Below are 57,143 nucleotides of genomic sequence, written 5' to 3'. Positions count from 1 at the left end.
GTGAGTCGGCCACGCGGGAGGCTCGTCTCCGGCATACTGCGACGCGAAGTTTTTCAGTCACCGGGGACGAACCGAAAGCCAACAGAACTTGTCTCGACGACGCAGTGCGTTCGCCACTCTGGCCGTGATCGCCGTCTTTGCCTGGTTCTACTCGTTCGCGTTGGCGGTCCCGATCAACACCGGCAGCGTGTCCGCGCTCTGGCAAGCGCGCGGGCATGCGTGGTTCGGGGCGTTCCTGGCCCGGGTGCTCGACGGCCTGTCGTTCCTCTGGGGATCGGTGGTCAGGTACGAGTACGCCGTCGCGCCCGAGTCCGCGTGGCCGGTGCTGGTCTTCGTCGTCCTCCTCTCCGTGTTGGTCTACGCGAGCCTCCGAACCGGAGCGGACGGCGCCTATGCAGTTGCCGGCCGAGTGTTGGGTGCGTCCCTTCTGGCGGGCGGACTCACGAACCTGTTCGTCATCCTCGGGGCCGCCAAGGCATCACCCGACGGGGCCGCGACGTTGTCGGCGATGGTGTGGTCGCTCCCCGACGACGGGATCTGGCTCGGCCTCAGCCTCGGACTGGTCGGCGGCGTGGTGGCGGCGCACGTGGTGACGTTGGCCCAGCTCACGGCCGCTGCTGTGGAACACGGCGAACGTGACGACGAGCCAGCGACGGCGGAGACGCCGAGACTGAGCCGTGCGCAGGGACGAGTGCGGGCCGTTCGGGTCGCGACCTGGGGCGCGCTTCCGACGCTGGCTCTCGCGCTCGTCGGCGGCTTCGCCTGGGACTACGGTCCCGATGCCTACTCCGACGCCACCGTCAGTGCGCGTCAGGCCTGGGTGCACCTGGTCTGGTTCGCCCATACCAGCCTCGCGGCGCCCGATGACCCCTACTCGCTCGGCGGCACGTTCGACACGTTGATCTGGCTACCGCGCACGCTGAGCTCGGTCGTCCTGGTGGCACTCATCTGGCTCGCGATCCGCCTGGTGGTGGCTCGCTGGCAACGCGGCGCGGAGCCGAGCGTACTCGGCGTCGTCATGCGGTGCTGGGGTATGGTCGCGGTGCTCGCCGTGGTCGTGGGCCTGGTCGAAGGAGCCATCTTCCCGGTTCTCGAGCTCGGCCCGCCGGCCTACACCCGGGCGTTCGACAACGTCGCCGACGCGCTTCGCTTCGCTGCCTGCTTCGGCTGGGCGACCGGGGTCGCCGTGGCGCTCGCGCTTCGGCTTTCCGGCGGATCCGTGACTGAGCCGGAGTCGGCTGAGCGTCTACCCGAGGGGAGCATGGGCCGATGACCAAGCAGAGGGCTGAGGAGCCCGAGGAGGCCGCGACGGAGGCCGCGACGGAGGCGCCGACACCGGCCGGCGACGTACGCCGACGGGGTGTGTTGCCGTGGACGGTGTCGCTGCTGAAGAAGCCGACCGCCTGGGTCGTCGGCCTGGTCCTGGTCTCGCTGGGGGCGACGTTCGGCTCCGGCCTGCAGAATCTCTTCACCGGGCTCCTGCCCGAAGGCTGGAGCGATCCGGGCAAGGGCATCCAGCTGGTGGACGTGCGCAGGCAGGCGATGAGCGGGCCGGTGCTGATCCCGGAGGGTGCACGCGCCGCGCCGTTCGAGAACGTCGACCAAGCGATGAGCGCGGTCAACGATCTTGACTGGCAGGCGAAGTACGACTGGTATGCCGTCGGAAACGTGACCTGGGAGGTCACCCTGGTCGGCCGGCACAGTGAGGACGTGGTGATCACCGATCTGCGGCCCAAGCGTTCCGGACCGTGCACGTCGATCCTGCGCCAGGGCACGGTCGTGGAAGACATTCGCCAAGGTGGAGGGGGAGACAAGATCCTGCTACGGACGGACGTGAGCGCGCCGGTGCCGGCGCTGACCTCGGAGAAGGACGGTTCGCCCTACTTCACCACCCGAACGGTGATCCTCTCCAAGGGGGAGACGGTGGTCATCCCGATCACCGCGACGAGCTCGGGGCCGACCTGCCGCTGGGTGCTCGAGGTCGACTACGTCGACCATGGCAAGCGCGAGACGATGACCATCAAGGCTCCTGGCGGCCGCGAGTTCGGGATCACCGGCACCGCCGAGGGGCACCCCTATGCGCTCACCTGGAGCGTGAGCTGCGCACGGGCGATGAGGCCGGAGGACTGGGCTGCGCTCAAGAAGGACCAGGACTACTGCCCGAGGTGACCTTTCAGCGCAGCAGGAGGCGTACGGCGACGTCGATCGACTTCTCGACGTCCTTCTCGTCCATCCGGCCGGTGACCCAGGAGATGAGGGCGGAGAGCCATACGTCGGAGATGATCCGGATGATGGCGGCCTCCTCCTCGGTGACCTCGCCGTGGTCGGGGGTGCCGTGCATGGCGCGGGCGATGACGGTGGTCAGGCTGGTGCCGACCTCGTGGATCTCGCCGGTCACCGACTGGTCGGCGAACATGAAGGCGCGGACGAGGGCTTCGGTGAGCTTGGGCTGCTTCTGCAGGGCGCGGGTTCGGCGGTTGAGGACGTACATGATCCGCTCGTGCGCGGTGTCGCCCGGTGTCGCCCGGATGGCGGAGCGGTCGACGTCCTTGGTGAACTCACGCGCCAGCGCGGAGACCAGCAGGTGGATCTTCGAGGGGAAGTAGCGGTAGAGGGTGCCGAGCGCGACCTCGGCCTGCTCGGCGACGGCGCGCATCTGCACGGCGTCGAAGCCACCCTCGGCGGCGAGGCTGATCGTGGCGTCGAGGATGCGCCGGCGGCGCTCTCGCTGGGCCGCGGAACCGCCGGTGGGCGGGGTGGCCGGAGTCGGGCCATCGGTGTCGCGTGGCTCCGTGCTGACGGACGTCACTGGTTGTCCCCCTAGGACTATGACCGGATCTCGATCTGTGGCTCTCAGGCTAACCGCAACGGCGCCCGCGAGTGAAACACGTTCCTCCGTGAGTCTAGACTTGTAACACGTTCTACATCAGTCTCTATTCCTGAAGGCCGCGGAACCAGACGGAAATAGTAGGAGGTCCCTGTGCCGATCGGCATCACCGACGAACACCAAGCCCTCAGTGAGAGCCTGCGCGACTGGGCCAAGGGGCTGGGTGGCATCGCGATCGCCCGCGCCGCAGAGGGCACCGCCTCCGCGGACTTCGACGAGGTGCGGCGGGGTGTCGAGGAGTACGGCGTCGCTGGCATCGCGGCGTCTGAGCCGAACGGTGGTGGCGGGACGCTGCTGGATGCGTCTGTGGCGCTCGAGGCCTGCGCTCATGAGCTGCTTCCGGGCCCGCTGCTCGGCAGCACGGTCGCCGCCTTCCTTGCGGGCGCGGCCGGGCTCGGCGACGTGGTCGGGGCCGTCACCGCCAGCGGCTGCGGGATCGCGCTCGACCCGGTGCTCGAGCTCGGCGACCGCCTCCAGGGAACGGTTCCCGTCGCCTACGACGGAGGCGGGGCGGCACAGCTGCTGCTCGGTGCCCGCGGCGCCAACGGCGAGGAGCACTGGTTCTTCCTGACGGCCGAGCAGGCGGACGTACGTCCCCAGGTGGGCCCCGATCTGACCAGGCGAATCGCCGAGGTGCGGGTCGACATCGATGTCAGCGAGGCGGTCGAGGTCCCGGGCCTGCGCGGCGAGGCGGTGCGGCGTACGGCCCTCACGCTCGCTGCCGCGGAGGCCTCCGGGATCGCGCAGTGGTGCCTGACGACGGCGGTGGAGTACGCGAAGGTGCGCGAGCAGTTCGGGGCGCCGATCGGGTCGTTCCAGGCGATCAAGCACCTGTGCGCCCAGATGCTGGAGACCGCCGAGGCGGTGGCCGCTGCGGCATGGGACGCGGCGGCGTCGGCCGAGGGTGGCGACGTCGACCAGTGGGCTTTCGCAGCCGAGGTCGCCGGCGTCGCCGCGCTCGACGGAGCGGTCCGGGCGGCCCAGGACTGCATCCAGGTCCTCGGCGGCATCGGCTTCACCTTCGAGCACGACGCCCACCTCTATCTGCGCCGTGCGGTCGCCCTGCGAAGCCTCCTCGGTGGCGGCGACGCCCATGCGGTCGCGCTGGCGGAGCACGCCGTGGCCGGCATCCGCCGCTCGGTCCGTGTCGACCTCGACGGCAAGGACGACGTGATTCGTCCCCGAGCACAGGAAGCCGTTGCCGCGATCGCGGCGCTTCCCGAGGCTGAGCGCCGCGATGCGCTCGTCGACGCGGCCCTTCTCGCGCCGCACTGGCCCGCTCCGTACGGGCTCGGTGCCGGTCCCGTCGAGCAGCTCGTCATCGACGAGGAGCTCGCCGCGGCCGGCGTGTCGCGGCCCGACATCAAGATCGCCGGGTGGGCGGTGCCGACCATCCTGAAGCACGGCACCGACGCCCAGCGCGAGAGGTTCGTCGAGGCCTCGCTGCGCGGCCGGATCTTCTGGTGCCAGCTCTTCAGCGAGCCCGGTGCCGGCTCGGACCTGGCCTCCCTGGCGACTCGCGCCGAGCGCGTCGAGGGCGGCTGGAGACTGACCGGCCAGAAGGTGTGGACCTCGCTCGCGGCCGACGCCGACTGGGCGATCTGCCTGGCGCGCACGAACCCCGACGTCCCCAAGCACAAGGGCATCACCTACTTCCTGGTGGACATGCGCAGCGAGGGGATCGACGTCCGCCCGCTGCGCGAGCTGACCGGCGACGCCCTCTTCAACGAGGTCTTCCTCGACGGGGTCTTCGTGCCCGACGACCTCGTCGTCGGCGAGGTCGACGGCGGCTGGCGCCTGGCCCGTACGACGCTGGCCAACGAGCGGGTCGCGATGGCCTCGACCAACCTCGGCGGCAGTGTCGAGCGCGCGGTGGTGCTCGCCGGTGGTCGCGGTGGGGCCGATCTCGCCCGGGTCGGCCATGCCGTCGCGCTCTCGACGGTCTGCTCGCTGCTCGGCGTACGCTCCACGCTCAAGGCGCTCGCCGGGCGCGGACCGGGCGCGGAGTCCTCGGTGGCGAAGCTCTTGACCGTACGCAACCGTCAGGACGCCTCCGAGCTCGTCGTCGACCTCCTCGGCCCGCTGGCGCTCACCGACGACCCGCAGGTCAGGGAGGACCTGCACCAGTCTCAGCTAACCCGCTGCCTCTCGATCGCCGGCGGAACCACCCAGGTGCTCCGCAACGTGGCTGCCGAGCAGATCCTCGGCCTGCCCCGATAAGTCCTGCCGCGATAGGACAGCGAGCCCTCTCGCGATCAGAACTAGAACACGTTACAGTTTGGCTCATGGGAGACGAGACGCTCGATGCCGTACGCAGCGTGGTGGCCGAGGTCCTTGCCCGCGAGTCCGACCGTGGTGACTGGTCGGCCTGGGCGAGCGCCGGCCTGACCGCACTGCCCGTGCCGGAGGCCCAGGGCGGTGAGGGGTTCGGGCCGGCGGAGGTCGCGGTGCTGGTGCGGGAGGCCGGGCGCCATGCGGTGCGGGTGCCGGTCTGGGAGACCCTCGCCGTCGGTGCGCTGACGCTGGCCGGTCACGGGACAACCGAGCAGCAGAGCGCGATCCTGCCCGGGGTGGCGAGCGGCGAGACGCTGCTGACCCCGGCGTGGCTCGAGCCGGGACGCCCGCAGACCCCTTCGGCCAGCTTCCGGGACGGCACCGTCAGCGGTCGCAAGACCGGAGTGACGTACGCCGCCGAGAGCTCCCGCCTCCTGGTCACCGCGACCGCCGCCGAGACCGGGGAGCCGGTCGTGGTGCTCGTCGACCCGAGCGGCCCGGGAGTCACACTGACTCCCGCGAGCGTGTCGGGTGAGTTGCCACAACACACCGTCGTGCTCGAGGAAGCCCCGGCAGAGCCGCTGGGCGAGGGAGCCTTCGAGGCTCTGACCGGTCTCGCGACCGCCGGGCTCGCGGTGAGCGCCGCGGGCGTGCTCGCCGGTGCCCGGGACCTGACAGCCGATTATGTGAAGAACCGGCAGCAGTTCGGCCGTGCCCTCGCGGAGTTCCAGGCGGTCGCGCTGCAGTTGGCCGACGTCTACGTCACTTCCCGCACGCTCGACCTCGCCGCCGACAACGCGGTCGCCGCCATCGCCGACCAGCGAGCTGCCGACGTCGACCTGAAGGTCGCTGCCTACTGGGCCAGTCAGGTCGCGCCGTACGCCTTCCGCACCTGCCACCACCTCCACGGCGGCATGGGTGTCGATGTGACCTACCCGCTGCTCGCGTTCACGACCTGGGGCACCGACATCGCCCACCAGCTCAACACCTCGGCTGCCGACGTCCCCGTCGAGACCGCGGAGGCCAAGAACCTCGAGCTCACCGAGGCGCAGCGCAGCCTGAAGTCCGAGGTCAGGGCCTACTTCGCAGGCCTCTCGCACGAGGGCGAGCCGGGCGATCCCGGTCCCGAGGGATCGTGGGACCGACACGGCCCGACCTACCAGAAGCTCATCAAACAGCTCGGCGACGACGGCTGGATGGGCGTCGGCTGGCCCAAGGAGTACGGCGGCCACGGCCTCGGTGAGGTCGAGCAGACGATCTTCGCCAACGAGGCGCAGTACGCCGACGTGCACCTGCCGGCGGTGACCCTGCAGACGGTGGGCCCGACGCTGATCCGCTACGGCACCGACAAGCAGAAGGAGATGTTCCTCAACCGGATCCTCGCCGGTGAGGTTCACTTCGCGATCGGCTACTCCGAGCCCGAGGCGGGCACCGATCTGGCCTCGCTGCGCACCACGGCCAGGCGGGACGGCGACCACTATGTCGTCAACGGCCAGAAGCTGTGGACCACCGGCGGCCACGCCGCCGACTACATCTGGCTGGCCGTACGCACCGACCCGGACGCTCCCAAGCACAAGGGCATCTCGATCCTCATCGTCGACACCACCGACCCGGGCTTCTCCTGGACCCCGATCATCACCGCCGACGGCTCCCACCACGTCAACGCGACCTACTTCAACGACGTCCGCGTCCCGGCCGACATGCTGGTGGGGGAGGAGAACAAGGGCTGGAAGCTGATCACGACCCAGCTCAACCACGAGCGCGTCATGCTCGGCCCCGCTGGCCGGATCGAGGGTCTGCGCGATCGCGTCCTCCGGTGGGCACAGTCCCAGGGCATCACCGACAGCCCGGACGTACGCGCGCTGATCGGGAAGACCACCGCCGTCTTCCGGGTCAACGAGCTGCTCAACTGGGAGGTCGCCAAGGCAGCGGAGGCCGGGGACATCGAGGTCGCCGATGCGTCCTCGTCGAAGGTCTTCGCGGCCGACCAGGTCCAGCACCTGCTCGCCGACCTGATCGCCCTCGTGCATCGCCATGGCGACCCTGGGGATGCCGTCACGAAGAGCCTGCTCGACTATCTCGACGCCCAGGCGAAGCGGAACCTCGTGCTCACCTTCGGTGGCGGCGTCCAGGAGGTCCAGCGCGAGCTGATCGCGATGTTCGGTCTCGGGATGCCGAGGGTGCCGCGATGAGCGAGAAGCAGACGCTGGTCGACGAGGCGATCCACGAGAAGATCATGGCCGCCGCCGAGGAGGTCAAGTCGTGGGGCGAGGCCGCCGAGCGCGACGCCCGCGACGTGGTCAACCAGCCCACGATCAACAACTGGCTCGAGGCGATGGGCCTGGAGTCCGAGCGGTTCCACCAGGGCGAGGCGCCGCCGTCGATGGCACAGGTCTGGACGATGTACGGCCAGGGCGGGAAGCACCCCGACCGAGACCCTCTCCACGCGATGATGAACGTGCTCACCGACGCCGGCTTCAACGGCGTCCTCGGCACCAACTCCGAGCAGAGCTACGACCGCTACCTCCGCGTCGGCGAGCAGGTTCGGGTCACCACGGCCCTCGACTCCGTCGTCGGCCCGAAGAGCACCGGGATGGGCGTGGGCTACTTCGTGACTTCCAGGAGCACCTGGTACGTGGGCGAGGAGCGGGTCGCGACCATGCTGTTCCGCGTCCTCAAGTTCGTTCCCAAGGTGACGGCATGAGCGGCCCGGTGCGGCCGGTGATCGGCCGGGACAACGCGTACTTCTTCGAAGGCACCGCCAAGCAGGAGCTGCGGATTCAGAGCTGCAACGCCTGCGGGGCACTGCGCCACCCGCCGGGCCCGGCGTGCCTGAGCTGCGACGCCTACGACCGCGGACATGTCGTCGCCCGGGGCGAGGGCACCGTCTACTCGTTCACCGTCGTCCACGCGCCGAAGCTGCCCGGCAAGGAGCTCCCGCTGGTGGTGGCCCTGCTGGACCTGCCCGAGGGCGTACGCATGGTGGCTGAGGTGACCGGCGTGCCGCCCGAGGGCGAGGACGGCCTGCGGATAGGCGAGCGCCTGGTCGTCGACTGGAACGTCATCGATGAGGAGCTGACGCTCCCGATCTGGAGGAGGCCCTGATGAAGGCTGGCGACGAGATCCCGGTCTGGGAGCTCCCGATCACCCCGACGCTGGTCGTCTCCACGGCGATCGCGACGCGAGACTTCCAAGACGTTCACCACGACCGCGACCGTGCCCAGGCGGCCGGCTCGAAGGACATCTTCATGAACATCCTCACCTCGACGGCGCTCTGTGAGCGGTACGTCACCGACTGGGCCGGCCCCGAGGTGCAGATCAAGGGCATCGCGATCCGGCTGGGCGCCCCGGCCTACCCCTACGACACGCTGTCGTTCTCCGGCGAGGTCACCGAGGTCACCGACGGGATCGCCACGATCACCGTCACCGGCACGGTGTCGCTCGGTGCGCACGTGACCGGAACGGTCAGGATCGCGGCATGAGCCTGAGCGGGAAGGCGGCGATCGTCGGTATCGGTGCGACGGAGTTCTCCAAGGAGTCAGGAAGGTCCGAGCTCCAGCTCTCCGTCGAGGCGACCAGAGCCGCCCTGAACGACGCCGGACTCGCCCCGGCGGACGTCGACGGGCTGACCACGTTCACCATGGACACCAGTGCCGAGATCGCGCTCGCTCGCGAGCTCGGGATCGGCGACCTGAGGTTCTTCTCGCGGATCAACTACGGCGGCGGCGCGGCCTGCGCGACGATCCAGCAGGCCGCGATGGCGGTCGCGACGGGCGTCGCCGATGTGGTGGTCGCCTACCGCGGCTTCAACGAGCGCTCGGGGCAGCGCTTCGGGCAGGTGCAGCCGTGGGCCGCGCAGCAGGTCAACACCAACGGCATCGACAACGCCTGGACCTACCCGCTCGGTCTCTCGACCCCTGCGGCGACGGTCGCCATGCAGGCTCGCCGCTACATGCACGACTACGGCGTGACCAGCGTGGACTTCGGTGCCGTCGCGGTCGCCGACCGGCGCCACGCCGCGACCAACCCCGCCGCGTTCTTCTACCAGAAGCCGATCACCCTCGAGGACCACCAGGCCTCCCGGATGATCGCGGACCCGCTCCACCTGCTCGACTGCTGCCAGGAGTCCGACGGCGCCGTCGCGATCGTCGTCACCAGCCCCGAGCGGGCCCGCGACCTGCCGAATCCGCCGGTCACCATCGCCGCGGCCGCCCAGGGCAGCGCCGCCGACCAGTACGTGATGACCTCCTACTACCGCGACGAGATCGGCATCCCCGAGATGGGCGTCGTCGCCAAGGATCTGTGGCGCCAGTCCGGTCTCACTCCGGCCGACATCGACACCGCCGTCCTCTACGACCACTTCACCCCCTACGTACTCATGCAGCTGGAGGAGCTCGGCTTCTGTGGCAGGGGAGAGGCCAAGGACTTCGTACGCGACGGGGCCATCGAGCTCGGCGGACGGCTGCCCGTGAACACCCACGGCGGCCAGCTCGGGGAGGCGTACCTGCACGGCATGAACGGCATCGCCGAGGGCGTACGGCAGGTGCGCGGCACCTCCGTGAACCAGGTCGCCGGCGCAGCCCATGTGCTCGTGACGGCGGGCACCGGCGTACCGACGAGCGGACTGGTGCTCACGGCACCCTGACCGCGCCGGACCGCCGAGGCGCGGCTCTGAAATTTTGCGCAAAGTCTTGCACCCCTGGGCCACGCCCGGGGGTGCTGCTTTGAGATGTCCACACGTCAGGGGTTGACGTGTGACCGGCATCACTCATACGGTCGGCCTGCAAGATCTTGCAGCAAGATTCAGCCGCGCTGTGTCACCCCACCACCCCCATCCGGACACGGCGCGTTGCCTTCGACCTAGGAGGATCCATGGCCCGAAAGTCCATGGCTGCCGCACTTGCCCTCTCGGCGGGAGCTGCTGTCGCGCTCACGATCCCGGTCTCGGCCCCAGCACAGGCCGCGCCACCGGGAGACAAGGACGTCACCGCGGTGATGTTCGAATGGAACTTCGCCTCGGTTGCCCGCGAATGCACCAGCACTTTGGGCCCGGCCGGCTACGGCTACGTCCAGGTGTCCCCGCCGCAGGAGCACATCCAAGGCTCGCAGTGGTGGACGTCCTACCAGCCCGTCAGCTACAAGATCGCCGGCCGGCTGGGTGACCGCACCGCCTTCAAGAACATGATCGACACCTGTCACGCCGCCGGCGTGAAGGTCGTCGCCGACGCCGTCATCAACCACATGTCCGCGGGCTCCGGGACCGGCACCGGCGGCTCGTCGTACAGCAAGTACGCCTACCCCGGTCTCTACTCGAGCTACGACCTGGACAACTGCACGGCCACGATCAGCAACTACCAGGACCGCACCAACGTCCAGGAGTGCGAGCTGGTCGGTCTCGCCGATCTCGACACCGGCGAGGACTACGTACGCGGCAAGATCGCCGGCTACCTGAACGACCTGCTCTCGCTCGGCGTCGACGGCTTCCGGATCGACGCCGCCAAACACATGGCCGCCTCCGACCTGGCCAACATCAAGTCCCGCCTCAGCAACCCGAACGCCTACTGGAAGCAGGAGGCCATCTTCGGCGCGGGGGAGGCGGTCTCGCCCAGCGAGTACCTCGGCAACGGCGACGTCCAGGAGTTCCGCTACGCCCGCGACCTGAAGCGGGTCTTCAACAACGAGAACCTCGCCTACCTGAAGAACTACGGCGAGGGCTGGGGCTACATGTCCTCGGGCAGCTCGGCCGTCTTCGTCGACAACCACGACACCGAGCGCGGCGGCGACACCCTCAACTACAAGGACGGCGCCAACTACACCCTGGCCAACGTCTTCATGCTGGCCTGGCCCTACGGCTCGCCCGACATCCACTCCGGCTACGAGTGGAGCGACAAGGACGCCGGCCCGCCCAACGCCGGCACCGTCAACGCCTGCTGGCAGGACGGCTGGAAGTGCCAGCACGCCTGGCCCGAGATCAAGAAGATGGTCGCCTTCCGCAACACCGTTCGCGGCCAGGCCGTCACCAACTGGTGGGACAACGGCGGCGACGCCATCGCCTTCGGGCGAGGCAGCAAGGCGTACGTCGCGATCAACCACGAGTCCTCGTCGCTGACCCGCACCTTCCAGACGTCGCTCGCAGCGGGCACCTACTGCGACGTCCAGAGCGGCAAGAGCGTTGCCGTGAACGGCTCCGGCCAGTTCACCGCCACCCTCGGGGCCAACACCGCCCTCGCGCTGCACGTCGGCGCGACGACCTGCAGCTGATCCCCTCAGCCGACCGTCCGGCGCCGACCCCCATGGGCGCCGGACGGCCGGTCTCCACCGCATGCCCCCGCACAATCCAGAGAGGCCCCTCAAGGTGAATCGAAGAAGTGGCGCACACGGCGCGCCCAGGATCGCAGCGACCGTGCTCGCGACCGCACTGCTCGCCACGGTGCTGCAGACGGCCACGTCGGAGCCGGCGACCGCCGTCGCCCCGAAGCCGCCGTCGGACGCCAAGCTGGCCGCCGAGCCGGCCCGTCATGAGGCGACGAAGGAGCAGTTCTACTTCGTGCTGCCCGACCGGTTCGCCAACGGCGACACCTCCAACGACAAGGGCGGCCTGACCGGCAGCCGTACCGAGACCGGGTTCGACCCGACCGACAAGGGCTTCTACCAGGGCGGCGACCTCCAGGGGCTCACCGAACGGCTCGACTACATCAAGGGCCTCGGCACCACCGCGATCTGGATGGCGCCGATCTTCAAGAACAAGCCCGTCCAGGGAGAGGGCGCGAACGCCTCGGCCGGCTACCACGGCTACTGGATCACCGACTTCACCCGGGTCGACCCGCACTTCGGCACCAACGAGGACCTCGAGATCCTCGTCGACGCGGCCCACGCCAAGGGCATGAAGGTCTTCTTCGACGTCATCACCAACCACACCGCCGACACCGTCGACTACGCGGAGAAGAAGTACGGCTACCGCCCCAAGGGCGCCTTCCCGTACCTCGACACCGAGGGCCGTCCCTTCGACGACGCCGAGCCAGGCTCGGACGCCGCGAAGGTCGACGAGGACTCGTTCCCCTACACGCCGGGCAACACCGGCGAGATGGTGCCGTCCTGGCTCAACGACCCGACGCTGTACCACAACCGCGGCGACTCCACCTGGGAGGGCGAGTCGACCACGTACGGCGACTTCAGCGGCCTGGACGACCTGTGGACCGAGCGTCCCGAGGTCGTCGAGGGGATGACGAAGATCTACCAGAGGTGGGTCCGCGACTTCGACATCGACGGCTTCCGCATCGACACCGTCAAGCACGTCGACCTGGACTTCTGGACCGAGTGGGCGACCGCCCTGGACGCGTACGCCGCCAAGCAGGGTCGCGAGGACTTCTTCATGTTCGGCGAGGTCTACTCCGCCGACAGCGACGTCACCTCGCCGTACGTCACCCGCGGCCGTCTCGACGCCACCTTGGACTTCCCGTTCCAGGACGCGGCCCGCGCCTTCGCCTCGTTGGGCGCTCCGGCCGACCGGCTCGCCAAGGTGTTCGGCGACGACTACAAGTACGCCACGGACAAGGCCAACGCCTACGAGCAGGTCACCTTCCTCGGCAACCACGACATGGGCCGGATCGGCACCTTCCTCGCGGCCGACCACCCCGGCGCGACCGACGCCGAGCTCGTCCAGCGCACCCGGCTCGCCAACGAGCTGATGTTCCTCTCCCGCGGCAACCCGGTCGTCTACTACGGCGACGAGCAGGGCTTCACCGGCGCCGGCGGCGACAAGGACGCCCGCCAGACGCTGTTCGGCTCGAAGGTCGCCGACTACCTCGACGACGACCAGATCGGCACCGACCGCACGCATGCCGACGACGCGTACGACACCACCCATCCGGTCTACACCGCGATCGCCGCTCTGGCGAAGCTCCGTGAGGACCACCCGGCGCTGACCGACGGCACCCAGCACGAGCTCCACGCCAAGGACTCCGTCTACGCGTTCTCGCGCACCGGAGAGGACCGCGAGTACGTGGTCGCGGTCAACAACGCCACCGAGGCGAAGACCGTCACGCTGCCCGTGGAGTCGGCCGCCTTCAAGACGATCTACGGCGGCGACGCCACCGAGACCGCGGCCGACGGCACGATCGAGGTGACCGTCCCGGCGCTCTCCTCGGTCGTCCTGCGCGCCGACGCGAAGCTTCCGGAGGCCACCGCGAAGCCCACCCTGTCGCTGACCGCACCGGACCCCGGCGCCACCGGCACGGTCACCCTCTCCGCCGACCCGGGGGAGACCGCCGGTGCCCGCGTGGTCTTCGCCGCCCAGGTCGGCAACGGAAAGTGGCGCACGCTCGGCTCCGTCGACCACGCCCCCTACAAGATCACCCAGTACGTCCCCGAGACCGTCGCCGCCGGCACCGCGCTGCGCTACAAGGCGGTGGTGGTCGACCGTGACGGACGCACCGCGAGCGACTTGGCCGAGACCACGGCCGGACAGGCGCCCGAGGCTGAGAACCCGAGCGCCGTCGACCGCGACTACGCGGTCGTGCACTACCGGCGTGCCGACGGCGACTACACCGGCTGGTCCCTGCGCTCTGGCGACCAGAGCGGTGAGTTCAGCGGCCGCGACGCCTACGGCGCCTTCGCCTGGGTGAAGCTTCCCGAGGGCGCGTCCTCGGTGACGTACACGGTCGAGAAGGACGGCACTGCCGACGGCGGCGAGCGGAGGATCGATCTCGCCGAGACCGGCGAGGTCTGGGTCGAGACCGGCAGCGACGGCCAGCAGACCACCAGGCCCGACGGCGTCTACCCTGCGCCCGACACGTCCAAGGCGGTCATCCATCTGCACCGCGCCGACGGCGACTACGACGGCTGGGGCCTGCACACCTGGACCGGCGCCGCCAGCCCGACCGAGTGGTCCAAGCCGCTGCAGCCCACCGGCGAGGACGCCTACGGCGTCACCTTCGAGGTGCCGCTGGTCGACGGCGCCACCTCGCTCAACTACATCGTCCACAAGGGCGACGAGAAGGACATCCCGAACGACCGCTCGCTCGACCTGGCCACGTACGGCCACGAGGTGTGGCTCAACTCCGGCGACACCGGCTACCTGCTGCCGTCGGTCGGCTCGGCACCCGCGCTCGACCTGAGCAAGGCACAGGCACAGTGGATCGACCGGGAGACCGTGGTGCTGCCGAAGGAGATGGCGAGCGGCTCGGCGCTGTCGACGCAGCTGGTCTACGACCGCGACGGCGGCATCACCGTCGAGGGCGGCGCGCTCAGCAGGAAAGGCCGCTGGCTGCGGCTCCAGGCCTCGACGCTGAGCGAGGAGCAGAAGGCGCGGTTCCCGCACCTGAAGGACTACACCGCCTTCACCGTCGACACCCGCGACCGCGACCGGATCCGCGAGGCGCTCGCCGGCCAGGTCCTGCTCACCCAGCGCATCGGCAACGGTGCCCTGGTCACGGGCACAGGTGTCCAGACGCAGGGCATCCTCGACGACCTCTACGCCGAGAAGGCGGAGAAGGCGTCCCTCGGGCCGACGTTCAAGGGCGGCAGGGTCACCCTGTCCGTCTGGGCACCGACCGCCCACGAGGTCTCGCTCGAGCTCGGCGCCAAGCGGGTTCCGATGCGCCGTGACGACGCCAGCGGCGTCTGGTCGGTGACCGGCTCCGCCACGGCCTGGCGCGGCAAGGAGTACCGCTACGCCGTGACCGTGTGGGCGCCGAGCGTGCAGAAGCTCGTCACCAACAAGGTCACCGACCCCTACTCGGTCGCGCTCACCGCGGACTCCGAGCGCAGCCTCGTCGTCGACCTCGGCGACAGGTCGCTCGCCCCCAAGGGCTGGTCGACGCTGAGGAAGCCGAAGGCCGTGGCGATGAAGGACGCCCAGATCCAGGAGCTCCACATCCGCGACTTCTCCGTCGAGGACGAGACCAGTGACCACCAGGGCGGCTACCTCGCCTTCGCCGACGAGGACAGCGATGGGGTGAGGCACCTGCGCGAGCTGGCCGGGGCCGGCACGTCGTACGTCCACCTGCTGCCGGCCTTCGACATCGCCACGATCCCGGAGAGGAAGAGCGACCAGACCACGCCCGACTGCGACCTCGCGTCCTACGCGCCGGACAGCGAGGAGCAGCAGGAGTGTGTCGCCGCGGCAGCGGCCAAGGATGCGTACAACTGGGGCTACGACCCCTACCACTACACGGTTCCGGAGGGCTCCTACGCCACCGATCCGGAGGGCACCGACCGGACGGTCGAGTTCCGGCAGATGGTGAAGTCGCTCAACGAGGACGGACTGCGCGTCGTCATGGACGTGGTCTACAACCACACCACCAGCAGTGGCCAGGCGAAGACGTCCGTGCTCGACAAGATCGTGCCCGGCTACTACCAGCGGCTCCTCGCCGACGGCTCGGTCGCCAACTCGACCTGCTGCTCCAACACCGCGCCCGAGAACGCGATGATGGGCAAGCTCGTCGTCGACTCGATCCTCACGTGGGCCAAGGAGTACAAGGTCGACGGCTTCCGCTTCGACCTGATGGGACACCACCCCAAGGCCAACATCCTGGCCGTCCGCAAGGCCCTCGACACCCTCACGCTCGAGAAGGACGGCGTCGACGGGAAGAAGATCATCCTCTACGGCGAGGGCTGGAACTTCGGTGAGATCGCCGACGACGCCCGCTTCGTGCAGGCCACCCAGAAGAACATGGCGGGCACCGGCATCGCCACGTTCAGCGACCGCGCCAGGGATGCCGTACGCGGTGGCGGCCCGTTCGACGCCGACCCGGGCGTCCAGGGCTTCGCGAGCGGTCTCTACACCGACCCCAACACCTCGACCGCCAACGGCACCGAGGCGCAGCAGAGGGCGCGGCTGCTGCACTACCAGGACCTGATCAAGGTCGGGCTGTCCGGCAACCTCGCCGACTACTCGTTCACCGACACCGCGGGCAACCAGGTGAAGGGCTCGCAGGTCGACTACAACGGCTCGCCGGCCGGCTACGCGGACGAGCCCGGAGACGCGCTCGCCTACGCCGACGCCCACGACAACGAGTCGCTCTACGACGCGCTGACCTTCAAGCTGCCCGCCTCGACCAGCGCCGCGGACCGCTCCCGGATGCAGGTGCTCGCGATGGCCACGGCCGCGCTCTCACAGGGCCCGGCGCTCTCCCAGGCCGGCACCGACCTGCTCCGCTCGAAGTCGCTGGACCGCAACTCCTACGACTCCGGCGACTGGTTCAACGCCATCCACTGGGACTGCGACGCCGGCAACGGCTTCGGTCGCGGTCTGCCGCCCGCGGCGGACAACGAGGACAAGTGGCCCTTCGCCGAGCCGCTGCTGGCCTCGACCACGGCGCCGGGCTGCTCGGAGATCGACGGTGCCTCGTCCGCCTACCAGGACCTGCTGAGGATCCGTACGGACGAGCCGGCCTTCCATCTGTCCACCACCGGCCAGGTCCAGGAGAAGCTCGGGTTCCCGCTCTCGGGTAAGGACGAGACGCCGGGCGTCATCACCATGCGCATCGGTGACCTCGTCGTCGTCTTCAACGCGACCACGACGACGCAGCAGCAGACGGTGAAGGGGGCTGAGGGCGCCGGCTACCGCCTGCACCCGACCCAGGCCGACGGCTCGGACGAGGTCGTGAAGACGGCCACGTTCGAGGCGGGCTCGGGCACCTTCACGGTTCCCGCTCGGACGGTGGCTGTCTTCAGCCGCTGATCCGGACCGGTCGAGAAACGTACGCGGCCCCGGCTCATCGAGCCGGGGCCTGCGGCTCCCTTGGCAGGAAGCTCGGCGTCAGGATCAGGAAGGGCTGTTGCCGGCGATTGCGCCGACCACCACGAGCGTGATGACAACCAGGGCGGCGATGACCATGAGGCCGGCCGGGCTCCGGAAGTCGAACATGGGGATTCCTTTCGGCTAGTTCGGCGACAGGCGTCGAGTGGGGAACGATGGCCTGCGGACGCGTCGGGAGAGCCAACACCGGCGATGCCCGTGGCGTCGCGTATACATAACCAGCCAGGCTCGCGATGCGCGTAGGGTCGAAAGTCCCAAATTTTACCGAAGCCATTCACCTCTGGAGAGATATGTGATATGGCAACAGTTCGCTTGATGCGCGTCTGTAAAGACTAGCCGGAACCTGGGGTCGGCCGGCGATCGGTCTCGCCGGACGAGCCGAGGTTGTGAGGCCCGTCACCCGTGCCGGTCAGTCCAGCCCCGCAGCATGTCGCCCGGCGCGCCGGCCGAAGTAGGAGCCGTCGCCGAGCTGCATGCCGGAGGCGTAGCCCTTGGCGTCCTGGGCGAGGTTGGCCGCGCAGGCGCCGGCGGCGTAGAGGCCCGCGATCGCGGAGCCGTCCTCGCGGCGTACCTCTCCTTCGACGGTGGTCGCCAGACCGCCCATGGTGAACCCGGCGTACATCGCCTTGCCGAGCGAGAGGTCGTAGGCGCCCCACGGGCCGGTGTCCTGCGGCTCGGTCCACTCCGGCGCCTTGTGGAGCTCGGGGTCCTCGCCGTTGGCGGCATGGGCGTTGTAGGAGGTCAGGGTCGCGTTCAGGGCGTCGAAGGGTACGCCCAGGCCGGCCGCCATCTCCTCGACCGTCTCCCAGCCGTCGATGAACGGGCACAGCGGCATCTTCGGGTGCTCGATGTGCGCCGAGTCGACGATCAGGAACGCAGCCGAGTCCGGCTGCTCCATGACGAACGCGGCCGTACGCGCGTGGTAGGAGTCCTCGGCCACGAACCGCTTGCCGTGCTTGTTGACGATGATCCCGGTGAGCAGGATCGAGGGTGGGTAGAACGGCGCGGTCTGGAATGGCTCGTCCATGAACCGCCAGCGGCCGCCCGCGGAGGCGCCCAGGCGCAGCCCGAGGCCGTCGTCGTAGGTGGAGGCCAGCGGGAAGAGCTTCTCGCCGAGCCGGGGCGTGTGCTCGGCGACCATGTCGGCGTTGCCGACGAAGCCGCCGGCGGCGAGGATCACCGCCTTGGCGCGGATCGCGCCACGCTCCTCGAACCGGCGCCACGCCAGGCCGACGACGCGGCCGTCCTCGATCACCAGGTTGGTGGCACCGGTCTCGTAGCGGATCACCGCCGACGTCTCGGCCAGCCGGTCGGCCATCCGGTCGACGACCAGCTTGGCGCCACCGGTGTCGCCAGGGACCGGCACCTTGTGGCCGCGGGGCGCCGGGACGGCGAGGTCGCGGAAGGGGTGGACCTTCTCGTTTCCGGTGTACATCAGCCCCTCGGTGCCGGGCTGGATGACGGCCTTGCCGGGCCAGAAGGTGCGCTCGAACTCGAAGCCGAGCGCCTCGAGCCAGTCGAAGTGCTCGACCGAGTCGTCGCAGTAGGCCCGGATCTTGTCGTCCTCGGGCTCCTTGGAGACCGCGCGGATGTAGTTGAACATCTCCTCGGCCGAGTCCTCGATCCCGGTCGCCTTCTGTACCGCGGTGCCACCGCCGAGGTAGAAGTGGCCGCCGGCCATCGCCGAGGTGCCACCGGGCTCGGCAGCGCGCTCCAGGAGGATCGTGCGGGCGCCGGCCCGGGCTGCCTCCAGCGCCGCGGCCCCGCCGGCCACGCCGAAGCCGACCACGATCACGTCGGTCTCCTCCGACCAGCCACCGAATCGCTCCTCGACGTCGGCGGGGGAGAGTACGTCGGGCAGTGCCGTTCCGCTCATGCCGTCCCCCCGTGTAACACGTCGTTCGTAGGACTATCCGGTCGTTCTAATAGGGCGAGTAGTCCTACGAACAGCGTGTTACAGCTCGCGCGGCTCATCGCACCTCCAAGTAGCAGTCGGCGAGGACCGGGGCGCCGTCGCGGGCCGGGTCCGCCGAGGAGATCGTGGCTTTGACCAGGTTCCTCGGCTGGTCGTCCCACGCCTCGATCGAGATCGTCTCGCCGGGGAAGACGATCCCGGCGAACCGGGCGCCGAACCCGGCGACCCGGGTGGCGTCCCCGTCCAGGAGCAGAGCGGTCGCCTCTCGCAGCACGATGCCGTAGGAGCAGAGCCCGTGCAGGATCGGCTTCGGGAAGCCGGCCTTCGCGGCGAAGGCGGGGTCGGCGTGCAGCGGGTTGCGGTCGCCGCACAGCCGGTAGAGCAGCGCCTGCTGCTCGGTGACGTCGTACGCACCCACGGCATCCGGCGCGCGGTCGGGAACCGGCAGCGACGTCGACGGCCCGCGCTCGCCGCCGAAACCACCCTCGCCGCGTACGAAGATCGAGCTCCTGACCGTCCACAACGGCTCGCCGGACGGGGTCGTGGCGACGCCTTCCTGGACGATGACGGCGGCCTTGCCCTTGTCCCAGACCTCGGCGATCCGGGTCGAGATGACGGCCTCGCCCGAGGTGGGGATCGGGCCGTCGACGTGGATCTCCTGGGAGCCGTGGAGCACCGCGGCCAGGTCGATGTCGCAGCCCGGCAGGTCGAGCGACGGCGGCTCGGTGACGCGGAAGGTCGGTGCCACGACGCCGAAGGACGGCAGCACCGTCAGGGCGTCGGAGTCCAGCGTGTAGCGCAGCGCTGCCGGGTCGGTCGCGTCGCCGGGACGGGAGCCGGCGCCGATGCCGAGGTGGTACAGCAGCACGTCGGACGAGCTCCACGAGAACGACTGGGACGGCAGCTCCGCGCCGATGGCCTTGGTCGGGTCGATGGGCATCAGCTGTGCTCCTTGTCCTGGGACTTCTCGAGCGAGACGGCGCAGTCCTCGGCGGCCAGATAGCCGAAGACCAGGGCGGGGCCGATGGTGGCGCCGGGACCGGCGTAGGTGCGGCCCATGACGGCGGAGGAGACGTTGCCGGCGGCGTACAGGCCCTCGATGGGAGAGCCGTCGGGGCGCAGGACGCGGGCGCGCCTGTCGGTGACCAGGCCGCCCTTGGTGCCGAGGTCGCCGGGAGCCATCTTGACGGCGTAGAACGGCGCCTGGTCGATGACGTTGAGCGAGCAGTTCGGCTTGACGGTGGGGTCGGAGTAGTACTTGTCGTAGGTCGACTCGCCGCGGTGGAAGTCCTCGTCGACGCCGGACTCGGCGAAGCCGTTGAACCGGGCCAGCGTCTCGCGCAGGCCGTCGACGGGCACCTCGATCTTCTCGGCCAGCGCCTCCACCGTCGAGGCCTTCACGACGACCCCGCTCTTGAGCCAGCGGCCCGGGAACGGCTGCCCGGGGCCGAGGCCGGCGAAGATGTAGCGGTTGCGGTAGCGCTGGTCGAAGACCAGCCAGGCCGGGACGTGCGAGATGCCTCGCCCAGAAATGTACTCAGCATGGCCCTTGTAGATCTCGTGGACGGCCTCGACGTACGGGAGTGCCTCGTTCATGAACCGCTTACCCGCGCTGTTGACGATGATCGAGCCGGGCAGGTTGCGCTCGGCGAGCGCGAACCACGGCCGCCCGGGGAACGGGATCGTCGGACCCCACCAGGACTCGTCCATCAGGTCGGTGTCCGCGCCGGCCGCGATCCCTGCCAGGATCCCGCCGCCGGTGTTGGAGAAGGCGCCGGTGGTCCATTCGACCGAGGTCGGGGCGGGCAGGTACTTCTCCCGCATCTCCAGGTTGCGCTCGAAGCCGCCGGAGCCGAGGATCACGCCGCGCCGTGCCCGGATCACCGTGGTCGGACCGGACTCGCCTCGGCGCACCTCGACGCCCACGACCCGGCCGCCCTCGGTGACCAGGCCGACCAGCTCGGACTCGTAGCGGACCTCGACGCCGGCATCCAGGAGCCCCTTGCGCAGTCCGATCGCGAGCGCCGCGCCCATGGCGTACATCTTCTTCCCGAGGAGTCCGGCGAGGATCCGCGCGACCGCGATCTTGACCATCGTGATCGGGCCCTTGATCGTGCGCATGCCGAGGCTGATCTTCCGGAAGTCGGCCTGGGTGACGACCATGTTGGCCGGTGACTTCGTATAGGGCGGATGCAGGCGCGAGAGCTCCTCGCCGATCATTCGGGCGTCGAGCGGGGCCGGCTCGACGGAGCGGCCGGCGCCGCGGCCGCCGGGGGCCTCGGGGTGGTAGTCGGCGTAGTCGGGGACCCAGTTGAACCGCACCGGCGTCTTCTCGCAGACGAAGGAGAGCACCTCCGGGCCGCGGTCCAGGAACGTCTCGCGCCGGTCGCTGGGCACGACGTCGCCGACGATCGACTCGAGGTAGAGGCTGGCGTCCTCGGGGGAGTCCTTCTGGTGGGCCGCCTCGAGGGCGTGGTTGCGCGGGATCCAGACCCCGCCGCCCGAGCGCGACGTCGACCCGCCGAAGTAGGCGCTCTTCTCGATGACGACGGTCTCGAGCCCGTGGCGGCGGGCGGCCGCGAGCGCGGCAGTCATCCCGGCGCCTCCGGCGCCCACGACCACGACGTCGTACGTCTCGTCGGTCTGTCCCATGGTGCTCCCTCAACCTCGACTGTCCCAGAACTGAAACACGTTCTACCATAGACGACAGCGCACGAAACACGCCCAGGGACTCGACAAAACTGAAACGTGTTCTAGTATTGATCCATCGGCAGCGCACGAACCGCGCCGTCCGAGGTCATTGGGACACCATGCAGGAAGGCAGAGCGGTGAGCGAACCGACACAGCGCCCCCACAAGGACGCGCAGACCGTCAAGGACGGGGTGCAGGACCTGCTGCCCACGATCAGGGAGCGGGCCGAGGAGACCGAGCGTCTCCGGGTCGTGCCCGAGTCGAGCGTCAAGGAGCTGGAGGAGGTCGGCTTCTTCAAGCTGCTGCAGCCGGCCCGGTTCGGCGGTCTCGAGGCGGACCCGGTCGACTTCTACACCTGTGTGCGCGACATCGCCTCGGCGTGCGGATCGACGGGCTGGGTCTCCAGCGTCCTGGGCGTCCACCCCTGGCAGATCGCGCTCTTCGACGACGAGGCCCAGCAGGCGGTCTGGGGCGAGGACCCCGACACCCGGGTCTCCTCCTCCTACGCGCCGATGGGCAAGGCGGCGATCACCGAGGGCGGCTTCACGCTCTCCGGCCGGTGGTCGTTCTCCTCCGGCTGCGCCCATGCCACCTGGGTGCTGCTCGGCGGCCTCGTCTTCAATGACGAGGGCCAGGTGGTCGACTTCCGTACGTTCCTGGTGCCGCGCGAGCGCTACGAGATCGTCGACGTCTGGAACGTCGTCGGCCTGGCCGGCACCGGCTCCAACGACATCGTGGTCGAGGACGTCTTCATCCCGGAGACCTTCACGCTCTCGATGGGCGAGACCGGCCGCTGCAAGGGGCCCGGGCAGGCGGTCAACACCGGTGACCTCTACAAGCTGCAGTTCCACTCGCTGTTCACCACCACGATCACCACGCCGATCATCGGCATGGCCCGCGGCGCCTACGAGGAGCACGTGACCATGCAGCAGAACCGGGTCCGGGCCTCCTATGGTGAGAAGGCGTCGTTGGACCCCTTCGCCGCCGTCCGCGTGGCGACCGCCTCCTCCGACATCGACGCCGCCTGGGCGCTGCTGATGGGCAACATCCGTGAGCAGCAGGCCTACGTCGCCCGCGGCGAGAAGATCCCGATCACCCAGCGGCTGCGGATCCGCCGCGACCAGGTCCTCGGCACCCAGCGCGCGATCGACGCGATCGACCTGCTCTTCGAGGCCTCCGGCGGCCGGGCGCTGGCCAACGGCACCCCGCTCCAGCGGGCCTGGCGCGATGCCCACGCGGGTCGCGTCCACGCCGCCAACGACCCCGAGCGGGCGCTGCAGATGTACGGCGCCTCCGAGTTCGGGCACAAGGTCGACCCGGGGATGTACTGATGGTTCTGGTGAAAGAGGACGTCGCTCACGACGTCGCGATCAAGACCGAGGCCGCAGGTGAGATCTCGCTGCGCTACTACGACCTGGGTTCGGATCGGGACGACCGGCTGCCGCTGGTGATGCTTCACGGCGGGGGTCCCGGGGCCTCGTCGTGGTCCAACTTCGGCTCTGCGCTCGAGGGCTTCGCGGCCGACTTCCGCACGATCCTGATCGACCAGCCGGGCTTCGGCGCCTCCGACAAGCCGGAGGTGGTGGGCAACTACTACCGCTTCGCCGGCGACGCGGTGATCGCTCTCCTCGACGAGCTGGGCCTGAAGAAGGTGCACCTGCTGGGCAACTCGCTCGGCGGCGGGACCGCGATGCGGATCGCGCTGACCTACCCGGACCGGGTGGGGCGGCTGGTGCTGATGGGGCCGGGCGGGCTCTCGCTCAACCTCTTCCATGCCGATCCCACCGAGGGCGTACAGCGCCTGATGGACTTCTCCAGCGACCCCACCCGGGAGGCGCTCAAGGCGTTCATCTCGACGATGGTCGTCGACCAGAAGCTGGTCACCGACGAGCTGGTCGAGGAGCGGTTCGCGGATGCGACCGCGCCGGGTGCGCGCGAGGCGATGGCGTCGATGGGGTGGTCGTTCTACAACCCCGAGACCGCCGAGGACGGCATGCTGTGGCGTGAGGCGCACCGGCTGCGCCATCACACGCTGCTCACCTGGGGGCGCGAGGACCGGGTCAACCCGCTCGACGGTGCGTTCCCCGCCCTGAAGCTGATTCCCAAGGCGCAGCTGCATGTCTTCCCGCGCTGTGGGCACTGGGCACAGATCGAGGCCGCCGACGAGTTCCGCGAGGTCGCGGTGAACTTCTTGAAGAGGCACCGCGAACGTACTCCCAAGGAGAAGTCATGACGATCGACCTGAAGTCCATGGGCTACGTACGCGTCACCAGCACCGACCTGGAGGCGTGGCGTACGTTCGCCGGCAAGGTCCTCGGTCTGATCGAGGCGAAGGGCCCGAACCGGGAGCATCTCTACTACCGCATCGACGAGGTCTCGGCCCGGCTGGTGATCGAGCCGGGCGACGTGGACCAGCTCAGCTGTGTCGGCTGGGAGGTCGCCGACCACACCGCGCTGGCGCAGGCCCGCGAGCACCTGGAGAAGTCCGGGGTCGAGGTGGAGGAGGGCGCCCCCGAGGAGCTCGCCGAGCGCCGGGTCCAGGAGATGCTGCGCTTCCGCGACCCCTTCGACAACGTCTTCGAGCTCTTCCATGGCATCACCTACGAGCGACGCCCCGCGGTCTCGCCGTACGGCCACACTTTCGTGACCGGCGAGCAGGGGATGGGCCACGTGGTGATCCCGGTCTCCGACGACGTCGAGGCGCTGGAGTTCTACCGCGACACGCTCGGGTTCCGGCTGCGTGACTCGATGAGCATGCCGGGGGAGTTCGCCGGCAAGGAGCCCGGCACGAAGATCTGGCTGCGCTTCCTCGGGATCAACCCGCGTCACCACTCGCTGGCGTTCCTGCCGTTCCCCAACGACTCCAAGTGCGTCCACATCATGCTCGAGGTCGACAAGCTCGACGACGTCGGCCGGGCGCTGGAGCGGGTGAAGAAGTACGGCGCGAAGCTGTCGGCGACGCTCGGGCGGCACATGAACGACGAGATGGTCTCCTTCTACGTGAAGTCGCCGGGCGGTTTCGACATCGAGTTCGGCACCGAGGGACTGCAGGTCGACGACCAGAAGTGGGTCGCCCGGGAGTCCACGGCCGTCTCGTACTGGGGTCACGACTTCGGCGTAGGCCAGTGATCGGGTATGCGTATAGAGGTGCCTGATGGGATGTCTCCCGATGCCGCCGAGAGCTGGCCGCATCCGGAGCTGATCGAGTCCTTCCACGGTCGCTTCGACTTCGAAGCGCCACCGTCTCCACCGGAGACCCCTGCCGACGCGGAGGCGGACGCCCGGTTCCGTACGGTGCTGGGCCGCTTCGCCTCAGGGGTCACCGTGATCGCCGCGCAGACCGCGGAGGGCCCGGTCGGGATGACCTGCCAGTCGTTCTCCTCGGTGTCGCTGCGGCCGCCGCTGATCCTCTTCGCGCCCACCAAGTCCTCGCGGGCCTGGGCCCGGATCCGTCGGGCCGGGCACTTCTCGGTCAACATCCTCGCCGCCGGCCAGGAGGCCGTCTCGAACCAGTTCGCCTCGCGTGCCGCGGACAAGTACGCCGACATCTCCTGGACCCCGTCGGCCCACCACGGCGACCCGCATCTCGACGGGGCCGTCGGCTATCTCGACTGCGCGGTCCACTCGGTCCACGAGGAGGGCGACCACTATCTCGTCGTCGGCCGCGTCCTGGACCTCGAGGAGGGCACCGCCACAGAGCCGCTGCTCTTCTTCCGCAGCAACTACCGGGAGCTGGACTGACCCGTCCCGCCATTGGTTCAGCTTTTGCTGAATACATGTTTCGGTGTACTGTCGCGGCATGGTCACCGCCACCACATCGTCTCTGGACGCTCTCGCCCGGTTCGGGCACGCCCTCTCCGACGCCACCCGGGCCCGGGTCCTGATGCAGCTGCGCGAGGGTCCGGCCTACCCGGCCGAGCTGTCCGAGTCGTTGGGCGTGACGCGCCAGTCGATGTCGAACCACCTGGCCTGCCTGCGTGGCTGCGGCCTGGTCGTCGCCGTCCCCGAGGGCAGGCGGACCCGCTACGAGCTCGCCGACGGCCGCCTCGCGCATGCTCTGGCTGACCTGCACGACCTGATCCTGGTCACCGATCCGGAAGCATGCCGCGACTCCGCCGAGCAGGGCTGCTGCTGATGGGCCACGGGCACGGACACGGTCACGGCGCCGCGGTGGGCCACGCCGGCGGCAGGCACCGGTGGCGCCTGGCCGTCACCTTCGCCATGGTGTCGGCGTTCCTGGTCGTCGAGCTCGTCGCGGGCCTGTGGTCGGGGTCGTTGGCACTGATCTCCGACGCCGGCCACATGACCGCGGACGTCGTCGCGCTGGGTGCGGCGCTGATCGCGACCCGGATCGCCACCCGCGCCGACACCACCGGTCGCCGCACCTACGGCTCCTACCGGGTCGAGGTGTTCGCCTCCGGGCTGACCGTCCTGGTGATGCTCGGGGTCGCGGTCTACGTCGTGCTCGAGGCGATCGGCCGCATCGGGGAGGGATCCGAAGTCCAGACCGGGGCGATGCTCGTGGTCGGTGCGATCGGCCTGGCCGTCAACCTGGTCTCGATGCTGCTCCTGCGCGCGGGGGCGAGCGAGTCGCTCAACCTCAAGAGCGCCTACTTCGAGGTGGTCGCCGACGCCGCCGGCAGCGTCGGTGTGATCGTGGCCGGACTGCTGGTCGCCGCCACCGGGCAGCCGCTGTGGGACACGGCCGTCGCCGTCGCGATCGGAGTCTTCGTCGCCGTACGCGCCATCGCTCTGGGCCGTCAGGTCCTGGCGGTCCTTGGCCAGCACGTCCCCGAGGGCATGGAGGTCGACCAGGTCGTCGCCGACCTCGAAGCGGTCCCGGGCGTGGACGGCGTTCACGACCTGCATGTGTGGACGTTGACCTCCGGGATGCATGTCGCCACCGCGCATCTCGTCCTGGATGCGGGCACCGATGCCCAGGCCGTGCTGGCTGAGGCGCAGAGCGCGCTCGCCACCCGGCACCAGATCGAGCATGCCACCCTGCAGACCGAGACCGCCCCGACCCGCCAGTGCCATGAGGTGAACTGGTGAGCTCCGAGCTTCCGATCCACGTCATCGGCCGACGCGAGGAAATGCCGCCGCTGTTCTCAGGCCCCGATCCGTCTCGGCGGGCTGTCCTGGTGCGACGGGTCCGCCTCCTGGTCGCTTTCACCATCGCCTACAACGTGATCGAGGCCGTGGTGGCGATCGCGGCCGGAGCGATCGCCGGCTCGGCGGCACTGCTCGGCTTCGGTCTCGACTCGGTCATCGAGGTCTCCTCCGCTCTCGCGGTCGCCTGGCAGTTCGCCGGCCGCGATCCCGAGGCCCGCGAGATGGTCGCGCTGCGGATCATCGCGTTCTCCTTCTTCGGGCTCGCGGCCTTCGTCTCCTATGACGCCGTCACCAGCCTGATCGCCGGGCACGCCGCCGACCACTCCGGTCTCGGCATCGGCGTCGCCGCGCTGAGCCTGCTCGTGATGCCCGCCGCCTCCTGGATCCAGCGCCGCACCGGCAACGAGCTCGGCTCCCACTCCGCCGTGGCCGACTCGAAGCAGACGCTGCTGTGCACCTACATGTCCGCGGCGCTGCTCGTGGGCCTGCTCGCCAACAGCGCCTGGGGCTGGTGGTGGGCCGACTCGGTCGCTGCGCTCGTCATCGCCGCGCTGGCCGTGGGGGAGGGGATCAACGCCTGGCGCGGTGAGGTCTGCTGCACTCCGGCCGGGGCCCTCGCCAGCCACGATGGCTGCGACAAGGGCTGCGCCTGCTGCTGACCGGGCAGCCTCGGGGCTCCCGGGGTGCGCTCACAGCTCGTCGAGGCGTTTGATCGCGGCCGCTTCCTCGGGGTCGGGATCGGTCTCGTCGAGGAAGGCCCGGGTGACCTCGACCGCGACGTCGGGGGCGAGGCGCTTGAGGCTCATCGCCAAGACGTTGGCATCGTTCCACAGGCGCGCGTTGCGGGCGATCCAGGGCTCCCAGGCGAGGGCGGCGCGTACGCCGGGGACCTTGTTGGCGGCGATCGCCGTGCCGGTTCCGGTCCAGCACATCACCACGCCGACGTCGACGCGGCCCTCCGCGACCGCCCGGCCGATGCCGGCGCCGAGGTCGGGCCAGGAGTCGGTCTCGACGACCTCGACGTCACCGCGCTCCCGCAGCTCGGCGAGCACGGCCCGGGTCGTCTCGTTCTCGTCGTCGCTTCCGAAGGCGATCCGCATGGTGCCGAACCTACCCTCGTGCTCAGGCGTGCGTGGCCGGTCCGCCGGGTCCGGTGAACTTCGCGCTGGGCTGGTCCTTCAGACTGGTGGTCAGCTCCCAGGTGCGCTGGTAGCCGGTGTGAGCGATGCGCCAGCCGAGCGGCGTACGGGCGTAGCGGTCCTCGTAGAAGGCGGCGCCTTCGAGGGCGAACTCGTAGGCGGGGGCGAAGACCTTGTCGTAGAGATACCAGCGGCCGGTGGCCGCATCGCCGTCGACCGCGATCTCCGGGTGGTGGAGGTGGTGCATCGTGATGATCTCCGCGGGCAGGTTGGTCCGCATGTAGTCGACCAGCTCGGCGGGCGAGGTGAACGAGAGCCCGGCGTAGTCGGCGGTGGCGTCGTCGCTGAAGCAGGTGGCGAACTCGTCCCACTGCTTGGTGTCGAGAAGGCGTACGTAGCGGTACTTGAGCTGCTCTATCTCGCTGATGTCACTCATGCGCCGATCATAGTAGAACGTGTTCTATTCCGGGCGGCGTCTGTGCGAGCTGTGCGGTGACGTTCGACCGCCGGTCGGCCGTAGGTCATGACGAAGACCGTCGCCGAGGTGCAGGATCACGGTGTGGACGGGATGGTCGAGCTGCGCCAGCGGCGGGCGGCGCTGTTGGCGAACCGCCGCCTGACCTGGGTGTTCGGGGTGGACGACCCGGGGGTGGTGGTGCGCGAGGCATGGGTCGGCGAGATCCGGCTGCGCGTCCACACCCCGCGAGCCCCGGCCGCGGGGCGGCCGCTCGTGCTGGCCTTCCATGGTGGCGGCTGGTGCTGGGGATCGCCCGAGCAGTCGCGTTGGATGGCCGGCCGGATCGCGGCGCGCACTGGGGCGATCGTGGTCGCGCCGGCCTACCGGCTCGCCCCGGAGCATCCCTATCCGGCGGCGGTCGAAGACAGCTGGGCCGTGCTGATGTGGGTCGTGGCGAACGCCGACGAGCTGGGCGCCGATCCGACGAGGGTCGCCGTGCTGGGCGACAGCGCCGGTGGCACGCTGGCCGCGGTCCTGGCGTTGCGCGCCCGGGACGAGGGCGAGTCCCGGATCCGCGGGCAGGTGCTGATCTATCCGCTCGTCGATCTCGTCGGCCTGCGTGGCCCGGGACTGGGCGGGATCGTGGATCACTACCTCGGCAAAGACGTGTCGCTCGCCGAGGAGTGGTCGGCCTCGCCGCTGCGAGCGCGGTCCCATGCGGGTCTGCCGCCCGCGCTGGTGCTCACCGCGCGGTTCGACCCGATGCGCTCGCACGCCGAGCGCTACGCAAATGCGCTGCGTACGGCTGGGGTGGAGGTCGCCGTTCACTGCCCGCGGCTGGCGACCCACGCCTATCTCACCCTGCCGGGCATCTCGCCGGCCTCGCGAGGCGGCCTGGCGCGGATCGTCGGCTTCCTGCGCGAGCGGCTGGGCTGATCAGCCGAGGTCGAGCCTGCCCGCCAGCTTGTCGAGGTAGGTGAGCACGCCTGCCGGCTCGGTGTCGGGGACGCCCCAGATCAGCTCGTCGGCCACCGACCACTCGGCCAGGTCGTCGGGTGTCGGCCGCTTCGCGACGAGGACGCGTACCTCGGGCTTGCCCTCGCGGCCCGCCGACTCCCACTCGTCCTGCAGCGTCTTCACCTTGTCGCCGATGCCGGCCTCGGTCGGGGTCGACATCCAGCCCTCCGCGTTGCGGGCGATCCAGCGCAGCGTCTTGGGGCCGCCGCCGGCACCGACGATCGTCGGGATCCGGCCCTGCGGTGGCTTCGGGTAGGCCCAGGACGGGCCGAAGGAGACGAAGTCGCCCTGATAGGCCGCCTCCTCCTCGGTCCACAGCGCCCGCATCGCCTCCAGGTACTCCTTCAGTGCGGTGCGCTTGCGGTCGCCCGGGATGCCGTGGTCGGCGAGTTCGTCGGTGTTCCAGCCGAATCCGACCCCGAGCGAGACCCGGCCGCCGGAGAGGTGGTCGAGGGTCGCGATCGTCTTGGCGAGCGTGATCGGGTCGGACTCGACCGGCAGTGCGACGGCCGTGGAGAGCCCGATCCGCGAGGTGACCGCGGCGCAGGTCCCGAGGGTGACCCAGGGGTCGAGCGTACGCAGGTAGCGGTCGTCGGGGAGCTCGGCGCCGCCGGTGGGGTGCAGGGCGTCGCGGCGCACCGGGATGTGGGTGTGCTCGGGCACGTAGAACGTGTCGAAGCCACGCTCCTCGGCGGCGGTGGCGAGCTCGGCGGGCGCGATGCCGCGGTCCGAGGTGAACAGGACGATGCCGTGGCGCATGACACAACAGTAGAACGTGTTCTAGTCTTTGCGGAAGGGATCAACGGGAGAGAGAAGTGAACATGGAAGCCGACTACATCGTCGTAGGCGCCGGGAGTGCGGGCTGCGCCACCGCTCGCAGGCTGGCCGAGAGCGGTGCCAGCGTGATCGTGATCGAGGCGGGAACCAAGGACACCGCCTTCGGGATCAAGAACCTGCTCGAGCTCCCCGGCGCGGTCGCCGCGATGCTCTCCACGCCACAGCTGAAGAAGCTGGTCGACTGGGGCTACAAGTCGGTCCCGCAGAGCGCCGCCCTCGACCGGGTCATCCCGATGACCCGCGGCAAGGTGCTGGGCGGCTCGTCCTCGATCAACGGCATGCTCTGGGTGCGCGGCAACCGCCAGAACTTCGACGACTGGGCGGCCGACGGCGCGACCGGATGGTCCTACGACGACGTGCTCCCGGCGTTCAAGCGGATGGAGGACTTCGAGGGCGGCGGCGACGAGTTCCGCGGCCAGGGCGGGCCGGTGAAGGTGCGCTACCAGAAGGACCTCACCCCGGCGACGCAGACCTGGCTCGACGAGGCGCCCAAGCGGCTCGGGGTCAGCGCGCTCGACGACTACAACGGCAAGGAGCAGGAGGGTGTCGGTGTCGTCCAGCTCAGCGCGTCCGAGGGGCGCCGCTACTCGGCCTCGAAGGCCTACCTGCGCGAGCAGCCGCTGGACAACCTGCTGATCCTGACCAAGGCCCAGGTCACCCGCGTACGGATCGAGGGCCCGCGCGCCACCGGCGTCGAGGTCGTCGGTGCCGACGGCGACAAGCAGACCATCCGGGCGACCCGCGAGGTCATCGTGGCGGCCGGCGTCTACGGCTCACCGCACCTGCTGATGCTCTCCGGAATCGGTCATTCCGACCACCTCCGCGACCACGGCATCCAGGTCCACGCCGACCTTCCCGTCGGCGACAACTTCCACGACCACCTCTTCGTGCCGGTCTCGTTCCGGATGGATTCGGCGCTGCGGCGGCCCACGCCGGCCTACTTCGCCGCTGGCTTCGCGAAGTCGCGGCTCACCCGCAAGGGCTGGGCTGCCGGCTCGCAGTTCGAGGCCTTCGGGTTCGTACGCAGCGCCTTGGCCGATCAGGTCCCCGACCTGCAGCTGCACGTCCTCTACTGGGTCTACCCGTTCCCGAACCAGGACGGCGACAAGGCCATCCGGCCGCCGACGAGCAAGCCCGGCCTGTGCATCCTGCCCACGCTGATCTACCCGGAGAGCCGCGGCACCGTACGCCTGGCCAGTGCCGACCCGCTCGCGCACCCGCTGCTCGACCCGGCCTACCTGAAGTCCGGCAAGGACACCGAGGTGCTCCTGGACGGGATCGCGAAGGTGCGCGAGATGATGGTCGGTCTCGGGGACAACCAGGGCGAGATCTCGCCCGGCCCGTCGTACGCCACCGATGAGGCGACCCGTGAGCTGCTGCCCAACATCGTGCACAGCGTCTACCACGGCGTCGGCACCTGCCGGATGGGGTCGGACGAGCGCGCCGTGGTCGACCCGTCGCTGCGGGTGTTGGGCATCGACGGCCTGCGCGTCGCCGACGCGAGCGTGATGCCCTCGATCACCGGTGGCAACACCAACGCGCCCTCGATCATGATCGGGGAGCGCGCCGCCGACCTGATCCTGGGGGCATAGATGTCCGACCTGCTGCTGAGCCAGGACCGCGACCGCGTCCGTACGCTCACCCTCAACCGTCCCGACCAGCTCAACGCGTTCAGCCAGGCGCTCTACGTCGCTCTCGCCGAGGCGCTGCGCGAGGCCGACGAGGACCCGGAGGTGGCGGTCGTGCTGCTGACCGGGACCGGCCGGGCCTTCTCGGCGGGCACCGACCTGATCGAGATGAAGGAGACCGCCTCGGGTGGCGACGAGAGCGCCGCCCACGGGTTCATCGGCCTCGTCGACTCCCTGGCGGCGTTCTCCAAGCCGCTGGTCGTCGCCGTCAACGGGCTGGGTCTCGGCATCGGCGTGACGCTCCTGGGCTTCGCCGACCTGGTCCTCGCCTCGACGAAGGCGAGGTTCAAGACGCCGTTCACCACGCTCGGGGTCGCGCCGGAGGCGGCCTCGAGCTTCCTGTTCCCGCGGCTGATCGGGCGCCAGAACGCCGCCTGGATGCTGATGTCGGGGGAGTGGTTCAGTGCCGAGGAGGCCCACGAGATGGGGCTCGTCTGGCGGGTCACCGAGCCAGAGGAGCTTCTCGAGGTCGCCTGGGGTCACGCCGCCACCCTCGCTGCGAGGCCGATCAGCAGCCTGGTCGCGGTCAAGGAGACGATGACCGCGTCGCTGCGCCCTGGGATCGAGGCTGCCCGGGAGCTCGAGAACGCCAAGTTCGCCGAGCTGCTCGGCGGTCCCGCCAACATCGAGGCGCTCGTCGCCTTCGCCGAGGGGCGGGAGCCCGACTTCACCAGGCTTCCGCCCGGGGCCTGAACCGGGCACAACGGGACTCCGATTCCGTCGTGGTCACCCCCTTGCCCGAAACGAGAACGTGTTCTAATCTGGACACGTGTCCAGCGCAACGAGCACCCGCCAGGCGGAGACGGTCGAGCGAGTATTCGCCGCAGGTCTGGCCGAGCTGCGCGAAGTGGGGCACGAGGCACTGACCGTCCGTTCGGTCGCTGCCCGGGCCGGGGTCTCCCCGGCCACGGCGTACACCTACCTCGCCTCCAAGAACCATCTCTTCGCCGAGCTCTTCTGGCGCCATCTGGCCGAGACGCCGGCGGTCGAGGAGACCGGATCCCGCGTGGAGCGGGTGCAGGCGGCCGTACGCAGCCTCACGACCCGGATAGCGGAGGAGCCGGCGCTCGCCGCGGCGGTCACGCCGGCGCTGCTGGGCAGCGATGCCGATGTCGAGCGGCTGCGGCTGCGGATCGGGGCCGAGTTCGCTGCCCGGTTCGAGGCGGCGCTCGGCGAGGGTGCGGCCGAGGCCGAGCGCGAAGCCCTGCTGCTCGCCTTCTCCGGGGCGCTGCTGCAGGCGGGCATGGGCCTGATGACCTACGACGAGATGGCCGACCGGCTCGCCCCGGTCGTCGCCGTGATCGTCGGTAAGGAGTGAGATGACGAGCACTAACACCGAGATCTTCGACCCCTACGACTACGACTTCCACGAGGACCCCTACCCGGTCTATGCCCGGCTGCGGGACGAGGCGCCGCTCTACTACAACGCCTCCGACGACTTCTGGGCGCTCTCCCGGCATGCCGACGTGCACGCCGCGGTGAAGAACGACGTCACCTTCTCCAACCGGATGGGGGTCTCGCTCGACGCCAGCGCCTGGAACACCGACGCCCATCGGGTGATGTCCTTCCTGGCTCTGGACGGCAAGGAGCAGACCCGGCTGCGCAAGCTTGTCTCGGCCGGTTTCACCCCGCGCCGCGTACGCGAGCTCACCCCGCAGATCCAGGCGCTCGCCGACCACTACCTCGACGCGCTGATCGCGGCCTGCGCCGAGACCGGAGAGGCGGACTGGATCGCCGAGCTCGCCGGCAAGCTCCCGATGGACGTCATCTCGGAGATGATGGGCGTCCCCGTCGCCGACCGCGACGAGGTGCGCCGCCTGGCCGACCTGGTGGTGCACCGTGAGGACGGCGTACGCGACGTACCGGAGGCCGGGATGACAGCCGCGCTCGAGCTGATCGGCTACTACGCCGAGATGGTCGCGCAGCGGCGCAAGCAGCCCAGCGAGGACCTCACCTCGGCACTCATCGAGGCCGAGGTCGACGGCGACCGGCTGCTCGACCACGAGGTGATCGCGTTCCTGTTCCTGATGGTCGTGGCAGGCAACGAGACCACGACCAAGCTGCTCGGCAACGCGCTCTTCCACCTCGGCGCCCACCCGTCCCAGCTCGCCGAGGTCTTCGCCGATCCCGAGGACACCGCGCCGGTGGGCTCGTGGATCGAGGAGACCCTGCGACATGACACCTCCAGCCAGATGCTGGCCCGCTACGTCGCCGAGGACGTCGAGCTCCACGGCCAGGTCGTTCCGGCCGGGTCGAAGCTGCTCGTCCTGCTCGGCTCGGCCAACCGCGACGACCGTGTCTTCACCGCCCCGGACGTCTTCGACATCCATCGCCCCTCCGACGAGCTCGGCAGGATCATGAGCTTCGGCGTCGGCCGGCACTTCTGTCTCGGCGCCAACCTCGCCCGGCTGGAGGCTCGCGTCGTGCTGGCGGAGCTGGTGCGGCGTACGTCTGGCTTCGAGGTCCACGCCGGCCGTGCTGTCCGCGTGCACTCCACCAGCGTGCGTGGGTTCGCCGAGCTGCCCGTCACGTTCGCCTGGAGGGCTGTCAGATGAGCAAGTACGCACAGCCCGACCGCCGCCCGGCGGTGATCACCGGCGCCTCCTCCGGGATCGGCGCGGAGACCGCGAAAGCGCTGGCCACGGAAGGTTTCCCGGTCGCGCTCGGTGCCCGGCGGCTCGACCGGGTCGAGGAGATCGCCGCCGCGATCCGGGCCGACGGGGGAGAGGCGGTCGCGCATCCCCTCGACGTGACCTCGGACGAGTCGGTCGCCGAGTTCGCCGCGAAGGCGGTGGCCGACCTGGGCGAGGTCGAGGTCGTGGTCAGCAACGCCGGCGTCACCCATCCGGGCGCGACCGTCGACGTCTCCACCGAGACCTTCGGCGGCCAGGTCGACGTCAACCTGCTCGGCGCCCACCGGATCCTGCGCGCCTTCGGGCCCGGGATGATCGAGCGGCAGCGCGGCGACCTGGTCTTCCTCTCCTCCGACGTGGCGGTCAAGCCGCGGCCGTTCATGGGAGCGTACGCAGCCTCCAAGTGGGGCCTGGAAGGCATGGTCAACGCGCTCCAGATGGAGCTCGAGGGCACCGGCGTCCGGGCCTCCATCGTGCGACCCGGTCCCACCCACTCCGACATCGGCAACGAGTGGCCCGCCGAGCTCGGCGGCTTCGTGCTGGAGCAGTGGGTCAGATGGGGCCTCGCCCGCCACCCGCACTTCCTCAAGGCCCGGGCGCTGGCCGACGCGATCACGTCGGTCGTGACCGCCAAGCGCGGAGTCCACATCAGCACCATCGACGTCAACCCCGAAGCCCCTGTGCAGGAGCCACGATGACGATCCCCACAGTCTCCACCGTCCTAGGCGACCAGGACCCCAGCGTCCCCGAGATCATCCGCGGCACCGGACATCTGCCGGAGATGCGGGTCGACCCGATCTCGCTGTTCACCCGCGTCCGCGAGGAGTGCGGCGACCTCGGGCGCTTTCGGCTCGCCGACAAGGACGTCGTCCTGGTCACCGGAGCCGAGGCCAACGAGGCGTTCTTCCGGGCGCCCGACGAGGTGCTCGACCAGGCGGCCGCGTACCCGTTCATGACGCCGATCTTCGGCAAGGGCGTCGTCTTCGACGCCTCTCCGGAGGAGCGGCAGCAGATGCTGAAGAACCAGGCGCTGCGCGGCGACATGATGCGCGGGCACGCGCAGACGATCGAGGCCGAGATCCGCCGGATGATCGCCGGCTGGGGCGATGAGGGCGAGATCGACCTGCTCGACTTCTTCGCCGAGCTGACCATCTACACCACCTCGGCGTGCCTGGTCGGGAAGCCGTTCCGCGAGGAGCTCGACTCCTCCTTCGCCCAGCACTACCACGAGCTGGAGCACGGCACGGACGCGATCGCGTACGTCGACGCCTACGCCGACATCGAGAGCTTCCGGATGCGCGATGCCGCCCGGGAGAAGCTCGTCGCGCTGGTCCAGGCGATCATCGACAAGCGCGTCGCGCGTGGGAAGGTGCCGAAGGACGAGCGGGATCTGCTCGACGTGCTCATCTCGATCGAGATGGACACCGACACCATCACCGGCGTCTTCATCTCGATGATGTTCGCCGGCCACCACACCTCCTCCGGCACCGCGTCGTGGGCGATGATCGAGCTGCTGCGGAACCCTGAGGTCATGGGCGATGTCGTCCAAGAGCTCGACGAGCTGTACGCCGACGGCAGCGATGTCTCCTTCCAGGCGCTTCGCTCCATCCCGGTGCTCGAGGCGGCGCTCAAGGAGACGCTGCGGCTGCACCCGCCCCTGATCATCCTGATGCGGCTGGTGCGCGAGGACTTCGAGCTGCTCGGCGAGACCATCCCGGCCGGCACCCTGCTCGCCGCCTCGCCACGGGTCTCCAACCGGATCGAGGCCGACTTCCCTAGGCATGCGTCCTTCGACCCGAGCCGCTACATCGACCCGCGCCAGGAGGACATGCAGAACCGCTGGACCTGGATCCCGTTCGGCGCCGGCAAGCACCGCTGCGTCGGCAACGCGTTCGCGATGATGCAGATGAAGGCCATCTTCTCGGTCATCCTGCGCGACTACTCGTTCGAGGCGGCGCAGCCGCTCGAGTCGTACGCCGACGACTTCACCAAGATGGTGATCCAGCTCCAGCAGCCCTGCCGGGTCCGCTACCGGAGGCGGTCGCCGTGAGAATCGCTGCTGACCTGGGGCTCTGCCAGGGGCACCAGGAGTGCCTCGCCGAGGCCCCGGAGCTCTTCGCCTTCGACGACGACAGCTATCAGGTCGTCGTACGCATCACCGAACCGTCCGAGGAGCAGCTTCCCGCCGCGCGTGCGGCCGTGAAGTACTGCCCCGCTTTCGCTCTCAATCTGGAGGACTGAATGGACCGCGCCGAGATCGAGGGGTTCTGGGCCCACTGGCTCGACCTCAACCGGAAGGCGGAGGCCGACGGCAACTGGTCGCCGCTGGCCGACGTGTACGCCGAGAACGCGACGTACGGCTGGATGTACACCCCCGACGAGCACTTCATGGCCGTGGGCCGCGAGCAGATCCGGGAGTGGGCGCTCGGCACCGAGATGGCTGGGCTCGAGGGCTGGCACTACGACTACCAGGCGACGGTCATCGACGACGTCAACGCCATGGTGATCGGCTTCTGGCGGCAGCGGGCCGGGATCGTCGACGACGCGACCGGCGAGGAGTACGAGATCCTGGGGATCGGCGGCTCCTGGTTCGGGGTCGCACCGCGGCCCGACGGCGACGGGCTGGAGTTCGCCTGGCAGCGGGACTGGTTCGACCTCGGGTCCACCGCGACCACCTTCCTCGACATCGTCAAGGCGAAGAAGGCCACCGCCGGGCTGCTGGAGCGGATGTCGCTGAAGGGCATCGAGCAGCCAGGCCACTACCGCCTCGCCGACCTGCCCTCGTCCGTCTGGCCGCCGCCGGTGGCGGCCGGGAACTTCGTCACCCAGGAGCTGCCGAGATGACGCGCATCCCCACCAACCCGCCCGCCCAGCAGCTCGTCGACGGCAAGCTCGGCGCGGCCAGCTCCGGCGAGACGTACGCCATCCTCAACCCGGCCACGGGGCAGGAGATCGGGCGCGCGCCCGACTCGACGGCCGAGGACATGGACGCCGCCATCGCGGCCGCGCGGAAGGCCTTCGACGAGACCGACTGGTCGACCGACGTGGCGTACCGGATCCGGTGCCTGCGCCAGCTCCACCAGGCGATCCTCGACAACGCCGAGGTGCTGCGCGAGCTGACCACCGCCGAGGTCGGCGCGCCCGCGTTCCTGGTGGCCGGGCCGCAGTTCGACACCCCGGTCGAGACGTTGCAGTGGACCATCGAGCTCGCCGAGTCCTTCGAGTGGGAGCGGGACCTCGGCGTCGGGGTCACGATGGGGATCTCCTCGCGGCGTACGGTGCGGCGCGAGGCCGTCGGCGTGGTCGCCGCTATCACGCCGTGGAACTTCCCCAACCAGATCAACCTCGCCAAGATCGGACCGGCGCTGGCGGCGGGAAACACGGTGATCCTGAAGCCCGCCCCGGACACGCCATGGCTGGCCGCGGAGCTGGGCCGGCTGGCGGCCGAGCACACCGATCTCCCGCCGGGCGTCTTCAACGTCGTCACCCCGCGCGACAACCGGGTGGCCGCGATGCTGGCCGAGGACCCGCGGGTCGACCTGGTCTCCTTCACCGGATCCACGGCCACCGGCCGGGCGATCATGGCGGCCGCCGCACCCAGCCTGAAGAAGGTCTTCCTCGAGCTCGGCGGCAAGTCCGCGGCGATCGTCCTCGACGACGCCGACATCGCCTCGGCTGCCTCGATGGCGGCTTTCTCGGTAGCCGTTCACGCAGGTCAGGGCTGTGCTCTGACCACCCGGCTGCTGGTGCCTCGCGACTCTTACGACGCAGCCGTCGAGGCGGCCGCCGCGACGATGTCCTCCCTCGGCGCGGGCGACCCGGCCGATGCCGGCACGATCTGTGGCCCGGTGATCTCCGCGGTCCAGCGCGACCGGATCCTCGGCTACCTCGCGCTCGCCGAGGAGGAGGGTGGCCGCATCGCCACCGGTGGCGCCGTCGCGGTCCAGGACGGCGACCTCGCCGGCGGCTTCTGGATCCAGCCCACCGTCGTCGCCGGTCTCGACAACAGCGCCCGCGTAGCCCGCGAGGAGATCTTCGGCCCCGTGCTCACGGTGATCCCGCACGACGGCGACGACGATGCCGTACGCATCGCCAACGACTCGCCCTACGGCCTCTCCGGCTCCGTGGAGTCCGGGTCGCTGGAGCGCGCGAAGTCGGTCGCCGCCCGGATCCGCACCGGCACCATCGGTGTCAACGGCGGCCAGTGGTTCGGCCCCGACGCCCCCTTCGGCGGCTACAAGCAGTCCGGCCTCGGCCGGGAGATGGGTGTCGAAGGCTTCGAGGAGTACCTCGAGACCAAGCTGATCGCGGAGCCGGCATGAGCACAGGAGAGACCATGAGGTTCAAGGACAAGGTCATCGTCGTCACCGGCGCCGCCCAGGGGATCGGCGAGGCGTACGCCAAAGGGCTGGCCGCCGAGGGAGCCGCCGTCGTCGTCGCCGACCTGAACGAGGAGAAGGGGCAGCAGGTCGCCAAGGAGATCGAGGCGTCCGGCGGCGTCGCCAGGTTCGTACGCTGCGACGTCTCCGACCACGCGTCGGCGGCCGCGCTGGTGGCCGAGACGACCGAGGCGTACGGCGGGATCGACGGGCTGGTCAACAACGCCGCGATCTACGGCGACATGGCCTTCGACCTGCTGATCACCGTCGACTGGGACTACTACGAGAAGTTCATGAGCGTGAATCTCAACGGGGCGCTGGTGATGACCCGCGCGGCCTACCCGGCGATGCAGAAGCGGGGCGGCGGGGCGATCGTCAACCAGTCCTCGACCGCCGCCTACCTCTACTCCGGCTTCTACGGGCTGGCAAAGGTCGGCATCAACGGCCTGACCCAGCAGCTCGCCCACGAGCTCGGCGGGATGGACATCCGGGTCAATGCGATCGCGCCGGGGCCGACCGACACCGAGGCGACCCGCACCCAGGCCGGTGACGCGGCCAAGGAGATGACGAAGCAGATGGCGATCAAGCGCCTCGGCACCACCGAGGACATGGTCGGGACCGCGAAGTTCCTCCTCTCCGAGGACTCCTCGTGGATCTCCGGCCAGATCATCGCCGTCGACGGCGGCGGGACGTTCCGGCTGTGACCGCGCTGCCCAGGACGCGAGCCGGGTTCGTCGGGCTCGGCAACATCGGCAAGCCGATGGCGCTCCAGCTCGCCGGTACGGACGGGATCGAGCTGTGGGTGCACGATATCGCCGAGGAGCCCGTCGCCGAGCTCGGTGCCGCCGGTGCGAAGGCGGCCGGCTCGGTCGCCGAGCTGGCCTCGGTCGTCGACGTACTCAGCGTGATGGTGCGCGACGACGACCAGGTGCGCCAGGTGCTCGCCGAGGTGCTCACGTCTGTGGGTGACCGTCCGGGGCACAACCCACTGACGGTCCTGGTGCACTCCACGGTGGCCCCGGAGACACCGGCCGAGCTCGCGGCGACCGCCGAGCCGCACGGGGTGAACGTGCTCGATGCCCCCGTCTCCGGCGGTCCGATGGGAGCCGCCGAAGGCACCTTGGCCATCCTCGTGGGCGGCAGCCCGGAGGCGTACGCAGCGGCCGGCCCGGTCCTGGCCGCGATGGGCTCCAAGGTGGTCCATGCCGGCCCGGTTGGCGCCGGGACGAGGTTCAAGCTGGCCCGCAACCTGCTCCACTTCGCTTCCTTCACCGCCGCCACCGAGGCCCAGCGGCTCGCCGAGGCGGCGGGGCTCGACCTGGTGGCGCTCGGTGAGGTCGTACGCCACACCGACGCGATCACCGGTGGCCCGGGCGCGATCATGCACCGCGGCACCACCGCGCCGATCGAGGAGACCGACTTCTGGCACGGCGTCTTCGGCCACGTGGTCGCGCTGGGGGAGAAGGACCTCGGCTTCGCGATCGCGCTCGCCGACGAGCTCGGCGTCGAGGTGCCGCTCGCCCGGCTCGCGCTCGAGCGCCTGGCGCTGGGGCTCGGGCTGCCCAAGGACTGAACAAGGAACGGACACATGACTTCAGAGCACATGAGTGATGGCATCGACAAGTTCGCCGACCTTCCCGAGCAGCGCGCCAAGGGGCTGCGCAAGATGGAGGAGGTCTACGGCTTCGACATGGCCGACGGCGAGGGCGACTTCTTCCGCTACACCGCCGACCATCTCTTCGGGGACATCTGGCAGCGCCCGGGCCTGACCACCCGCGACCGCCGGCTTCTGCTGATCGGCCTGCTCGCCGGGCAGGGTGCGGCGGACGTGCTCGGGATCCAGGTGCCCGCGGCGTACGCCAACGGCGAGCTCTCCGAGGACGAGCTGCGCGAGATCGTGGTGTTCCTGAGCCACTACGCGGGATGGCCGAACGGTGCCAGGATGAACACGGTCGTCGAGGAGACGATCGGGAAGGCCAAACGGAAGGCTCAGCGGAAGGCTCAGCGCTCATGACCTACGTCATCACCCAGTCGTGCTGCAACGACGCCTCCTGCGTGGAGGTCTGCCCGGTCGACTGCATCCATCCCGGGCCCGACGAGCCGGGCTTCGGCGCCGCCGAGATGCTCTACGTCCACCCCGACGAGTGCATCGACTGCGGCGCGTGCGAGGACGCCTGCCCGGTCAACGCGATCTTCCCCGACTACGAGGTCCCGGACGCGTTCGCGCCCTACGTCGACATCAACGCCGCCTTCTTCGAGTTCACCGGCGAGCAGGAGGAGCCCGCGCCGCTGCCGTCGCTGGGCCCCAAGATCACCGGCAACGGACCGCTCAAGGTGGCCGTGGTCGGGGCCGGTCCGGCCGGTTGGTACGTCGCCGAGGAGCTCGCTGCCACCCGCCGCTGCGACGTCGAGATCACCGTCATCGACCGGCTCGCGACCCCTTACGGCCTGGTCCGCTACGGCGTCGCACCGGACCACCTGGACACCAAGGCGATCGTCTCCGGGTTCGCGAAGACGGCCCGCCACCGCCGCGTGCGGACGCGCTACAACGTCGAGATCGGACGCGACGTCACCCACGAGGAGCTGCTCGGCGCCCACCACGCGGTCGTCTACACCACCGGCGCCGGCGAGGGCCGCAGCCTCGGCCTGCCGGGGGAGGAGCTGCCCGGCTCGACCTCCGCGGCGGAGCTCGTCGGCTGGTACAACGGCCATCCCGACCGAGCCGAGCTCACCTTCCCGCTCGCGCACGAGCGAGCCGTCATCATCGGCAACGGCAACGTCGCCCTCGACCTGGCCAGGCTGCTGCTGGCCGACGAGGCGGCCCTGACGGCCTCCGACCTGGCTCCGGCCGCGCTCTCTGCCCTGGCGGCCAGCGGCATCCGCGAGGTCGTCGTCACTGCCCGCCGCGGCGCCGAGCACGCCGCCTTCACCAGCCCCGAGCTGCGGGCGCTGGCCGACGCCCCGGGCATCGACGTCGTCGTCGACGAGGCGGACCTGACCGCCCTGCCGACCGAGGCGGACACGACCGAACGCAACGCCCACACCTTCGGGGCGCTCCAGAAGGCCGACCTGCTCCGCGACCTGGCCGCCCGGCCGCGTACCGACGCCGCGAAGCGGCTCGTCCTCCGCTTCGGCCTGACGCCCACCGAGATCCTCGGCACGGAGACCGTCACCGGCGTGCGCTTCGCCAGCGGCGAGGAGATCGAGGCCGGGCTGGTGGTCCGGGCCACGGGCTACCGCTCCGCGGGCGTAGCCGGCGTCCCGAACGAGGCGGGTACCGGCCGCTTCCTGCACGAGGCCGGCCGGGTGATCGGGGCCGAGGCCACCTACACCGCGGGCTGGGCGAAGCGCGGTCCCAGCGGAGTGATCGGCACCAACCGCGCCTGTGCCGCGGAGACCGTACGCACCCTGCTCGACGACTATGCCGCGGGCGGCCTTCCCGACCCGACCGAAGAGTCGCTCGATGACCTGTTGGCAGGGAGGGGCGTGACCGTGGTCGACCAAGCCGGCTGGAACACCCTGGACGCCCACGAGTGCGCCTCGGGCGAGGAGACCGGTCGCCCGCGGGTGAAAGTGACCGATCGGACCGAACAGGTCCGCATCGCAACACTGGTCCACGCGCGGTGAGCCTGGCCGGCCCACTGGTGTCCAAGGAGTGAGACCCGCGCGGTGACTAGACGGGTCCTTCGTGGACTTGACGGGCGTTTCAGTGCCCGTCAAGTCCAGGGATACCCGGTCGACCGGGTATCCCACACGGCGCCGCGTTTGACCGGTGCCCGTTGGGCATGTCTGCAAGAGTGGGTGAAAACCGATTCCTCGGGGGAAAGGCACTCCATGTCTGGCAGCGACTACAAGGACTGGAACCAGTCGATCATCGATGAGTTCCGCTCGAACGACGGCAATGTGACCTCGGTGCCGTTCGGGCGCGGGCTCGTGCTCGTGCACCACACCGGCGCCAAGACCGGCACCGAGAGGGTCTCGCCGGTGGCCAACCTGCACCCGGATCCCGACACCTGGCTGATCGCCGCCTCCAAGGCCGGCGCGCCCGAGAACCCGGCGTGGTACCACAACCTTCTCGCTCACCCGGAGACCAAGATCGAGACGCCCGACGAGGGGGTGGTCGAGGTCGAGGTGACCGAGCTGACCGGCGCCGAGCGCGACGGCGCCTGGGAGCGCTTCAAGGCGATGAGCCCCGGGTTCGGCGAGTACGAGGCGAAGACCGACCGGGTCATCCCGGTCCTCGCGCTGCGCAGGCGCTGACCTCAGACAGGACGATCAGACGGGCGTGATCGGCAGCGACCGGCGCGGCGCGAAGGCGAAGTCCGCGCCGGTGCTGAACCTCACCACCGCGACCTCGTTGGCCTCGGGAGCGGGTTCGGTGCGGCGTACGACCTCGACCCGCCAGCCGCCCTCGACCGCACCGACCTCGACGTCGAGGTGAGGGTCGAGGGCCTGCACCGCGGCCCGGAGCGGAACGAGCCATTCCGGCCCGATCAGCGAGACCCACGCGCCGTCCTCGTCGGCGGCCGAAGGGCGGACGGTCAGCGCGTCGGCCTCCACATCGACCGAGACGTACGCAGCGGGGTTGAGCATCGGATGGAGCGCGAGCAGCCGCAGGGCGCCCTTGGGGTCCGGCTGCAGGGAGAGCGCCCGGGCGAGGCGTGAGCCGGCGATGCCGGCGACCCCGACCAGCTGCTTGCGGCGGATCTCGACGAGCTGCTCGGGCGACGTCACCCGGGACTCCAGCGCGAGGGTGAAGCCGCGGTCGAGCAGGGCCATCTGCAGGCAGACCTCGTCGGCGATGCGCACCAGCGCTGAGTGGGAGAAACCGGCCAGGTCGAGGTCGGAGACCAGCGGTCCGGCGTAGTCGGCGGCACCGTCCTCGGACGGATCGATCGGCGCCAGCTCGAGCCGCGCCGCGCGGGAGCGCTCGTTGACGGCCAGCTCGGGGATCGCCACCGCCTCGGGATGGGCGTCGTCGATGGTCACCGTCCAGCGGCAGTGGGGCGTGCGGCCGGCCGGCACTCTCGGCGGCCGGTGGACCGGGCGCACCTGGGCCCGGGGGTGGGTCGCGATGGCGGTGGCGTCGAAGGTGGGGTCCTCGATGTCGTGGCACATCCCGCGGACGTACTCCTCGCCCATCGGCTCGACGTCCATCAGCGCACCGCAGTGGTCGAGGTGGAACTCGCCGTGGCGGGCGTCGTGGACGGTGTAGCGGAAGTCCATGAACTGCGGCGGTGCGCCGATGTCGAGCTGGAGGCCCTTGAAGATCGTCGGTACGTCACCCTGCCCGGCTACCGCCGGCGCGTAGCCCAGCGCGGTCTGCATCCGCCGGGTGTAGATCGGCGAGGCGGCGGCCCACTCGACGATCGCGATCCGGAGCATCTCCTCGCGCCCGAAGGCGGAGATGCACCACGCCATCCCGGAGCGGTCGATCAGCTGGCCGATCAGGAGGAGCTCGCGGACGAGCTCGGCGAGCTCCTCCCGGGTCAGCTCGGCGTAGCGGGAGACGGGAGTCAACGGATGTGGAGCTTCCGCATCCAGCGCAGCGACGCCTGCATCTGCTTGGCGTAGTCGTCGAAGGTCTGCTTGCCCTGCGGCCCCATGACCTGCTTCTTCAGGGTCGCGACGTTCTGGGTCTCGGTGTACTTCAGCAGCCCCTGGTCACCGTGACGGGCACCGACACCGGACTGCTTCATGCCGCCCGAGGGGGTGGACTTCGAGGCGTACGCCGTGGCGAGGCCGTCGTTGATGTTGACGTTGCCCGACTCGATCCGTGCCGCGATCGCCTGGGCGCGCTTGAAGTTCGTGGTCCACACCGAGGCGTTGAGCCCGTATTCGGTGTCGTTGGCCAGCTCGATCGCCTCCTCGAGGGTCGAGTAGCGGTGCAGCGAGACCACCGGCCCGAACGTCTCGGTCACCCCGTGGAGCATCTCCTTCGTGGTGCCCTCCAGGATCGTCGGCTCGAAGAAGGTCGGCCCGATGTCGGGACGCGCCTTGCCGCCGGTCAGCACGGTGGCGCCCTTGGCGACCGCGTCCTCGACGTGCGACTGCACCCGCGCCAGATGGTCGGGGGAGACCAGCGCCCCGAGGTCGGGGCCGAAGGCGTACGCCGCCTCGATCCGCATCCTTTCGACGGCGGCGACGAACTTGGCGCGGAACTCGTCGTACATCGCCTCGGGGATGTAGATCCGCTCGATGTGCATGCAGATCTGGCCGGTGTTGCCGAAGACGGCGAACATCGAGCCGCCGACGGTCTCGTCGATGTCGGCGTCGTCGAGGACGATCATCGGGTTCTTACCGCCGAGCTCGAGGCAGGCGCCGATCAGGTTGCGCCCGGCCTGCTCGCCGATCACCCGGCCGGTCGCGGTCGAGCCGGTGAACATCGCGTAGTCGACGTTGTCCAGCATCGTCGGGCCCACATCCGGGCCCTCGCCGCAGACCACCTGGAACAGGCCCTTCGGCAGGCCTGCCTCCTCGAGCAGCGAGATCCCGAACAGCGGGGAGAGCGCCGTCTTGTTGTCGGGCTTGAGGAGCACCGCGTTGCCGGCCATGAGCGCCGGGATCGCGTCGGAGAGACCGGTCGCGAACGGGAAGTTCCACGGCGCGATGATCCCGACCAGACCACGCGGCGGGTGGCGCTCGATCGAGCTCGACAGCACCGGCATCACGCCCGGGCGCTTCTTGTCCTTGAGCAGCTTCGGCGCCCGCTTGAGGTAGTGCGAGATCACCATCGGCGGGTCGCAGACCTCCTCGAAGGCGATCCGCCGGGCCTTGCCCGACTCGGCCTGGATGAGGTCGGCGATCTTGTGCTGGTTGCGCAGGATCAGCTCGTGGGCGCGCTTGAAGACGGCCAGCCGCTCCCGGAGCGGGGTCGCCGCCCACGCGTGCTGGGCAGCCCGGCCGGCCTCGGCGGCCCGCTCCACGTCCGCCGGTGATGACTGCGGCAGCGCCACCAGCACCTCACCGGTGTAGACCTCGGTCAGCTTCCAGGACGCACCCGTCGAGGACGGGACCCGGGAGACCAGCTCGGCCAGCAGCTCCTCGGTGATCCAGTCGGGGCGGCGTACGTCTGCTGTCTTCGCGGTGTCAGTGCTCATGTCTGCTTCCGATCAGCGGTTGTCGAGGACGGCTCTACAGATTTTCGTCAAGGATGGCTCTACGCACTTTCGTCAAGGACGAAGGCTGCGCAACGGTCACCGATCATGACCGCGGGAGCGTTGGTGTTGCCGCCGATGATCGACGGCATGATCGAGGCGTCGGCGACCCGGAGGTCGTCGATGCCGCGTACGCGGAGCTGCGGGTCGACCACGGCCCGCTCGTCGACGCCCATCCGGCAGGAGCCGACGCCGTGGTAGATCGAGGTCGCGCGGTTGGTGACCTCGTCCTTCATGGCCTCGGCGTCGAGCGCCTTGCCGGGGTGGATCTCCGACTTGACCTGGTCGCCGAAGGCCGGGGCGGCCATGATCTCGCGGATCATCTCCACGCCCTCGAGCAGGACGCGCTTGTCGTCGGGCTCGGCGAGGTAGTTGAAGTCGATCAGCGGCTCGGCGGTCGGGTCGGCGCTGCGCAGCCGCAGCGTGCCGCGCGAGCGCGGGTAGATCAGCGACGACATCACCGTCAGCGCCGCCCGCGGGTCGACCTCGTGGCGGATCGGCGCGTCCTGGTTGGGGGAGGGATAGGCCCAGGGGAGCACGTGCAGCTGCAGGTCGGGTACGTCGGTGGCCAGCGAGGTGCGTACGAAGCCGACCGTCTCGAAGACCGTGTGGCCGAGGATCGACTTGCCGACCGTCTGCTCCTTGAGGACCGCCTTGCCGAAGTAGCCGGCGGTGCCGCGGTGCAGCGCGGTCGGCATCTCCCAGGTGGTCGGGACGAACATGTGGTCGTGCAGGTTGTCACCGACCGGCAGCTCGTGGACGGTCTGGATACCGTGCTCGGCGAGGTGGGCGGAATGACCGATTCCGGAGAGCATCAGCAGCTGCGCGGAGCCGAAGACGCCCGCGGAGACGATGACCTCCTGGGTCGCCGAGATCGTCTGCGGACCCTGCTTGGTGAGGATCTCGACGCCCTTCGCACGGCCGTTCTCGATCACGATCCTCGAGACGTGCACCTGGGTGAGCGTGGTCAGGCTCGGCAGCTCATGGTCGTGGAGGTAGCCCCGTGAGGCCGAGTAGCGCAGCCCGTCGATCGCGCTCTGCTGGAACGTCGAGACGCCCTCCTGCTCGGCGCCGTTGTAGTCGTGGAGCACCTTCACGTCGAGGGTCTCGGCGGCGGCTCGTTGGAAGGAGAGCGACGCCTCGGTCGGCCGCGGGTGCTTCATGACCTTGATCGGCCCGCCGGTGCCGCGGTAGTCGGAGGCACCGCCCTCGTAGTCCTCGACCCGCCGGTACGCCTCGTTGACCGAGTCCGCGTCCCAGCCGGTGTTGCCCTCGGCCGCCCAGGCGTCGTAGTTCGCCCGGTTGCCCCGGACCCACAGCAAGCCGTTGATGGACGAGGAGCCGCCGAGCACCTTGCCGCGCGGCTGGGGGAGCTCGCGGTTGCGGGCGTGCTGCTGGGGGACCGTGTGGTAGCCCCAGTCGACGAGCTTCTTCAATCGCGGCTCGGCGTGGAGGGGCCCGATCATGCCGGGCTTGGTCACCAGGTAGTTGCGCCTGTCGTTCTTCCCGGCCTCGAGCAGGATGACCGACTTGCCGGCCGCGGCCAGGCGGCCGGCGACGGCACAGCCGGCCGAGCCGGCGCCGACGACGACGTACTCGGCCTCGGTGAGTTTGGGCTTGGGCATGATCAGATCCTCTCGATGATCGTCGCGGTGGCCTGAGCGCCACCGGCGCACATCGAGATCAGCGCGGTGCTCGCGTCGCGGCGCTCGAGCTCGTGCAACGCCGTGGTGAGCAGGCGGGTGCCGGTGGAGCCGACCGGGTGGCCGAGCGCGATCGCGCCGCCGTTGACGTTGATCTTCTCCTCGGGGACCTGGTGCACCTGGGCCCAGGACATGACCACGCCGGCGAAAGCCTCGTTGACCTCGGCGATGTCGATGTCGCCGATCGTCATCCCGGTGTCCTTCAGCGCCTTCTCGGTCGCCTGGACGGGGCCGTCGAGGTGGTAGTAGGGGTCGGATCCGACCAGGTTGGAGGTGACGATCCGCGCCCGAGCCTTCAGCCCGAGCGAGGCGGCGACCGCGGAGTCCATCAGCAGCAGCGCCGAGGCGCCGTCGGAGATCTGCGAGGAGGTGCCGGCGGTGTGGGTGCCACCCTCGAGCACCGGGCTGAGCCCGGCCAGCTTCTCGAGCGAGGTGTCGCGGATGCCCTGGTCCTCGGTGACGGTGCGTACCGAGTCGGTGGGCTTGCCCTCGTCGTCGAGCATGGGGGCTTCGACGGCGAAGATCTGGCTCTTGAAGTGCCCGGCGTCGCGCGCCTGGCGCGCCTTGACCTGCGACCAGAGCCCGAACTCGTCGACCTCGTTGCGGGAGAACCCGCGGTTCTTGACGATCCGGTCGGCGCCCTCGAACTGGTTGGGCAGATCGATGTTCCAGTCTGCGGGACGTGGATCGCCGGCGCCCTTGGGCACGTTGGCGCCCAGCGGGATGCGTGACATCGACTCGATGCCGCAGGCGATGCCGACCTTGATCTGGTCGGAGGCGATCATCGCGTTGATCAGGTGCGTGGCCTGCTGGGCCGAGGAGCACTGCGCGTCGATGACCGTGGACCCGGTGTGGATCGGCAGCCCGGCGTGGAGCCAGGCGCGGCGGACCATGTTGTTGGACTGCTCGCCCGCCTGGGAGACGCAGCCGCCGATGACCTGATCCACCAGGTCAGGGTCGACTCCGGCGCGCTTGAGCACCTCGACCTGGGCGGCGCCGAGCAGAACGCCCGGGTGCAGGCCCGCGAGCCAGCCCGTGCGCTTGCCGATGGGGGTACGGACGGCTTCGACGATGACGGGCGTGCCCATGGAACCTCGCTCTTCGGGGGTTTCGACAAGTCGCTGGTGCGCGGGCGCGCACCGTCACGCCTGATGACGTGACACCGGTTACACTCGATTGTTCCAAAGTAGAACGTGTTCTCGTTTGGCGCAACCCTTGTGTGATGCTGGGCACTGTGTGAACATAAACTAGAACGTGTTACAGAAAAGACCTCGAAGGAGCACACCCGTGACCGCTCTCCCCGTGGATTTCGATCCGACTGATCCCGTGCTCAACGAGGAGCGCGTCCCGCTCCAGGAGTTTCTCGAGCTCCGCAAGACCGCCCCGGTGTGGTGGGTAGAGCAGACGCCCGAGGCACGCGCGGGCTTCCTCGACACCGGGTTCTGGGCGGTGAGCAAGCACGAGGACATCCTTGCCGTCTCCAAGGACAGCGAGAACTTCGGCACCAACGAGAACGGCGTGATCATCCGGTTCGCGCCCGACATGACCCGCGAGCAGGTCGAGCTGCAGCGCGCGATGCTGATCCACCACGATGCGCCCGACCACACCAAGCTGCGCCAGATCATCAGCCGCGGGTTCACCCCGCGGGCGATCAACGCTCTCAAGGACCGTCTGGTCGAGCGGGCCCACAGCATCGTCGACGACGCGCTGGCCAAGGGCGAGGGTGACTTCGTCGCCGAGGTCGCCGCCGAGCTCCCGCTCCAGGCGATCGCCGAACTCCTCGGCGTCCCGCAGGAGGACCGGCGCAAGCTCTTCGACTGGTCCAACCAGATGCTCGCCTACGACGACCCGGAGTACAACGCGGACCCCGAGGCCGCCTCCATCGAGATCTTGACGTACGCGATGACGCTGGCCGCCGAGCGCAAGGCGGACCCCAAGGACGACATCATCTCCAAGCTCGTCAACGCCGAGCTGGAGGGCGGGGCGCTGGGCGATGACGAGTTCGGCTTCTTCGTCATCCTGCTCGCGGTCGCCGGCAACGAGACCACCCGCAACGCGATCTCCCACGGCATGCAGGCCTTCTTCGACAACCCCGACCAGTGGGAGCTGTGGAAGAAGGAGCGCCCCGACACGATGGTCGACGAGGTGATCCGCTGGGCCACCCCGGTCACCGTCTTCCAGCGTACGGCGCTCAACGACGTCGAGGTCGGCGGCCAGCTGGTCAAGAAGGGCCAGCGCGTCGGCATCTTCTACGCCTCGGGCAACCATGACGAGGACGTCTTCGACGACCCCGACACCTTCGACATCACCCGCGAGCACAACCCCCACCTCGCCTTCGGTGGCCACGGCGCCCACTACTGCATCGGCGCCAACCTCGCCCGGATGGAGGTGCGGATCATGTTCGACGTGATCGCCGACCGGATGCCCGACCTGAAGCCCAACGGCGCACCGCGCCGCCTGCGTCACGCATGGATCAACGGCATCAAGGAGCTTCCGGTCACCTACGCCTGACCAGGGACCTTCACATTGGAGAAGTGGGGCCGGCGAAACGGATAATTCGCCGGCACCCACTTCTTCAGCGCTTCGAAAGCCACCTCGTAGAGCCCCTGCTCGTAGGCCTCGGTGGTCACCCACCAGCTGACGTCGACGTCGTACGCGGCCAGTTCCTCGCTCAGCTCCTGCCGGACGCCCAGCGGATAGAGGTAGGCACACCCGACGTAGCCCAGCGTGGGCGTCTCCAGGACGTAGGAGAACGACTTGTTCTCCTTCCACTCGCCCTCGTGCCAGACCAGGTCGATGTAGTCGTCCTCCTCCGACGTCAGCCCGTCCGGCCACCCGCCACCCCGGGTCGCGTTGATGATTTCGCGGTCGGCGTTGATGGCGCGTACGTCATCGGCCAGGCACTCGCGCGACAGTGGCCGCGCCGTCAGGTCGCCGTGGGTGAGCACCCGCGGCCCCTCGAACCCGTCCGGGACGACCAGCAGCTTGCTCAGTCCTGCGTAGCTCATGTCCCTCACCTGAGCTCGCCGGTGAGCTGCTTGGCGAGCGTCGAGCGGATCGCGAGCCCGATACGGTCCCTCTCGGTCGCCGGAATCTGCTCGTCCTCGGGGACGTCGAGGTAGCCGAAGACCTTCGGCCCCGTCCGGTCCTCGGGCTGGTCCGGCATCCGCGGGACCAGGTGGACATGCAGGTGGTGGTGTCCCGGTGTCTCGGAGAACTGCATGACGTAGGTCTTCTCGCACTGGGTCAGGGTGCGCAGCGCCTGCGAGAGCTGCCCGAGAAGTGTGCCCAGTTCCGCATGCCCCTCGGCATCCAGCGCATCGAGGGCGGTCACGTGCTCGCGGGCGACCAGGACGAGCCAGCCGGGCAGTGACGTGTTGAGCGCATGCGCCGCCCGCCAGTGCTTGGTCGTCACGATCGATCCGCGAGGCGTATCAGCCTCGCTCTCTGCGATGGCACAGGTCTGGCATTCCATGCCGATTCACGTTAGCCGATGCACACGGTCGTTACGGATGTGACGGATGAGGCGCCTCATCCGTCACATCCGTAACCATTGTGTGCGGCTCAGTTGGAGGGTGGCGTGTCGCCCACGACCCACATCGAGAAGAACTGCGACCCGCCGCCGTAGGCGTGTCCGAGCGCTCGGCGGGCGCCGTCGACCTGGTGCTCGCCGGCCCGGCCCCTGACCTGCAGGGCGGCCTCGGCGAAGCGGAGCATGCCGGAGGCGCCGATGGGGTTGGAGGAGAGCACGCCGCCGCTCATGTTGACCGGGAGGCTGCCGCCGATGGCCGTCTCGCCGGCCTCGGTGAGCTTCCAGCCCGAGCCCTCGGCGGCGAAGCCGAGGTTCTCGAGCCACATCGGCTCGAACCAGGCGAACGGCACGTAGATCTCGGCACAGTCGATCTCGCGCGCCGGGTCGGTGATCCCGGTCGCCTTCCACAGCGCCGCCGCGGCCTCGCGGCCCGCCTGCGGGTTGACCTGGTCGCGCTCGGCGGCCGAGGTGGGCTCGGAGCGCATCACGGTCCCGTGGATCCAGGCGGGTGCCTCATACGTCTTGGCGACGTCCTCGGCGGCGATCACCATCGCGCAGGCGCCGTCGGAGGAGGGGCAGGTCTCGTCGTAGTGGATCGGGTCCCAGAGCATCTGCGACGCGAGCACCGACTCGACAGTGGTGCCCTCGTTGTGCAGGTGCGCGTAGGGGTTCTTCAGCGCGTTGTTGCGGTCCTTGGCGGCGACGATCGCGCCGATGTGCGAGGGCGCGTTGGCGCGGCGGATGTAGGAGCGTACGTGCGGAGCGAAGTAGCCGCCCGCACCGGCGTGCACCGGCATCACGAACGGGATCGGCACCGAGAGCGCCCACATCGCGTTGGACTCCGACTGCTTCTCGAAGGCGACGGTGAGGACCTTCTTGTGTACTCCGGCCTGGACCAGCGAGGAGGCGACGATCGCGGTCGAGCCGCCCACCGAGCCGGCGGTGTGAACCCGCAGCAGCGGCTTTCCGGCCGCGCCCAGCGCCTCGGCGAGGTAGAGCTCGGGCATCATCACGCCCTCGAACAGGTCCGGCGCCTTGCCGATGACGATGGCGTCGACCTCGTCGAGGGTCAACCCGGCGTCCTCGAGCGCCCGGTCCATCGCCTCGCGGCACAGCCCGGCCATCGAGACGTCCTCGCGCTTGGCGCGGTGGTGGGTCTGGCCGATCCCGATCACGGCCGCGGGAACCTTGCTCACTTGCCACTCCCGTTCTCTTGGGCTTCCATCACGCACACGAGGTTCTGCTGCAGTGCCGGACCGCTGGTCGCGTGGCCGAGCACCTTGTCGGCCGATCCATCCCAGATCCGCTTGGCGGCCTCGCCGATCCGGATCGCGCCGGCGCTGAACATCGGGTTGGCGGCGAGCGCGCCACCCGAAGGACTGATCTGTACGTCATCACCGAGTCCGAGCGCCGAGCGCAGGACGAGCTCCTGGTGGCTGAACGGCGCGTGCAGCTCGGCGACCTGGACGCCCGCGGTGCCGCCCACGGCGGTAGCTGCCCGCTGGGCCGATCCGGAGATCGTCAGGTCGCGCGTGCCGAGGTGGAGACCGTCGGAGCTGTGCGCGATGCCGGTGATCCAGGCCGGACGCTGGTTGGCGTCGTACGCCCGGTCGCCGGCGGCGAGCACGATCGCGGCCGCGCCGTCGGTCACCGGAGCGCAGTCGTGCTTGCGCAGCGGGTCGGCGAACATCGGCCGGGCGAGCAGCTCGCTCACCGAGGAGCCACCGGCCCGGACGGCGTACTCGTTCTTCTCCGCATCCGTCAGCGACCGGTTGACGACCTCGGCCAGCGCGGTCTCGTCCCAGAGTCCGGCGTCGAGCCCCAGGCGCGCCTGGAGCGCCGCCAGGGAGACGGTGTCGGGCCACAGCGGCGTCATCGTGTAGGGGTCCAGCTGCAGCGTCAGCGTCCGGCGCAGCACGCCCGCCGACGCCTTGCCGAACCCGAAGACCAGCGCGGTGTCGACCTCGCCGGTCTGGATCTTGATCCAGGCCTCGTACAGCGCCCAGGCGGCGTCCATCTCGACGTGCGACTCGTTGACCGGGGGCAGCACCCCGATCGCATCGATCGCGCTCACGAACGAGAACGACCGGCCGGCCAGATAGTCGGACGAGCCCGAGCACCAGAACCCGATGTCCTTCTTGGCCCATCCCGTCTGCTCGTAGCACTCGGCCAGGATCGGCACGAGCAGCTCGGCCATGCTCGGCGACCCGTCGAAGTCCTTCATCTGTCGCTGGGCGAACCCGACGACGGCAACGTCTCTCACTGAGCGCTCCTCACAGGTGGTGCTTGTAGCTGTCGAAGTCCGCGTCCGGCTCATCGGTCGGCGCGAAGTGGCTGATGTTCTCGATGCTGGTGCCCCACTCGTCGCGCGGCTTCCAGACCGCCTTCACCCGCATCCCCATCCGGACCTCGTCGGCCGGGATGTCCAGGATCAGGTGCTGCAGCGCGATGTCGGCGCCGTCGAGGAGGACGTACGCGGAGACGTACGGCGGCTTGATCTTCTGCCCCAGGAACGGGACGTTGACGACGCAGAACGTGGTCACCGTGCCGACGTGCGAGAGCTCGATCTCCTCCGCGGTCGGCACCCCGTCTGTCGGGCAGGCGCCCCGCGGCGGGACGTAGACCTTCCGGCACTTCGGGCACCGCTGGCCCAGGATCCGGCCCTCGGCCAGGCCGCGGAAGAACGAGGACTCCTCCGGCGAGGCCGCGTAGTGGTAGTCGAGGCTGACCGGGGTCACGATCCGGCTGACGTCCTCGCCTCCGGTGGCTGCCGGGGTGCCTGCTGGGTCGCCGCCTTCGGCCTCGAAGACGAGGTCGTTGACAGAGCCGGTGCGCTCCTCGGCCCATCTGGCTCGGACCCTCATCCCGGTCTCGATGTCGTCGGGGGAGGCGACGTCGACGGCATGCAGCCACGGGGTGTCGGCGCCGTCGATGGTGATCAGGGCGTACGCGAACGGCCTCTCGAACGGCTGGCCGGCGACGGGCTCGCTCACCCAGGTCCACGAGGTGACCGTGCCGGTGTCGGGGAGCTCGACGAACTCGGTCACGGCCCGGTGCGTGACCGGGTCGTACTCAGGGGGTGGGACCGCGACTCGGCCGTCGCCGAGCCGGCCGCCGACGATGGTGGTGTCTCGTAGTCCGGTGAGGAAGCGGCCGATCACCGGGCCTGTGGATCTGGTGTAGTCGAAGGCGACCGTCACGGGTGCCTGAAGAGTGCGACTCATGACAGAAAGTGAAACACGTTCTAGTATTGGCCACAACCTTTACGTGGTGACTAAGGAGTCGATGAGAGTGAAGTTGGGGCTACAGCTTGGCTACTGGGGAGCACAGCCACCGACCGGTGTCGGCGAGCTCGTCGCCGCCGCGGAGGAGGCCGGGTTCGACGCGATCTTCACCGCCGAGGCCTGGGGGAGCGACGCGCTCACACCGCTGGCCTGGTGGGGCCGGGAGACCTCCCGGGTCCGTCTCGGCACCTCGATCGTGCAGATGTCCGGGCGTACGCCGACGTCGATCGCGATGCACGCGCTGACTCTCGACCATCTCTCCGGTGGCCGGTTCGTCCTCGGGCTCGGCGTGAGCGGCCCGCAGGTGGTCGAGGGGTGGTACGGCCAGCCGTTCGGGAAGCCGCTGGCCCGCACCCGCGAGGTCGTCTCGATCATCCGGCAGGTGCTCGCGCGGGAGGCCCCGGTGACCAACGACGGGCCGCACTACCCGCTGCCCTTCACGGGCGAGGGCTCGGTCGGGCTCGGCAAGCCGCTCAAGCCGATCGTGCACCCGCTGCGCGCCGACATCCCGATCTGGCTCGGCGCCGAAGGCCCCAAGAACGTCGCCCAGACCGCCGAGATCGCCGACGGCTGGATCCCGATCTTCTACACCCCCAGATCCGCCCCGATGTACGCCGACTGGCTCGCCGAGGGCTTCGCGCGACCCGGGGCGCGGCGTACTGCCGACGACTTCGAGATCGCCGCGACCTGCCATCTCCAGATCGTCGCGGACGCGGAGGAGAAGCAGGCCGCGCTCGAGGCGATGAAGCCGTTCGCGGCCCTCTACATGGGCGGCATGGGCGCCAAGGAGCAGAACTTCCACAACCAGGTCTTCGAGCGGATGGGCTACGCCGAGCTCGCCGGGCAGGTCCAGGCGCTCTACCTGACCGGCGACAAGACCCAGGCCACCGCCCTCATCCCCGACGAGCTCGTCGACGACCTGCACATCATCGGCACCGAGGGCGAGGTACGCGACAAGGTGGCGCAGTGGGAGGAGACCGGTGTGACCACGCTGCTGCTGAGCCTGGGCTCGGCCGCCGACGTCCACCGCATCGCCGAGGTGCTCGGATGACGACGGCGCCCCTCTCGGGCGACGCCCGCTGATGGCGGTCTACGCCGTCACCGGATCGGCCTCGGGCATGGGAGCCGCGGTGGTCGAACGGCTCCTCGCCGCCGGAGACCGGGTCGTGACCGTCGACATCGCCGAGGCGGATGTCGTTGCCGACCTGTCGACACCGGAGGGCCGCCGCGACGCCACCGAGAAGGTGCTCGCCGCCTGTGGTGGCCGGCTCGACGGCGCGGTGCTCGCGGCCGGGCTGGGGCCGGCGCCGGGGCGCGACCGGCCCGCGTTGATCACGCAGGTCAACTACCTCGGCGTCGTCGAGCTCCTCGAGGGCTGGCGCGAGGCGCTCGCCGCGACCGGGAACGCCAAGGTCGTGGTCTTCTCCAGCAACTCGACCACCACGATGCCGCTGATCCCGGCACGGGCGGTGGCGGCGCTGCTCGAGGGCGACGCGGAGCGGGCGCTGAAGGCGTACCGGATCTTCGGGAAGGGGGCGCCGGCGATGGCCTACGGCGCCTCGAAGGTCGCCGTGACCCGCTGGGTGCGGCGGCACGCGGTCGAGCCGGCGTGGGTGCAGGCCGGGATCCGGCTCAACGCGATCGCGCCGGGCGCGGTGCTGACGCCGCTGCTGGAGAAGCAGCTCGCGACGCCGGGGGAGGCGAAGGCGATCCGGTCGTTCCCGGTCCCGGCCGGCGGCTTCGGCGACCCGGGGCTGCTCGCCGACTGGGTGATCCACATGCTCGGCCCCGCGGCCGACTTCATGGTCGGCAGCGTCGTCGTGGTCGACGGGGGCACCGACGCCTGGTTCCGGGCAGACGACTGGCCGCGGCCGGTGCCCGGCAGGCGGCTGCGGGGCTATCTGCGCAGGATGCGCGAGTTCAGGAAGGTACGCGCATGACCGACTCCACGACCGACTTCACGACCGACCCGCTCGCTCCGGCGACGCTGGGTCCGGTGACCCTGCGCAACCGGGTGATCAAGGCGGCGACCTTCGAGGGCGCCTCACCCGGGGCGCTGGTCTCGGACCGGCTGATCGACTACCACCTCGCCGTCGCCGAGGGCGGCGTCGGGATGACCACAGTCGCCTATCTCGCGGTGGCCCCGGAGGGACGTACGCATGCCGACTGCATCTACTGGCGCCCGGAGGCGCTGGCCGGGCTGCGGCGGCTGACCGAGGAGGTCCACGCGACCGGCGCCAAGATCTCGGCCCAGATCGGTCACGCCGGCCCGGTCGCCAACGCCAAGTCCAACGGGGTGCCGTCGCTGGCGCCGACGCGGTCCTTCAACGCGCTCGGGATGGCGTTCAACCGCGCCGCGACCGCGGCGGACCTCGCCCGGGTCATCGAGCAGCACGGCGCCGCGGCCAGGATGGCGGTCGAGACCGGGTTCGACGCGATCGAGGTGCACCTGGGCCACAACTACCTGCCCAGCTCGTTCCTCAGCCCGCGCCTGAACCCGCGCACCGACGAGTTCGGCGGGTCGCTGGCCAACCGGGCCTCGTTCCCGCGCCGGATCCTGGCCGCGGTGCGGGAGGCGGTGGCCGAAGCGGGTGGCGGTCAGGTCGCCGTGCTCGCCAAGATGAACATGCGCGACGGCTACCGCGGCGGGTTCGACCTTCCCGAGTCGGTCGAGTTC

At 69.8% G+C, this 57,143-nt stretch carries 52 protein-coding genes (1 of these 52 running past the window's edge); 36 read left to right on the top strand and 16 right to left on the bottom strand.

All coding sequences use genetic code 11. The annotated features are described in order from the left end of the window. Positions 1-124 precede the first annotated feature (124 nt). Positions 125-1,273 (top strand): hypothetical protein, encoded by a 1,149-nt coding sequence (locus tag OG801_RS00835; protein WP_406032947.1) that lies wholly within the window; start codon positions 125-127, stop codon positions 1,271-1,273. Further along, positions 1,270-2,169 carry a hypothetical protein gene (locus OG801_RS00830; RefSeq protein ID WP_406032946.1) on the top strand — a complete coding sequence of 300 codons (900 nt, stop codon included), beginning with the start codon at positions 1,270-1,272 and terminating at the stop codon, positions 2,167-2,169. The genes OG801_RS00835 and OG801_RS00830 overlap by 4 nt, the downstream gene beginning before the upstream one ends. Positions 2,170-2,173: 4 nt before the next feature. On the opposite strand, the gene OG801_RS00825 is transcribed toward OG801_RS00830, so the two are convergent. Further along, positions 2,174-2,809 (bottom strand): TetR family transcriptional regulator, encoded by a 636-nt coding sequence (locus OG801_RS00825; protein WP_355019462.1) that lies wholly within the window; start codon positions 2,807-2,809, stop codon positions 2,174-2,176. A gap of 171 nt (positions 2,810-2,980) precedes the next feature. Here OG801_RS00825 and OG801_RS00820 point away from each other — a divergent pair, with 171 nt between their 5' ends. From OG801_RS00820 to pulA, 8 genes are all read left to right on the top strand, one after another. Next, a complete protein-coding gene (locus tag OG801_RS00820; RefSeq protein WP_406032943.1) occupies positions 2,981-5,107 on the top strand; it encodes an acyl-CoA dehydrogenase family protein in 2,127 nt (708 codons plus the stop codon). A 65-nt stretch (positions 5,108-5,172) separates the two neighbouring features. Further along, positions 5,173-7,353 (top strand): acyl-CoA dehydrogenase, encoded by a 2,181-nt coding sequence (locus tag OG801_RS00815; RefSeq protein WP_406032941.1) that lies wholly within the window; start codon positions 5,173-5,175, stop codon positions 7,351-7,353. Next, on the top strand, positions 7,350-7,865 hold the full coding sequence (locus OG801_RS00810; RefSeq protein WP_406032939.1) for a MaoC family dehydratase N-terminal domain-containing protein: 516 nt from the start codon (positions 7,350-7,352) through the stop codon (positions 7,863-7,865). Before OG801_RS00815 ends, OG801_RS00810 begins: the two co-directional genes overlap by 4 nt. Further along, positions 7,862-8,266 carry a Zn-ribbon domain-containing OB-fold protein gene (locus OG801_RS00805; protein WP_406032937.1) on the top strand — a complete coding sequence of 135 codons (405 nt, stop codon included), beginning with the start codon at positions 7,862-7,864 and terminating at the stop codon, positions 8,264-8,266. Before OG801_RS00810 ends, OG801_RS00805 begins: the two co-directional genes overlap by 4 nt. After that, the gene (locus OG801_RS00800; protein ID WP_406032935.1) at positions 8,266-8,643 is read left to right on the top strand and encodes a MaoC family dehydratase; all 378 of its coding nucleotides are present in this window, start codon (positions 8,266-8,268) and stop codon (positions 8,641-8,643) included. The genes OG801_RS00805 and OG801_RS00800 overlap by 1 nt, the downstream gene beginning before the upstream one ends. Next, positions 8,640-9,806, top strand: a complete 1,167-nt coding sequence (locus tag OG801_RS00795; RefSeq protein WP_406032933.1) for a lipid-transfer protein — start codon at positions 8,640-8,642, stop codon at positions 9,804-9,806. Before OG801_RS00800 ends, OG801_RS00795 begins: the two co-directional genes overlap by 4 nt. A gap of 227 nt (positions 9,807-10,033) precedes the next feature. Continuing rightward, positions 10,034-11,422, top strand: a complete 1,389-nt coding sequence (locus tag OG801_RS00790) for an alpha-amylase family protein (RefSeq protein ID WP_406032931.1) — start codon at positions 10,034-10,036, stop codon at positions 11,420-11,422. A 142-nt stretch (positions 11,423-11,564) separates the two neighbouring features. Continuing rightward, on the top strand, positions 11,565-16,844 hold the full coding sequence (gene pulA / locus OG801_RS00785; protein WP_406032929.1) for a pullulanase-type alpha-1,6-glucosidase: 5,280 nt from the start codon (positions 11,565-11,567) through the stop codon (positions 16,842-16,844). A 487-nt stretch (positions 16,845-17,331) separates the two neighbouring features. On the opposite strand, the gene OG801_RS00780 is transcribed toward pulA, so the two are convergent. The 3 genes from OG801_RS00780 to kstD form a co-directional block, all read right to left on the bottom strand. After that, positions 17,332-18,798: an FAD-binding protein gene (locus OG801_RS00780; RefSeq protein WP_406032928.1), complete on the bottom strand. Its 1,467-nt coding sequence runs from the start codon at positions 18,796-18,798 to the stop codon at positions 17,332-17,334. Positions 18,799-18,892: 94 nt separating this feature from the next. Continuing rightward, positions 18,893-19,777: a MaoC/PaaZ C-terminal domain-containing protein gene (locus OG801_RS00775; protein WP_406032926.1), complete on the bottom strand. Its 885-nt coding sequence runs from the start codon at positions 19,775-19,777 to the stop codon at positions 18,893-18,895. Then, positions 19,777-21,489 carry a 3-oxosteroid 1-dehydrogenase gene (gene kstD, locus OG801_RS00770; RefSeq protein ID WP_406032924.1) on the bottom strand — a complete coding sequence of 571 codons (1,713 nt, stop codon included), beginning with the start codon at positions 21,487-21,489 and terminating at the stop codon, positions 19,777-19,779. The genes OG801_RS00775 and kstD overlap by 1 nt, the downstream gene beginning before the upstream one ends. Positions 21,490-21,665: 176 nt before the next feature. Between kstD and hsaA the strand changes: the two genes are divergently transcribed. The 7 genes from hsaA to OG801_RS00735 are packed head-to-tail and all read left to right on the top strand — an operon-like array spanning position 21,666 to position 27,299. After that, entirely contained in the window at positions 21,666-22,859 is a 1,194-nt protein-coding gene (hsaA, locus tag OG801_RS00765) for a 3-hydroxy-9,10-secoandrosta-1,3,5(10)-triene-9,17-dione monooxygenase oxygenase subunit (protein ID WP_357351517.1), read from the top strand. Continuing rightward, entirely contained in the window at positions 22,859-23,761 is a 903-nt protein-coding gene (hsaD, locus tag OG801_RS00760; protein WP_355019449.1) for a 4,5:9,10-diseco-3-hydroxy-5,9,17-trioxoandrosta-1(10),2-diene-4-oate hydrolase, read from the top strand. Before hsaA ends, hsaD begins: the two co-directional genes overlap by 1 nt. Then, a complete protein-coding gene (gene hsaC / locus OG801_RS00755) occupies positions 23,758-24,657 on the top strand; it encodes an iron-dependent extradiol dioxygenase HsaC (RefSeq protein ID WP_406032920.1) in 900 nt (299 codons plus the stop codon). Before hsaD ends, hsaC begins: the two co-directional genes overlap by 4 nt. 30 nt (positions 24,658-24,687) lie before the next feature. Beyond that, entirely contained in the window at positions 24,688-25,269 is a 582-nt protein-coding gene (locus OG801_RS00750) for a flavin reductase family protein (protein WP_160023260.1), read from the top strand. A gap of 58 nt (positions 25,270-25,327) precedes the next feature. Next, entirely contained in the window at positions 25,328-25,663 is a 336-nt protein-coding gene (locus OG801_RS00745) for a metalloregulator ArsR/SmtB family transcription factor (protein ID WP_141804731.1), read from the top strand. After that, complete coding sequence (locus tag OG801_RS00740) at positions 25,630-26,580, top strand: cation diffusion facilitator family transporter (RefSeq protein ID WP_406032918.1); 951 nt, start codon at positions 25,630-25,632, stop codon at positions 26,578-26,580. The genes OG801_RS00745 and OG801_RS00740 overlap by 34 nt, the downstream gene beginning before the upstream one ends. Beyond that, positions 26,577-27,299 (top strand): cation transporter, encoded by a 723-nt coding sequence (locus OG801_RS00735; RefSeq protein WP_406032917.1) that lies wholly within the window; start codon positions 26,577-26,579, stop codon positions 27,297-27,299. Before OG801_RS00740 ends, OG801_RS00735 begins: the two co-directional genes overlap by 4 nt. Before the next feature lie 30 nt (positions 27,300-27,329). On the opposite strand, the gene OG801_RS00730 is transcribed toward OG801_RS00735, so the two are convergent. Together OG801_RS00730 and OG801_RS00725 are read right to left on the bottom strand one after the other, a co-directional pair. Further along, positions 27,330-27,740 (bottom strand): RpiB/LacA/LacB family sugar-phosphate isomerase, encoded by a 411-nt coding sequence (locus OG801_RS00730; protein WP_355019445.1) that lies wholly within the window; start codon positions 27,738-27,740, stop codon positions 27,330-27,332. 22 nt (positions 27,741-27,762) lie between these two features. Continuing rightward, positions 27,763-28,215, bottom strand: coding sequence for a nuclear transport factor 2 family protein (locus OG801_RS00725; protein ID WP_406032914.1), 453 nt, complete (start codon positions 28,213-28,215; stop codon positions 27,763-27,765). Positions 28,216-28,302: 87 nt separating this feature from the next. On the opposite strand from OG801_RS00725, the gene OG801_RS00720 reads away from it, so the two are divergent. After that, positions 28,303-29,172 (top strand): alpha/beta hydrolase, encoded by an 870-nt coding sequence (locus tag OG801_RS00720; RefSeq protein ID WP_406032912.1) that lies wholly within the window; start codon positions 28,303-28,305, stop codon positions 29,170-29,172. Here OG801_RS00720 and OG801_RS00715 read toward each other — a convergent pair whose 3' ends face one another. Next, on the bottom strand, positions 29,173-30,012 hold the full coding sequence (locus OG801_RS00715; RefSeq protein WP_355019442.1) for an LLM class F420-dependent oxidoreductase: 840 nt from the start codon (positions 30,010-30,012) through the stop codon (positions 29,173-29,175). A 62-nt stretch (positions 30,013-30,074) separates the two neighbouring features. On the opposite strand from OG801_RS00715, the gene OG801_RS00710 reads away from it, so the two are divergent. The 14 genes from OG801_RS00710 to OG801_RS00645 all read left to right on the top strand — a co-directional run bounded on the left by OG801_RS00710 (position 30,075) and on the right by OG801_RS00645 (position 43,050). Beyond that, positions 30,075-31,682, top strand: a complete 1,608-nt coding sequence (locus OG801_RS00710) for a GMC family oxidoreductase (protein WP_406032910.1) — start codon at positions 30,075-30,077, stop codon at positions 31,680-31,682. Continuing rightward, positions 31,683-32,471 carry an enoyl-CoA hydratase-related protein gene (locus OG801_RS00705; protein ID WP_406032908.1) on the top strand — a complete coding sequence of 263 codons (789 nt, stop codon included), beginning with the start codon at positions 31,683-31,685 and terminating at the stop codon, positions 32,469-32,471. A gap of 76 nt (positions 32,472-32,547) precedes the next feature. Beyond that, positions 32,548-33,096: a TetR/AcrR family transcriptional regulator gene (locus OG801_RS00700; protein WP_406032906.1), complete on the top strand. Its 549-nt coding sequence runs from the start codon at positions 32,548-32,550 to the stop codon at positions 33,094-33,096. Between the two features lies 1 nt (position 33,097). Further along, entirely contained in the window at positions 33,098-34,333 is a 1,236-nt protein-coding gene (locus tag OG801_RS00695; protein WP_406032904.1) for a cytochrome P450, read from the top strand. After that, positions 34,330-35,109 (top strand): SDR family oxidoreductase, encoded by a 780-nt coding sequence (locus OG801_RS00690; RefSeq protein ID WP_406032903.1) that lies wholly within the window; start codon positions 34,330-34,332, stop codon positions 35,107-35,109. The genes OG801_RS00695 and OG801_RS00690 overlap by 4 nt, the downstream gene beginning before the upstream one ends. Beyond that, complete coding sequence (locus OG801_RS00685; protein WP_406032901.1) at positions 35,106-36,461, top strand: cytochrome P450; 1,356 nt, start codon at positions 35,106-35,108, stop codon at positions 36,459-36,461. The genes OG801_RS00690 and OG801_RS00685 overlap by 4 nt, the downstream gene beginning before the upstream one ends. After that, entirely contained in the window at positions 36,458-36,652 is a 195-nt protein-coding gene (locus OG801_RS00680) for a ferredoxin (protein WP_406032899.1), read from the top strand. The genes OG801_RS00685 and OG801_RS00680 overlap by 4 nt, the downstream gene beginning before the upstream one ends. After that, the gene (locus OG801_RS00675; RefSeq protein ID WP_406032897.1) at positions 36,653-37,255 is read left to right on the top strand and encodes a hypothetical protein; all 603 of its coding nucleotides are present in this window, start codon (positions 36,653-36,655) and stop codon (positions 37,253-37,255) included. After that, positions 37,252-38,733, top strand: a complete 1,482-nt coding sequence (locus tag OG801_RS00670) for an aldehyde dehydrogenase (protein WP_406032895.1) — start codon at positions 37,252-37,254, stop codon at positions 38,731-38,733. Before OG801_RS00675 ends, OG801_RS00670 begins: the two co-directional genes overlap by 4 nt. Continuing rightward, entirely contained in the window at positions 38,730-39,494 is a 765-nt protein-coding gene (locus tag OG801_RS00665) for an SDR family oxidoreductase (protein WP_406032893.1), read from the top strand. Before OG801_RS00670 ends, OG801_RS00665 begins: the two co-directional genes overlap by 4 nt. Continuing rightward, positions 39,491-40,363: an NAD(P)-dependent oxidoreductase gene (locus tag OG801_RS00660; protein WP_406032891.1), complete on the top strand. Its 873-nt coding sequence runs from the start codon at positions 39,491-39,493 to the stop codon at positions 40,361-40,363. Before OG801_RS00665 ends, OG801_RS00660 begins: the two co-directional genes overlap by 4 nt. Positions 40,364-40,378: 15 nt before the next feature. Continuing rightward, positions 40,379-40,804: a carboxymuconolactone decarboxylase family protein gene (locus OG801_RS00655; protein ID WP_406032889.1), complete on the top strand. Its 426-nt coding sequence runs from the start codon at positions 40,379-40,381 to the stop codon at positions 40,802-40,804. Further along, positions 40,801-42,417: an FAD-dependent oxidoreductase gene (locus OG801_RS00650; RefSeq protein WP_406032887.1), complete on the top strand. Its 1,617-nt coding sequence runs from the start codon at positions 40,801-40,803 to the stop codon at positions 42,415-42,417. The genes OG801_RS00655 and OG801_RS00650 overlap by 4 nt, the downstream gene beginning before the upstream one ends. A 207-nt stretch (positions 42,418-42,624) precedes the next feature. After that, a complete protein-coding gene (locus tag OG801_RS00645) occupies positions 42,625-43,050 on the top strand; it encodes a nitroreductase/quinone reductase family protein (protein ID WP_406032885.1) in 426 nt (141 codons plus the stop codon). Positions 43,051-43,065: 15 nt separating this feature from the next. On the opposite strand, the gene OG801_RS00640 is transcribed toward OG801_RS00645, so the two are convergent. Genes OG801_RS00640 through OG801_RS00625 form a run of 4 tightly spaced genes read right to left on the bottom strand, consistent with a single transcriptional unit; the run spans position 43,066 to position 48,738 of the window. Beyond that, a complete protein-coding gene (locus tag OG801_RS00640; RefSeq protein WP_406032883.1) occupies positions 43,066-44,310 on the bottom strand; it encodes a hypothetical protein in 1,245 nt (414 codons plus the stop codon). Next, positions 44,307-45,890, bottom strand: a complete 1,584-nt coding sequence (locus tag OG801_RS00635; protein ID WP_406032881.1) for a succinic semialdehyde dehydrogenase — start codon at positions 45,888-45,890, stop codon at positions 44,307-44,309. The genes OG801_RS00640 and OG801_RS00635 overlap by 4 nt, the downstream gene beginning before the upstream one ends. Positions 45,891-45,949: 59 nt before the next feature. Beyond that, on the bottom strand, positions 45,950-47,572 hold the full coding sequence (locus OG801_RS00630) for a GMC family oxidoreductase (protein ID WP_406032879.1): 1,623 nt from the start codon (positions 47,570-47,572) through the stop codon (positions 45,950-45,952). Positions 47,573-47,574: 2 nt separating this feature from the next. Continuing rightward, on the bottom strand, positions 47,575-48,738 hold the full coding sequence (locus OG801_RS00625; RefSeq protein WP_406032877.1) for a steroid 3-ketoacyl-CoA thiolase: 1,164 nt from the start codon (positions 48,736-48,738) through the stop codon (positions 47,575-47,577). A 199-nt stretch (positions 48,739-48,937) separates the two neighbouring features. On the opposite strand from OG801_RS00625, the gene OG801_RS00620 reads away from it, so the two are divergent. Next, positions 48,938-50,161 carry a cytochrome P450 gene (locus tag OG801_RS00620; protein WP_406032875.1) on the top strand — a complete coding sequence of 408 codons (1,224 nt, stop codon included), beginning with the start codon at positions 48,938-48,940 and terminating at the stop codon, positions 50,159-50,161. Here the strand turns inward: OG801_RS00620 and OG801_RS00615 are convergent. The 5 genes from OG801_RS00615 to OG801_RS00595 all read right to left on the bottom strand — a co-directional run bounded on the left by OG801_RS00615 (position 50,152) and on the right by OG801_RS00595 (position 54,406). Next, positions 50,152-50,658, bottom strand: coding sequence for a GNAT family N-acetyltransferase (locus tag OG801_RS00615; protein ID WP_406032873.1), 507 nt, complete (start codon positions 50,656-50,658; stop codon positions 50,152-50,154). The two genes, OG801_RS00620 and OG801_RS00615, sit on opposite strands and share 10 nt — an antisense overlap. Before the next feature lie 5 nt (positions 50,659-50,663). Further along, positions 50,664-51,065: an HIT family protein gene (locus OG801_RS00610; protein WP_406032871.1), complete on the bottom strand. Its 402-nt coding sequence runs from the start codon at positions 51,063-51,065 to the stop codon at positions 50,664-50,666. A gap of 149 nt (positions 51,066-51,214) precedes the next feature. Then, positions 51,215-52,378 (bottom strand): thiolase domain-containing protein, encoded by a 1,164-nt coding sequence (locus OG801_RS00605; RefSeq protein WP_406032869.1) that lies wholly within the window; start codon positions 52,376-52,378, stop codon positions 51,215-51,217. After that, complete coding sequence (locus OG801_RS00600) at positions 52,375-53,445, bottom strand: thiolase domain-containing protein (RefSeq protein ID WP_406032867.1); 1,071 nt, start codon at positions 53,443-53,445, stop codon at positions 52,375-52,377. Before OG801_RS00600 ends, OG801_RS00605 begins: the two co-directional genes overlap by 4 nt. A gap of 10 nt (positions 53,446-53,455) precedes the next feature. Further along, positions 53,456-54,406: a Zn-ribbon domain-containing OB-fold protein gene (locus tag OG801_RS00595; RefSeq protein ID WP_406032865.1), complete on the bottom strand. Its 951-nt coding sequence runs from the start codon at positions 54,404-54,406 to the stop codon at positions 53,456-53,458. 61 nt (positions 54,407-54,467) lie between these two features. On the opposite strand from OG801_RS00595, the gene OG801_RS00590 reads away from it, so the two are divergent. The 3 genes in view from OG801_RS00590 to OG801_RS00580 are tightly spaced (at most 31 nt apart) and all read left to right on the top strand, a layout consistent with a single transcriptional unit that may run on beyond the window. Then, positions 54,468-55,517, top strand: a complete 1,050-nt coding sequence (locus tag OG801_RS00590) for an LLM class F420-dependent oxidoreductase (protein WP_406032863.1) — start codon at positions 54,468-54,470, stop codon at positions 55,515-55,517. 31 nt (positions 55,518-55,548) lie between these two features. Then, complete coding sequence (locus tag OG801_RS00585; protein WP_406032861.1) at positions 55,549-56,406, top strand: SDR family oxidoreductase; 858 nt, start codon at positions 55,549-55,551, stop codon at positions 56,404-56,406. Continuing rightward, positions 56,403-57,143: the 5' portion of an NADH:flavin oxidoreductase gene (locus OG801_RS00580; protein WP_406032859.1), read on the top strand. Its footprint extends 507 nt past the window's final position; 741 of the gene's 1,248 nt are visible here — the first part of the coding sequence; it begins with the start codon at positions 56,403-56,405; the stop codon falls past the right edge of the window. Before OG801_RS00585 ends, OG801_RS00580 begins: the two co-directional genes overlap by 4 nt.

The sequence above is a fragment of the Nocardioides sp. NBC_00163 genome (assembly GCF_045206295.1).
Lineage (GTDB): Bacteria > Actinomycetota > Actinomycetes > Propionibacteriales > Nocardioidaceae > Nocardioides.
The sequence above is the reverse complement of the archived record's forward strand: the minus strand, read 5'-3'. Positions and strand labels throughout refer to the sequence as shown.

Bases quoted from the DNA above. Each gene is read 5' to 3' on its own strand.
- OG801_RS00685 (WP_406032901.1), top strand. From the start codon at position 35,106: ATGACGATCCCCACAGTCTCCACCGTCCTAGGCGACCAGGACCCCAGC.
- OG801_RS00655 (WP_406032889.1), top strand. From the start codon at position 40,379: ATGACTTCAGAGCACATGAGTGATGGCATCGACAAGTTCGCCGACCTT.
- OG801_RS00615 (WP_406032873.1), bottom strand. From the start codon at position 50,658: ATGAGCTACGCAGGACTGAGCAAGCTGCTGGTCGTCCCGGACGGGTTC.
- OG801_RS00730 (WP_355019445.1), bottom strand. From the start codon at position 27,740: ATGCGGATCGCCTTCGGAAGCGACGACGAGAACGAGACGACCCGGGCC.
- OG801_RS00720 (WP_406032912.1), top strand. From the start codon at position 28,303: ATGACGAAGACCGTCGCCGAGGTGCAGGATCACGGTGTGGACGGGATG.
- OG801_RS00715 (WP_355019442.1), bottom strand. From the start codon at position 30,012: ATGCGCCACGGCATCGTCCTGTTCACCTCGGACCGCGGCATCGCGCCC.
- OG801_RS00740 (WP_406032918.1), top strand. From the start codon at position 25,630: ATGCCGCGACTCCGCCGAGCAGGGCTGCTGCTGATGGGCCACGGGCAC.
- OG801_RS00585 (WP_406032861.1), top strand. From the start codon at position 55,549: ATGGCGGTCTACGCCGTCACCGGATCGGCCTCGGGCATGGGAGCCGCG.
- OG801_RS00725 (WP_406032914.1), bottom strand. From the start codon at position 28,215: ATGAGTGACATCAGCGAGATAGAGCAGCTCAAGTACCGCTACGTACGC.
- OG801_RS00710 (WP_406032910.1), top strand. From the start codon at position 30,075: ATGGAAGCCGACTACATCGTCGTAGGCGCCGGGAGTGCGGGCTGCGCC.
- OG801_RS00795 (WP_406032933.1), top strand. From the start codon at position 8,640: ATGAGCCTGAGCGGGAAGGCGGCGATCGTCGGTATCGGTGCGACGGAG.
- OG801_RS00675 (WP_406032897.1), top strand. From the start codon at position 36,653: ATGGACCGCGCCGAGATCGAGGGGTTCTGGGCCCACTGGCTCGACCTC.
- OG801_RS00590 (WP_406032863.1), top strand. From the start codon at position 54,468: ATGAGAGTGAAGTTGGGGCTACAGCTTGGCTACTGGGGAGCACAGCCA.
- OG801_RS00705 (WP_406032908.1), top strand. From the start codon at position 31,683: ATGTCCGACCTGCTGCTGAGCCAGGACCGCGACCGCGTCCGTACGCTC.
- OG801_RS00805 (WP_406032937.1), top strand. From the start codon at position 7,862: ATGAGCGGCCCGGTGCGGCCGGTGATCGGCCGGGACAACGCGTACTTC.
- OG801_RS00630 (WP_406032879.1), bottom strand. From the start codon at position 47,572: ATGCCCAAGCCCAAACTCACCGAGGCCGAGTACGTCGTCGTCGGCGCC.
- OG801_RS00790 (WP_406032931.1), top strand. From the start codon at position 10,034: ATGGCCCGAAAGTCCATGGCTGCCGCACTTGCCCTCTCGGCGGGAGCT.
- OG801_RS00810 (WP_406032939.1), top strand. From the start codon at position 7,350: ATGAGCGAGAAGCAGACGCTGGTCGACGAGGCGATCCACGAGAAGATC.
- kstD (WP_406032924.1), bottom strand. From the start codon at position 21,489: ATGGGACAGACCGACGAGACGTACGACGTCGTGGTCGTGGGCGCCGGA.
- OG801_RS00645 (WP_406032885.1), top strand. From the start codon at position 42,625: ATGTCTGGCAGCGACTACAAGGACTGGAACCAGTCGATCATCGATGAG.
- hsaD (WP_355019449.1), top strand. From the start codon at position 22,859: ATGGTTCTGGTGAAAGAGGACGTCGCTCACGACGTCGCGATCAAGACC.
- OG801_RS00800 (WP_406032935.1), top strand. From the start codon at position 8,266: ATGAAGGCTGGCGACGAGATCCCGGTCTGGGAGCTCCCGATCACCCCG.
- OG801_RS00665 (WP_406032893.1), top strand. From the start codon at position 38,730: ATGAGCACAGGAGAGACCATGAGGTTCAAGGACAAGGTCATCGTCGTC.
- OG801_RS00690 (WP_406032903.1), top strand. From the start codon at position 34,330: ATGAGCAAGTACGCACAGCCCGACCGCCGCCCGGCGGTGATCACCGGC.
- OG801_RS00595 (WP_406032865.1), bottom strand. From the start codon at position 54,406: ATGAGTCGCACTCTTCAGGCACCCGTGACGGTCGCCTTCGACTACACC.
- OG801_RS00780 (WP_406032928.1), bottom strand. From the start codon at position 18,798: ATGAGCGGAACGGCACTGCCCGACGTACTCTCCCCCGCCGACGTCGAG.
- hsaC (WP_406032920.1), top strand. From the start codon at position 23,758: ATGACGATCGACCTGAAGTCCATGGGCTACGTACGCGTCACCAGCACC.
- OG801_RS00775 (WP_406032926.1), bottom strand. From the start codon at position 19,777: ATGCCCATCGACCCGACCAAGGCCATCGGCGCGGAGCTGCCGTCCCAG.
- OG801_RS00635 (WP_406032881.1), bottom strand. From the start codon at position 45,890: ATGAGCACTGACACCGCGAAGACAGCAGACGTACGCCGCCCCGACTGG.
- OG801_RS00650 (WP_406032887.1), top strand. From the start codon at position 40,801: ATGACCTACGTCATCACCCAGTCGTGCTGCAACGACGCCTCCTGCGTG.
- OG801_RS00750 (WP_160023260.1), top strand. From the start codon at position 24,688: ATGTCTCCCGATGCCGCCGAGAGCTGGCCGCATCCGGAGCTGATCGAG.
- OG801_RS00695 (WP_406032904.1), top strand. From the start codon at position 33,098: ATGACGAGCACTAACACCGAGATCTTCGACCCCTACGACTACGACTTC.
- OG801_RS00670 (WP_406032895.1), top strand. From the start codon at position 37,252: ATGACGCGCATCCCCACCAACCCGCCCGCCCAGCAGCTCGTCGACGGC.
- OG801_RS00830 (WP_406032946.1), top strand. From the start codon at position 1,270: ATGACCAAGCAGAGGGCTGAGGAGCCCGAGGAGGCCGCGACGGAGGCC.
- OG801_RS00625 (WP_406032877.1), bottom strand. From the start codon at position 48,738: ATGGGCACGCCCGTCATCGTCGAAGCCGTCCGTACCCCCATCGGCAAG.
- OG801_RS00745 (WP_141804731.1), top strand. From the start codon at position 25,328: ATGGTCACCGCCACCACATCGTCTCTGGACGCTCTCGCCCGGTTCGGG.
- OG801_RS00815 (WP_406032941.1), top strand. From the start codon at position 5,173: ATGGGAGACGAGACGCTCGATGCCGTACGCAGCGTGGTGGCCGAGGTC.